At 44.4% G+C, this 57671-nt stretch carries 58 protein-coding genes and 1 pseudogene (2 of these 59 only partly in view); 37 read left to right on the top strand and 22 right to left on the bottom strand.

Translation table 11 applies throughout. The features are described from left to right. Both mltG and pabC read right to left on the bottom strand, forming a co-directional pair. Positions 1–319, bottom strand: partial view of an endolytic transglycosylase MltG gene (gene mltG, locus F941_RS05510; protein ID WP_005008743.1) — the start only. 668 nt of this gene lie to the left of the window's left edge; only the first 319 of its 987 coding nucleotides appear in the window; it begins with the start codon at positions 317–319; its stop codon lies off the left edge, out of view. A gap of 67 nt (positions 320–386) precedes the next feature. Beyond that, positions 387–1199 (bottom strand): aminodeoxychorismate lyase, encoded by an 813-nt coding sequence (gene pabC / locus F941_RS05505; protein WP_005008742.1) that lies wholly within the window; start codon positions 1197–1199, stop codon positions 387–389. A gap of 169 nt (positions 1200–1368) precedes the next feature. Between pabC and F941_RS05500 the strand changes: the two genes are divergently transcribed. From F941_RS05500 to F941_RS05465, 8 genes are all read left to right on the top strand, one after another. Continuing rightward, entirely contained in the window at positions 1369–2370 is a 1002-nt protein-coding gene (locus F941_RS05500) for a sulfate ABC transporter substrate-binding protein (RefSeq protein ID WP_005008741.1), read from the top strand. A gap of 186 nt (positions 2371–2556) precedes the next feature. Next, positions 2557–3570 (top strand): sulfate ABC transporter substrate-binding protein, encoded by a 1014-nt coding sequence (locus F941_RS05495; RefSeq protein WP_005008740.1) that lies wholly within the window; start codon positions 2557–2559, stop codon positions 3568–3570. 31 nt (positions 3571–3601) lie between these two features. Next, positions 3602–4207 (top strand): RBBP9/YdeN family alpha/beta hydrolase, encoded by a 606-nt coding sequence (locus F941_RS05490; RefSeq protein WP_005008738.1) that lies wholly within the window; start codon positions 3602–3604, stop codon positions 4205–4207. A gap of 87 nt (positions 4208–4294) precedes the next feature. After that, on the top strand, positions 4295–5128 hold the full coding sequence (gene cysT / locus F941_RS05485) for a sulfate ABC transporter permease subunit CysT (RefSeq protein ID WP_005008737.1): 834 nt from the start codon (positions 4295–4297) through the stop codon (positions 5126–5128). Further along, positions 5125–6012, top strand: coding sequence for a sulfate ABC transporter permease subunit CysW (cysW, locus tag F941_RS05480; protein ID WP_005008735.1), 888 nt, complete (start codon positions 5125–5127; stop codon positions 6010–6012). Before cysT ends, cysW begins: the two co-directional genes overlap by 4 nt. An 11-nt stretch (positions 6013–6023) precedes the next feature. Further along, positions 6024–7085, top strand: coding sequence for a sulfate/molybdate ABC transporter ATP-binding protein (locus tag F941_RS05475; protein WP_005008732.1), 1062 nt, complete (start codon positions 6024–6026; stop codon positions 7083–7085). A gap of 50 nt (positions 7086–7135) precedes the next feature. Then, complete coding sequence (locus tag F941_RS05470; RefSeq protein ID WP_005008730.1) at positions 7136–8059, top strand: CysB family HTH-type transcriptional regulator; 924 nt, start codon at positions 7136–7138, stop codon at positions 8057–8059. Positions 8060–8170: 111 nt separating this feature from the next. Then, the gene (locus F941_RS05465; RefSeq protein WP_005008728.1) at positions 8171–9367 is read left to right on the top strand and encodes an OmpP1/FadL family transporter; all 1197 of its coding nucleotides are present in this window, start codon (positions 8171–8173) and stop codon (positions 9365–9367) included. Positions 9368–9430: 63 nt separating this feature from the next. On the opposite strand, the gene carO is transcribed toward F941_RS05465, so the two are convergent. Next, positions 9431–10183: an ornithine uptake porin CarO type 1 gene (gene carO / locus F941_RS05460; protein ID WP_005008726.1), complete on the bottom strand. Its 753-nt coding sequence runs from the start codon at positions 10181–10183 to the stop codon at positions 9431–9433. A gap of 312 nt (positions 10184–10495) precedes the next feature. Between carO and dapD the strand changes: the two genes are divergently transcribed. The 6 genes from dapD to F941_RS05430 all read left to right on the top strand — a co-directional run bounded on the left by dapD (position 10496) and on the right by F941_RS05430 (position 14471). Next, positions 10496–11317 carry a 2,3,4,5-tetrahydropyridine-2,6-dicarboxylate N-succinyltransferase gene (dapD, locus tag F941_RS05455; RefSeq protein WP_005008724.1) on the top strand — a complete coding sequence of 274 codons (822 nt, stop codon included), beginning with the start codon at positions 10496–10498 and terminating at the stop codon, positions 11315–11317. A gap of 96 nt (positions 11318–11413) precedes the next feature. Further along, entirely contained in the window at positions 11414–12124 is a 711-nt protein-coding gene (gene queE / locus F941_RS05450; protein WP_018572467.1) for a 7-carboxy-7-deazaguanine synthase QueE, read from the top strand. Between the two features lie 26 nt (positions 12125–12150). Then, positions 12151–12822: a 7-cyano-7-deazaguanine synthase QueC gene (gene queC / locus F941_RS05445; protein ID WP_005008717.1), complete on the top strand. Its 672-nt coding sequence runs from the start codon at positions 12151–12153 to the stop codon at positions 12820–12822. Positions 12823–12835: 13 nt separating this feature from the next. After that, a complete protein-coding gene (locus F941_RS05440; protein WP_005008715.1) occupies positions 12836–13243 on the top strand; it encodes a hypothetical protein in 408 nt (135 codons plus the stop codon). A gap of 66 nt (positions 13244–13309) precedes the next feature. After that, positions 13310–14005 (top strand): Dph6-related ATP pyrophosphatase, encoded by a 696-nt coding sequence (locus tag F941_RS05435; RefSeq protein WP_005008712.1) that lies wholly within the window; start codon positions 13310–13312, stop codon positions 14003–14005. 10 nt (positions 14006–14015) lie between these two features. Then, positions 14016–14471, top strand: a complete 456-nt coding sequence (locus F941_RS05430; protein ID WP_005008710.1) for a peroxiredoxin — start codon at positions 14016–14018, stop codon at positions 14469–14471. A gap of 35 nt (positions 14472–14506) precedes the next feature. Here F941_RS05430 and F941_RS05425 read toward each other — a convergent pair whose 3' ends face one another. Next, positions 14507–15109, bottom strand: a complete 603-nt coding sequence (locus F941_RS05425; protein ID WP_005008700.1) for a LysE/ArgO family amino acid transporter — start codon at positions 15107–15109, stop codon at positions 14507–14509. Positions 15110–15223: 114 nt separating this feature from the next. Here F941_RS05425 and F941_RS05420 point away from each other — a divergent pair, with 114 nt between their 5' ends. Then, positions 15224–16120 (top strand): LysR family transcriptional regulator ArgP, encoded by an 897-nt coding sequence (locus tag F941_RS05420; protein ID WP_005008698.1) that lies wholly within the window; start codon positions 15224–15226, stop codon positions 16118–16120. 47 nt (positions 16121–16167) lie between these two features. Here the strand turns inward: F941_RS05420 and F941_RS05415 are convergent, their stop codons facing one another. Both F941_RS05415 and F941_RS05410 read right to left on the bottom strand, forming a co-directional pair. After that, complete coding sequence (locus F941_RS05415; protein WP_018572465.1) at positions 16168–16704, bottom strand: YceI family protein; 537 nt, start codon at positions 16702–16704, stop codon at positions 16168–16170. Between the two features lie 109 nt (positions 16705–16813). Next, positions 16814–17383 (bottom strand): nicotinate-nicotinamide nucleotide adenylyltransferase, encoded by a 570-nt coding sequence (locus tag F941_RS05410; RefSeq protein ID WP_026253317.1) that lies wholly within the window; start codon positions 17381–17383, stop codon positions 16814–16816. Positions 17384–17488: 105 nt separating this feature from the next. On the opposite strand from F941_RS05410, the gene F941_RS05405 reads away from it, so the two are divergent. Beyond that, positions 17489–18289, top strand: coding sequence for an enoyl-CoA hydratase-related protein (locus tag F941_RS05405; protein WP_005008693.1), 801 nt, complete (start codon positions 17489–17491; stop codon positions 18287–18289). Between the two features lie 106 nt (positions 18290–18395). Beyond that, on the top strand, positions 18396–19151 hold the full coding sequence (locus F941_RS05400) for a nitroreductase family protein (protein ID WP_005008692.1): 756 nt from the start codon (positions 18396–18398) through the stop codon (positions 19149–19151). Between the two features lie 232 nt (positions 19152–19383). Here F941_RS05400 and F941_RS05395 read toward each other — a convergent pair whose 3' ends face one another. From F941_RS05395 to F941_RS05375, 6 genes are all read right to left on the bottom strand, one after another. Beyond that, positions 19384–19698, bottom strand: a complete 315-nt coding sequence (locus F941_RS05395; protein WP_005008690.1) for a YqfO family protein — start codon at positions 19696–19698, stop codon at positions 19384–19386. Then, a complete protein-coding gene (locus F941_RS05390) occupies positions 19691–20395 on the bottom strand; it encodes a hypothetical protein (RefSeq protein ID WP_005008689.1) in 705 nt (234 codons plus the stop codon). Before F941_RS05390 ends, F941_RS05395 begins: the two co-directional genes overlap by 8 nt. A gap of 225 nt (positions 20396–20620) precedes the next feature. Then, positions 20621–20749 carry a KGW motif small protein gene (locus tag F941_RS16815; RefSeq protein ID WP_004693854.1) on the bottom strand — a complete coding sequence of 43 codons (129 nt, stop codon included), beginning with the start codon at positions 20747–20749 and terminating at the stop codon, positions 20621–20623. Positions 20750–21074: 325 nt separating this feature from the next. Beyond that, on the bottom strand, positions 21075–24911 hold the full coding sequence (gene purL / locus F941_RS05385) for a phosphoribosylformylglycinamidine synthase (protein ID WP_005008687.1): 3837 nt from the start codon (positions 24909–24911) through the stop codon (positions 21075–21077). 259 nt (positions 24912–25170) lie between these two features. Further along, positions 25171–25374: a hypothetical protein gene (locus F941_RS05380; protein ID WP_005008686.1), complete on the bottom strand. Its 204-nt coding sequence runs from the start codon at positions 25372–25374 to the stop codon at positions 25171–25173. A 103-nt stretch (positions 25375–25477) separates the two neighbouring features. Next, positions 25478–27106 carry an arylsulfatase gene (locus F941_RS05375; RefSeq protein ID WP_018572464.1) on the bottom strand — a complete coding sequence of 543 codons (1629 nt, stop codon included), beginning with the start codon at positions 27104–27106 and terminating at the stop codon, positions 25478–25480. A gap of 209 nt (positions 27107–27315) precedes the next feature. On the opposite strand from F941_RS05375, the gene F941_RS05370 reads away from it, so the two are divergent. The 3 genes from F941_RS05370 to ruvB all read left to right on the top strand — a co-directional run bounded on the left by F941_RS05370 (position 27316) and on the right by ruvB (position 30656). After that, positions 27316–28656 (top strand): deoxyguanosinetriphosphate triphosphohydrolase, encoded by a 1341-nt coding sequence (locus F941_RS05370; RefSeq protein ID WP_005008684.1) that lies wholly within the window; start codon positions 27316–27318, stop codon positions 28654–28656. 141 nt (positions 28657–28797) lie between these two features. Beyond that, the gene (gene ruvA / locus F941_RS05365; RefSeq protein WP_005008683.1) at positions 28798–29400 is read left to right on the top strand and encodes a Holliday junction branch migration protein RuvA; all 603 of its coding nucleotides are present in this window, start codon (positions 28798–28800) and stop codon (positions 29398–29400) included. Positions 29401–29648: 248 nt separating this feature from the next. Further along, positions 29649–30656, top strand: a complete 1008-nt coding sequence (ruvB, locus tag F941_RS05360) for a Holliday junction branch migration DNA helicase RuvB (RefSeq protein ID WP_005008682.1) — start codon at positions 29649–29651, stop codon at positions 30654–30656. 133 nt (positions 30657–30789) lie between these two features. Here the strand turns inward: ruvB and F941_RS05355 are convergent, their stop codons facing one another. Both F941_RS05355 and F941_RS05350 read right to left on the bottom strand, forming a co-directional pair. Further along, a complete protein-coding gene (locus F941_RS05355) occupies positions 30790–31650 on the bottom strand; it encodes a hypothetical protein (RefSeq protein WP_005008681.1) in 861 nt (286 codons plus the stop codon). Between the two features lie 180 nt (positions 31651–31830). Beyond that, entirely contained in the window at positions 31831–32403 is a 573-nt protein-coding gene (locus F941_RS05350; protein WP_005008680.1) for a hypothetical protein, read from the bottom strand. Positions 32404–32703: 300 nt separating this feature from the next. On the opposite strand from F941_RS05350, the gene F941_RS05345 reads away from it, so the two are divergent. The 8 genes from F941_RS05345 (at position 32704) to pal (ending at position 40022) form a co-directional block, all read left to right on the top strand. Further along, complete coding sequence (locus F941_RS05345) at positions 32704–34053, top strand: amidohydrolase (protein WP_018572463.1); 1350 nt, start codon at positions 32704–32706, stop codon at positions 34051–34053. 311 nt (positions 34054–34364) lie between these two features. After that, the gene (gene ybgC / locus F941_RS05340) at positions 34365–34775 is read left to right on the top strand and encodes a tol-pal system-associated acyl-CoA thioesterase (protein WP_005008678.1); all 411 of its coding nucleotides are present in this window, start codon (positions 34365–34367) and stop codon (positions 34773–34775) included. 25 nt (positions 34776–34800) lie between these two features. Continuing rightward, positions 34801–35499, top strand: a complete 699-nt coding sequence (tolQ, locus tag F941_RS05335) for a protein TolQ (protein WP_005008677.1) — start codon at positions 34801–34803, stop codon at positions 35497–35499. Further along, positions 35499–35948, top strand: coding sequence for a protein TolR (gene tolR / locus F941_RS05330; RefSeq protein ID WP_005008676.1), 450 nt, complete (start codon positions 35499–35501; stop codon positions 35946–35948). The genes tolQ and tolR overlap by 1 nt, the downstream gene beginning before the upstream one ends. Positions 35949–35951: 3 nt before the next feature. After that, a complete protein-coding gene (gene tolA, locus F941_RS05325) occupies positions 35952–37370 on the top strand; it encodes a cell envelope integrity protein TolA (RefSeq protein ID WP_005008673.1) in 1419 nt (472 codons plus the stop codon). Between the two features lie 55 nt (positions 37371–37425). Then, positions 37426–37944: a TonB C-terminal domain-containing protein gene (locus F941_RS05320; RefSeq protein ID WP_005008671.1), complete on the top strand. Its 519-nt coding sequence runs from the start codon at positions 37426–37428 to the stop codon at positions 37942–37944. A 189-nt stretch (positions 37945–38133) separates the two neighbouring features. Beyond that, positions 38134–39417, top strand: coding sequence for a Tol-Pal system beta propeller repeat protein TolB (gene tolB, locus F941_RS05315; protein WP_167571627.1), 1284 nt, complete (start codon positions 38134–38136; stop codon positions 39415–39417). A 35-nt stretch (positions 39418–39452) separates the two neighbouring features. Then, a complete protein-coding gene (gene pal / locus F941_RS05310) occupies positions 39453–40022 on the top strand; it encodes a peptidoglycan-associated lipoprotein Pal (RefSeq protein WP_005008668.1) in 570 nt (189 codons plus the stop codon). Positions 40023–40129: 107 nt separating this feature from the next. Here the strand turns inward: pal and F941_RS05305 are convergent, their stop codons facing one another. Then, positions 40130–40330, bottom strand: coding sequence for an NF038105 family protein (locus tag F941_RS05305; RefSeq protein ID WP_005008666.1), 201 nt, complete (start codon positions 40328–40330; stop codon positions 40130–40132). 184 nt (positions 40331–40514) lie between these two features. On the opposite strand from F941_RS05305, the gene F941_RS05300 reads away from it, so the two are divergent. From F941_RS05300 to F941_RS05280, 5 genes are all read left to right on the top strand, one after another. Continuing rightward, positions 40515–41489 carry a class 1 fructose-bisphosphatase gene (locus tag F941_RS05300; protein WP_005008665.1) on the top strand — a complete coding sequence of 325 codons (975 nt, stop codon included), beginning with the start codon at positions 40515–40517 and terminating at the stop codon, positions 41487–41489. Between the two features lie 47 nt (positions 41490–41536). Further along, positions 41537–42313 carry a TrmH family RNA methyltransferase gene (locus tag F941_RS05295; protein ID WP_005008663.1) on the top strand — a complete coding sequence of 259 codons (777 nt, stop codon included), beginning with the start codon at positions 41537–41539 and terminating at the stop codon, positions 42311–42313. Positions 42314–42469: 156 nt separating this feature from the next. Next, complete coding sequence (locus tag F941_RS05290; protein WP_005008662.1) at positions 42470–43084, top strand: RNA polymerase sigma factor; 615 nt, start codon at positions 42470–42472, stop codon at positions 43082–43084. After that, positions 43081–43404, top strand: coding sequence for a hypothetical protein (locus F941_RS05285; RefSeq protein WP_005008661.1), 324 nt, complete (start codon positions 43081–43083; stop codon positions 43402–43404). The genes F941_RS05290 and F941_RS05285 overlap by 4 nt, the downstream gene beginning before the upstream one ends. Continuing rightward, on the top strand, positions 43394–43798 hold the full coding sequence (locus F941_RS05280; protein ID WP_005008660.1) for a DUF3106 domain-containing protein: 405 nt from the start codon (positions 43394–43396) through the stop codon (positions 43796–43798). Before F941_RS05285 ends, F941_RS05280 begins: the two co-directional genes overlap by 11 nt. Before the next feature lie 147 nt (positions 43799–43945). On the opposite strand, the gene F941_RS05275 is transcribed toward F941_RS05280, so the two are convergent. The 4 genes from F941_RS05275 to cxpE form a co-directional block, all read right to left on the bottom strand. Continuing rightward, on the bottom strand, positions 43946–46351 hold the full coding sequence (locus F941_RS05275) for a CSLREA domain-containing protein (protein WP_005008659.1): 2406 nt from the start codon (positions 46349–46351) through the stop codon (positions 43946–43948). 12 nt (positions 46352–46363) lie between these two features. Beyond that, positions 46364–48193, bottom strand: coding sequence for a rhombotarget A (gene rbtA, locus F941_RS05270; protein ID WP_005008658.1), 1830 nt, complete (start codon positions 48191–48193; stop codon positions 46364–46366). 119 nt (positions 48194–48312) lie between these two features. Then, positions 48313–49017 carry a DnaA regulatory inactivator Hda gene (gene hda, locus F941_RS05265; protein WP_005008657.1) on the bottom strand — a complete coding sequence of 235 codons (705 nt, stop codon included), beginning with the start codon at positions 49015–49017 and terminating at the stop codon, positions 48313–48315. A gap of 15 nt (positions 49018–49032) precedes the next feature. Next, complete coding sequence (gene cxpE, locus F941_RS05260; protein WP_005008656.1) at positions 49033–50253, bottom strand: chloramphenicol efflux transporter CxpE; 1221 nt, start codon at positions 50251–50253, stop codon at positions 49033–49035. 136 nt (positions 50254–50389) lie between these two features. On the opposite strand from cxpE, the gene purM reads away from it, so the two are divergent. From purM to F941_RS05245, 3 genes are all read left to right on the top strand, one after another. Then, positions 50390–51460: a phosphoribosylformylglycinamidine cyclo-ligase gene (purM, locus tag F941_RS05255; protein ID WP_005008650.1), complete on the top strand. Its 1071-nt coding sequence runs from the start codon at positions 50390–50392 to the stop codon at positions 51458–51460. Positions 51461–51469: 9 nt separating this feature from the next. Then, complete coding sequence (purN, locus tag F941_RS05250) at positions 51470–52099, top strand: phosphoribosylglycinamide formyltransferase (RefSeq protein ID WP_005008649.1); 630 nt, start codon at positions 51470–51472, stop codon at positions 52097–52099. A gap of 233 nt (positions 52100–52332) precedes the next feature. Next, entirely contained in the window at positions 52333–52770 is a 438-nt protein-coding gene (locus F941_RS05245; protein WP_005008646.1) for an META domain-containing protein, read from the top strand. A 75-nt stretch (positions 52771–52845) separates the two neighbouring features. Here the strand turns inward: F941_RS05245 and F941_RS05240 are convergent, their stop codons facing one another. Both F941_RS05240 and sppA read right to left on the bottom strand, forming a co-directional pair. Continuing rightward, positions 52846–53655 carry an alpha/beta fold hydrolase gene (locus tag F941_RS05240; RefSeq protein WP_005008644.1) on the bottom strand — a complete coding sequence of 270 codons (810 nt, stop codon included), beginning with the start codon at positions 53653–53655 and terminating at the stop codon, positions 52846–52848. Continuing rightward, the gene (gene sppA, locus F941_RS05235; protein WP_005008641.1) at positions 53652–54695 is read right to left on the bottom strand and encodes a signal peptide peptidase SppA; all 1044 of its coding nucleotides are present in this window, start codon (positions 54693–54695) and stop codon (positions 53652–53654) included. The genes F941_RS05240 and sppA overlap by 4 nt, the downstream gene beginning before the upstream one ends. A gap of 127 nt (positions 54696–54822) precedes the next feature. Here sppA and F941_RS05230 point away from each other — a divergent pair, with 127 nt between their 5' ends. Continuing rightward, the gene (locus F941_RS05230; protein ID WP_005008639.1) at positions 54823–55824 is read left to right on the top strand and encodes a lysophospholipid acyltransferase family protein; all 1002 of its coding nucleotides are present in this window, start codon (positions 54823–54825) and stop codon (positions 55822–55824) included. Here F941_RS05230 and F941_RS05225 read toward each other — a convergent pair. Continuing rightward, positions 55821–57671: pseudogene (locus tag F941_RS05225) on the bottom strand (DNA internalization-related competence protein ComEC/Rec2); it runs 602 nt beyond the window's last position. The gene F941_RS05230 and the pseudogene F941_RS05225 sit on opposite strands and share 4 nt — an antisense overlap.

Below are 57671 nucleotides of genomic sequence, written 5' to 3'. Positions count from 1 at the left end.
CAATGACTAGAATCCGGTTCATCTGCGCATTTTCAACATTGGAAATCATCACCAGGACTTCACGTATGCTCATGCCTTCACGCACTTCATACACGCCCGCTTTTAAGGTATCGTGAATCATAAATTTCTGATACAGCTTCAGCACAATAGGAAAACTGACTTTATCTTCTTTGGCTAAACGCTCAATAAAGCCCGAATAGGTATCGCCTGCACCAATCGCCAGCATCTGCTTTTTGCCTTCAATGGGATACTCTTTAAATAAGCTGGACCATAAAACAAAGCAGAGAATGATGGCAAAGGACAGCACCGTCAGCCACATAGCTTTTGGCGGCCTCCGCGGCTGCAGTTTTTTCTTTTTGGATTTGGGCTTAACTGAGGACATAATTTTAGCGGATTTGATTAAGTTTTAGGGTATGGAACAGTTCTATGCAGGCCTGAATATTCAGCGCCGCACCATTTAAGCTGAATGCTATTTTCATAGGATTCAATGCATTGCAAAAAAATACATTTTGGAAATCTGGCAGTTCATCCAGATCAATCTTGCGCTGTACACAGGGAATACCATGCTCCTGCATGCGCGATAAAATTTCAGCGCGCATAACGCCATGCACACCATTATAGCGAAGTTCAGGCGTAATCCATGTATCGTTTATTCGAATAAAGCAATTACTGCTCACACCTTCAACAATTAGGCCTTGCACATCCATTACCAGCGCTTCCGCCCACCCCTTCTGATCGGCCTCATGCTTCAGCATCACCTGCTCTAGACGGTTTAAGGATTTCAAGCCGGTCAAATTCGGCATCGTCAGGCCAATGGCCTGATCCAATATGCCGCTCGAAATGGTCTGATATTGAAAATCTGCAACATCTTGAGGGTAATAGAAAACCCAAACATCGGCAGGATGGTCCGGCAAGCTGTAGCCGCGCTGACCCTCTCCGCGGCTTAAAATAATTTTTAAAGTGCCTGATGCAGCTGGATCAAACTGGCGCATGATATTCAGCGTTTGCTCAATCAACGTCAAATCTGCCTGCAAATACAGCCGTTCATTGGCATTTTGCAAACGCGCCATATGCAGTTCATGCAGCTCGATTAAGCCATTGCGCAGGCGCGCTGTGGTGAAACACCCGTCGCCGTAATGAAATGCGCGGTCCGATAGTGAGACTTCATTGATTTCCTGCGCATTTTTAAAATATGGCATAACAAGCATCCCGAAAATGATGGTTTAGTTTAAGAATACCGCACAAAAATGAATAGCTTTTTTATTCATATCAAATTCGTTTCTTATTATTTTTTATACAAAACACTTCCCGCTATTCTTCGCTTAGTGAGCAGACATCATGCATAAATTAAAGTAAAGGATATCAAAAATGCGTTCATTAAAAATCGGGGTACTGGCCGCGCTAATTTCAGCGACATCATTCAGCGCACTGGCAAAAGACTTCTTAAACGTTTCATACGATCCAACACGCGAATTGTATGACAACTTCAATAAAGAATTCAGCGCATACTGGAAAAAAAGTACAGGACAAGACATCAATTTTAAACAGTCACACGGCGGCTCCGGCAAGCAAGCCCGCTCTGTCATTGACGGCCTTGATGCCGATGTGGTGACTTTAGCCTTGGCGGCAGATATTGATGAAATTGCGGAAAGAGGCCTGCTGCCTAAAGACTGGCAAAAGAAATTCCCGCAAAACTCTACACCGTACACATCGACCATTGTGTTCTTGGTGCGCAAAGGCAATCTAAAAGGCATTAAAGACTGGGGGGACTTAGTCAAACCAGGAGTAGAAATTATCACTCCGAACCCGAAAACGTCGGGCGGCGCACGCTGGAACTACTTAGCTGCATGGGCTTGGGCCAAGCATCAAGCCGGCGGCAACGATGCCAAAGCGCAAGATTTTGTCCGTCAAATTTACAAACAAACCAAAGTGCTGGACTCCGGCGCGCGCGGCGCAACAACCACTTTTGCTGAACGCGGCATAGGCGACGTCTTGCTGGCTTGGGAAAATGAAGCCTTCTTGGCCGTGCGCGAACAGCCGGGCAAGTTTGAAATCATCACCCCGTCATTGTCTATTTTGGCCGAGCCGCCAGTCGCAGTTGTCGAAAAAAATGCCAAAAAGAACGGCAATGAGAACATCGCCAAAGCCTATTTGAATTATTTATATTCTCCAGCAGGCCAAACTGTAGCGGCCAACAACTTCTACCGTCCGCGCAATGCCGCCGTCGCCGCCAAGTACAAATCCGTATTCAAGCCGCTGAAATTGATCACCATTGATAAAGAGTTCGGCGGCTGGACAAAAGTACAAAGCAAGCACTTTGACAATAATGGCGTATTCGACCAAATCGTCAAAGCCAACAGTGTGAAATAAGCCTGTCTATAGCATAAAACTGAATTGATATATCGGCTATTACGCTATAGCCGATATATGCAGTGCATATCGGAATCAACTTATCTTATTTATTCATATAAAATTCATTTTTTATTATTTTTTATGCATAAAGAATGGCGCTATTCTGCACGCATGTTATAAAACATTAAGAATTTTGAGGTCCTTATGAGCATTTCAGCAAAATTGAAACTTGGGGTGTTAGCCGCAGTTGTCTCCACAATCTCTTTAGGGGCTGCAGCGAAAGACTTCCTGAACGTATCTTATGATCCAACTCGCGAATTATATGAAGACGTCAACAAGAATTTCAGCAAATACTGGGAAAGCCGTACAGGACAAAAAATTAATTTCAAACAGTCTCATGGCGGCTCCGGCAAGCAAGCGCGTTCAGTGATTGACGGTTTGGATGCCGATGTGGTCACGCTGGCTTTAGCTGCGGATATTGATGTGATTGCAGAAAAAGCGAAACTGCTCCCTGCAGACTGGCAAAAGAAACTGCCGAATAACTCTACGCCCTATACCTCGACGATTGTTTTTTTAGTGCGCAAAGGCAATCCGAAAGGCATTAAAGACTGGGGCGACTTAGTGAAGCCGGGTGTCGGCATCATTACGCCAAATCCTAAAACTTCGGGTGGCGCGCGCTGGAATTACTTAGCCGCATGGGCTTGGGCCAAACATCAAGCCGGCGGCAACGATGTCAAAGCGCAAGAGTTTGTGCGCAAAATCTATAAAAACACCAAAGTGCTGGACTCTGGCGCGCGCGGCTCAACAACCACTTTTGCTGAACGCGGCATAGGTGACGTCTTGCTGGCTTGGGAAAATGAAGCGTATCTCGCTATTCGTGAGCAGCCGGGCAAGTTTGAAATTGTGACCCCGTCGTTGTCTATTTTGGCTGAACCGCCTGTGGCGATTGTGGAAAAAAATGCGGAGAAAAAAGGCAGTCTTTATTTAGCCAAAGGCTACTTAAACTTCCTGTATTCACCGCGCGGCCAGCAAATTGCAGCGCAAAACTTCTACCGCCCGCGTGATGCCAAAACCTTGGCGCAATATGGAAAAATTTTCAAGCCCTTAAAGCTGGTGACCATTGATCAAGAATTTGGCGGCTGGAACAAAGTGCAAAAAACGCACTTTGAAAATGGCGGCATCTTTGACCAAATCGTAAAGGCGAACAGCGCGAAGTAATTTCCGCTCTTTCTGAATTAGGAGTATTGACATGACGCATACCGTAATCGTTCCAGGTGTAGGCGGCAGTGAGCAGCATCACTGGCAGTCTTGGCTGCAGCGCCAACTCATGTCATGCTCCCGCGTTCAGCAAGAAGACTGGAACCACCCCGTACTGAACAACTGGATTGCGCAGTTTGTCAAAACTGTGGCGCCGATTCAGGACGATATCCAAATTGTGGCGCACAGCTTTGGCTGCCTTACCGCAGTTGCTGCGCTGGCAGAGCATCCAGAACTCAATAGCAAAATCAAAAAATTGATTTTGGTTGCACCTGCCAATCCAGCCCGTTTTGGCGCTGCAGGCTTTGCCCGCGACAGTCATAATGACTATGCGGCCTATTTCCATCAGCTTAAAATTCAAGTGCCCGCCACAATGATCATCAGTGAAAATGATCCTTGGCTGGCGTTTGATGATGCGCAGCTTCTGGCGAAGTCATGGAAGCTTAAACCCGTCAATGCGGGCTTGGCTGGACATATTAATGTGGCGTCGGGTTATGGCCCGTTTCCTGAAATTTTCAATTATTTAATTTCAGAAAAAGCAATGCCGCATATCAGCATTCCTGATGAGCGCAAGTATTTATTTAAATTTGCAATTTAATTGTTGCAATCTATGCTTGAACCGAAATTTAGTTTTTGTCTTTTACTGACTGATATTCAGTCAGTTTTCTCTCTTTGAGGAGTAATCATGTCGCAGCGATCCCGAGTGCTGCCAGGATTTGGTCTGTCTTTAGGCTTTACCCTTGCGTATTTGTCATTAATCGTGCTGATTCCTTTATCTGCAGTTTTTATTAAATCGCTGGGTATAGGATGGGACGGTTTATGGGAAATTTTAAGTTCTGAGCGAATTTTAAAATCCCTTCAATTGAGCTTTAGCGCGGCAATTATTGCAGCTTTAGTCAATGTCGTTTTTGGCCTTCTGCTGGCATGGTGCCTTGTACGCTATAACTTTCCAGGCAAGCGCATTGTCGATGCCTTAGTAGATTTGCCTTTTGCTTTGCCGACAGCCGTTGCCGGTATTGCCTTAACATCTTTATATGCGCCTACGGGATGGATTGGTCAATATTTAGAACCGATTGGCATTAAAGTGGCCTATACCCCTATTGGCATTACCCTTGCCTTGATTTTTATCGGCATTCCGTTTGTTGTGCGTACCGTGCAGCCTGTACTCAGTGATTTAGAAACTGAGCTTGAGGAAGCCGCATCAGCGTTGGGCGCAAACCGTTTTCAAATTGTGACTAAAATTATTTTACCTATTTTATTCCCAGCATTACTGACAGGCTTTGCACTGGCATTTGCCCGGGGTGTAGGTGAATATGGTTCAGTCATCTTTATTGCTGGCAACCAGCCCTTTGAAACTGAAATTGCGCCTTTGATGATTATTTCCCGTCTGGAAGAATATGATTACGCAGGCGCAACCACCATTGCTGTCGTCATGCTGGTGATTTCATTTGCCATTCTGTTTCTCATTAACCTAATTCAAGCTTGGGCCAGCCGACGCACAGGGAGAACTGCACGATGAATACCAACAGCAATGCTTTAGCTGAAAAATTGCAATCGCGCGATGCAACCCGTGAACCGACCTGGATTCGCCGCCTGCTCATTACCATTGCCTTGATCTTCTTCATTAGCTGCTTAATGCTGCCCTTAGTCTTGGTCTTTGTAGAAGCATTTAAACAAGGTGTAGGGGTTTATTTCCAAGCTTTGGTGCATCCAGACACATTATCTGCGGTAAAACTCACGCTATTGACAGCAGTTATTGCTGTTCCACTGAACGTTGTATTTGGTGTGGCTGCAGCATGGACCGTTGCCAAGTTTAATTTCCGTGGCAAGTCTATTCTGACCACCATTATTGATATGCCATTTTCAGTATCGCCAGTTATTGCCGGTTTAATGCTGGTGCTGATTTTTGGCACGCAAGGCTGGTTCGGCGGCTGGCTGATGGATCATGATATTAAGATCCTGTATGCGGTGCCTGCCATTGTTTTAGCGACCATCTTCATTACTGTGCCTTTTGTTGCGCGTGAACTGATTCCTTTAATGGAAGCGCAAGGCACTGAAGAAGAAGAAGCTGCAATTGTGCTGGGCGCCAATGGCTGGCAAACCTTTTGGAAAGTCACCCTGCCAAATATCAAATGGGGCTTAATTTACGGCGTAATCCTGTGCAATGCGCGCGCAATGGGTGAATTTGGTGCGGTATCAGTGGTTTCCGGCCACATCCGCGGTGAAACCAATACCCTGCCGCTGCACGTCGAAATCCTTTATAACGAATATACCTTCAGTGCTGCTTTTGCTGTTTCATCCCTTTTGGCATTGCTGGCGATTGTTACCCTCATTTTGAAAACATGGGTCGAAATTCGCCAAGAGAAACAAGACAAACGCAATGAAGATTCAACAGCTTCTTAAGGAATGACCTCATGAGTATTCAAGTAAAAAATATTGAAAAACACTTTGGTGCATTCCATGCGCTGAAAAATATCTCCCTCGATTTCCCAGACGGTCAATTGGTGGCTCTGCTGGGGCCATCAGGCTGCGGTAAAACGACACTGCTACGCATTATTGCCGGCTTAGAATCTGCTGATGGCGGTCAAGTCATTTTAGAAGGCGAAGATGCAACCAATGTTCACGTGCGTGAACGTGAAGTGGGCTTTGTCTTCCAGCATTATGCTCTGTTCCGCCACATGACTGTGTTTGACAACATTGCATTTGGCCTGCGTGTACGTCCGCGCGCGACCCGCCCGAATGAAGCTGAAATTAAAAAGCGTGTGACGCGTTTGCTAGACTTGGTACAGCTTGGCTTCTTGGCAGACCGCTACCCTGCACAGCTTTCTGGCGGTCAGCGCCAGCGTATTGCCCTTGCACGCGCTTTGGCTGTAGAGCCTCGCGTATTGCTGCTGGATGAACCGTTTGGCGCGCTCGATGCCAAAGTGCGTAAAGAGCTGCGCCGCTGGCTGCGTACTTTGCATGATGAGCTGCACATTACCTCTATTTTTGTGACACACGATCAGGAAGAAGCGCTTGAAGTCGCGGATCAAATTATTGTGATGAACAAAGGTAATGTTGAACAAATCGGTTCACCGCGTGAAGTCTATGAAAAGCCAGCAACACCGTTTGTCTTTGACTTTTTAGGTCAAGCCAACCGTTTTGAAGGTCAAAACAGCAATGGCATCATCCACATCGGTGAAGACCGCATTCAATTGCCGCAAGCGCCAAATGCGCCGCAAGGCCCAGTCATTGCTTTTGCCCGTCCTGACGAATTGCGCATTCATGCGCAGCCGCAAGAAAATGCTATTCAAGCAACTTTTCTTCGTGAGATTTGGATTGCAGGCAAAGTTTTGGCTGAACTGAATGACCGTCAAGGCAATCTCATTGAAATTTCACTGACACCCGATGAAGCAAAACTGCACCAATATCGCCCTAATCAAACGGTATGGCTCAGTGCATCTGCTTTGCATTTATTTGAAAACCAAGTCGCTTAAGGCGTTATGATGGGGCATGGCGCCCCATCAATTTTGAGGTATGCAGAAACATGAATTTCCAACAATTAAGAATTATTAGAGAAACCGTTAGACAGAACTTTAATTTAACTGAAGCTTCCGCTGCGCTGTACACCTCTCAATCCGGTGTCAGCAAGCATATTAAAGATTTGGAAGATGAATTAGGGGTTCAGCTGTTTATCCGCAAAGGCAAGCGCCTATTGGGCTTAACTGAACCGGGGCAATCTTTGCTCGGCATTGTAGAACGCATGCTGGTGGATGCAGAAAATATTAAACGCCTCGCCGATGATTTTAATAAAGTGGATGAAGGCACATTGACCATTGCCACAACGCATACCCAAGCGCGCTATGTCTTGCCGCCGATCGTCAATAAATTTAAAAAAGAATTTCCGAAAGTGCATCTGATTTTGCAGCAGGCCAGCCCAGTTGAAATTACTGAAATGCTGCTTCAGGGTGAGGCGGATATTGGCATTGCCACCGAATCATTAACGGCTGAAGATAACTTGGCCAGTGTTCCTTTTTATACTTGGCAGCACAGCATTATCACCCCGCAAAACCACCCGCTGACCGCCAACAGCAACATTACCATTGAAGATTTATCTCATTATCCGATCATTACTTATCATGGCGGTTTCACGGGCCGTTCAAAAATTGATGAAGCCTTTGAAGAAGCCGGCTTTGATGTCGATATCGTGATGTCCGCTCTGGATGCCGATGTCATTAAAACCTATGTCGAGCTGAACATGGGCGTGGGCATTGTCAACAATGTCGCTTATGACGCGGAGCGCGACTACCGTTTAAAGCAAATCCCTACGGATATTTTTGGCGTAAACACAACTTGGATTGCAGTGCGCAAAGGTCATCTGCTTCGCGGCTACGGCTATGAGTTTATTTCACTGTGTTCCCCAGACGCTGATATTAAAGCACTGAAAAAAGTGGCTTATCCAGACGATTGACAGGAAATATTTTAAAAAGAAGAGGCTTAGGTCTCTTTTTTTATCGTAATTATTTGTAAACGCCTGCATAATAGCCACATAAAACAAGAAATAAACAGGCCAGTCATTTCAATGAAACCCGCAGCATATTTTGCATTTACGCCTCTATGTCTGGCCCTGCATACGCATGCAGCGGCTTTAGAACGTTCAGGGCAAAGCATTTTGCCCTTTCTTGAGCCTGGCAATTACACAGAATTCAGCTATGGCGCAGTTGAAGGCAATCTTAGCGGCGAAAATTCCAATAAAGAACAATTATCTCAGGCGCTGAAGGTGACTGACTTTTCAACCGGCAACTTAATTGAAGATTTTTTCTTTGTGCAAGGCGCTGTCAAATGGCAGCTGAATCCGCAAATATCCGCAGGACTGCTTTTTGACCAGCCCTATGGCATTAAACTCAACTATGACTATTCCCCTGAATCTATTCTTGGGCATGAACAGTTAGAAGCAATCAACATTCAGCTTAAATCACGGAATATCACCGCACTGATGGGCTATCAGCCCACTGAACGCTGGAACATTTATAGCGGTCTGGCTTATCAAAGTTTTGCCGGACATTTAAACCTTTTTGGACAAAGTTTTTATGTCTTCAATGGGTACAGCGTGGAACTGAAAAGCGATGATTCTGTTGGCTGGCTGACGGGCATCAGCTATCAAATTCCAGAAATCGCATTTCGCGCTAATCTTATATACCGTTCTGAAATCAATCATAAAAACCAGGCCGAGGAATCATTGCCGCTCTCCGGCAGTATTGTTTCCGATACAACCAAAATCACCACACCGCAATCCGTTAATCTTGATTTTATGAGCGCAGTCAGCATGCATAACTTAATTTACGGTTCGGTCAGATGGGTCGACTGGTCAGACTTTAAAATTAAGCCAAATGGCTTTAATCAGATCATTCAGCCTTATCTTGCATATCTGCCGGCATTGGCTGACTTTAACTTAATTGATTATCAATCGGATCAATGGTCTGCCAAAATTGGAATCGCGCAAAAACTCAATGAACGCACCTTCGCCAGTTTAGAAACAGTCTGGGACAGCGGAAGTGACAACCCGGCTTCAACCATTAATCCGGCCAATGGCTACCATGGGCTAGGCACCGGTTTTCGATATCAGTTCACGCCTAACAATTTTTTTTCTGGCGGCATCTATTATTTAAGATTTAGACCCTCTAAAGCGGATAACAACACGATCACGCTCAACTCAATTTCGACCTTAGACCACAAAGAAGCATGGGCATACGGCATAAAAATCGGACATTATTTCTAACCCATGCTTAAATAAAAAAACGGGCCGAAGCCCGTTTTTTTATTTAAAGTGAAAATCTAAAAATTACCAGTGGTAACTTACGCCCAGTTTACCCACAGGCATCCATTGGTATTTATCATCATTGGCAATTTCACGCGCTTCGTTATCAACAGCATCTTGAGCGCTTGTTGGGTTTCCTGTAACAGGATCCAAGTTATATTGAGTTAATTTCACAGATGGATTACCAGTGTAGTATGCGCCAACTTCACCAAATACTCCCCAGTTTTTATTAATTTTAGGCGCCCAGCCAAAACCTAAATACGGTGCAATATCATTTTTATATGACATTTGACCGCGTACACCGCCTTGTCCGTCTGCTACGCTAGCGACTTGATAATTTTTACCATCAATTGATAGTGTTTCGCCCGGATTAATACGTTTTTCCAGATCATAATCATTATCTAAATAAGCAACGCCCGCTGCTACATAAACACCCTGCGCCCAACGGTTAGCGCTCGCTCCCCAAGGACGGATTTCAGCGTTTAAATAAACGTTGTTGTTTTCCATATCCAAGTCGTATTTTGTTCCATTAACAGATACATCATCTGTCCAAGAAACATCGCCGCCATTGTAGCCCAGCGCTAAACCTACGTATGGGTTTGCAGTCCAAAGCAAAGCACCGCCATAACCTGTTGTACCAGCTTCCAGACGCGCCCCTGTCGGAATTAATTGGTTTTGATCAAATGCATAGCCATCATGAACAACTGATGAGTCTGCTGCTGCTGCGCCAGCTGCCGCCATAAGTGACGCTGCTAAAATTGTACGTAGAACTTTCATTGTGTTTCTCCTCAAATACAAACTTTTAGAAATTATTGATCATTTGCATGGTTCGCTTCGTCTTAGGGGAATATAAAGCAGTTATCGCTCATGGTTTATTCAAAAATTGCTTATTTTTTGTTATTTTTTGATACAATTCTAGCTGACTTGTTGATTATTAAAAATAATCCGTTCTATTTTTCAGCTGCATAAATAAATAACGCTGTTTTTCTCCTATTTTAATAATAAATTCCGATCTATCGTTTAATTTCCATCTATTTTTAACTCAATTTAGTGTAAAATCTTGGAAAATTTTTTTCTGGAAGGAAGATCATGTCTCAGCTTTCAACTATCATTGAACAAGCTTTTGAAGATCGTGCAAATTTCACTTCAGCAGACTGCCCTGCTGAAGTGCGTCAAGCAGTTGAGGAAGCAATTGCTGGCTTAGATAACGGCACATTGCGCGTTGCTGAAAAAATTGATGGCGACTGGGTTGTTCATCAATGGTTGAAAAAAGCAGTATTGTTATCTTTTAAAATTAACGACAACAAGCCTATCGAGTCATGTGACCTTCGCTTCTACGACAAAGTAGACACTAAATTCAACGGCTGGACTGAAGAACAGTTTAAAGCTGCCGGTGTACGCGTTGTGCCGCCAGCTGTTGCGCGCAAAGGTTCTTTCCAGGCGAAAGGCGTAATTTTAATGCCTTCTTATGTAAACATTGGCGCTTATGTTGATGAAGGCACAATGGTGGATACATGGGCGACTGTAGGTTCATGCGCTCAAATCGGTAAAAATGTACACTTGTCTGGCGGTGTAGGCATTGGCGGCGTACTTGAGCCGCTTCAAGCAAACCCGACAATCATTGAAGACAACTGCTTCATTGGCGCGCGTTCTGAAATTGTTGAAGGCGTAATCGTAGAAGAAGGTTCTGTGATTTCAATGGGCGTATTCATTGGCCAATCCACTAAGATTTTTGACCGCGCAACTGGCGAAATTCACTACGGCCGAGTTCCTGCCGGTTCTGTCGTTGTAGCGGGCAGCTTGCCTTCTAAATGCGGCACTTACAGCCTATACGCTGCAATTATCGTGAAAAAAGTGGACGCGCAAACACGTTCAAAAACAAGCTTAAACGACTTATTGCGCGACGACTGATTTCCGTCCAATTGATTTCGGAGTGAACACTCCTCATCTCTACGGCCAGCAATGACCGTAGAGATTTTATTTTTCTGCCTCTGGTTATTTTTTGTTATGAGCACTCTTCGATCTTCCGCTATTCCTGTTTCTGATCCGTCTGCGGGGCTGCGCATCACGGAGATTTTCTATTCATTGCAAGGTGAGGCCAATACCGCAGGCTTGCCGACTGTTTTTATCCGCTTAACGGGTTGCCCTTTACGCTGTACGTATTGCGACACGACCTACTCTTTTGAAGGCGGTGAACGCCAGTCATTAGACGACATCATTCAAACTGCGCTCGATTTTAAAACGCCTTTTATTTGCGTGACTGGCGGTGAGCCGCTGGCGCAGCCGAATGCCCTGCCGCTGATGCAGCGCTTGGCGGATTTAGGCTGTGAAGTCTCTTTAGAAACCAGCGGCGCCTTAGATGTGTCTAAAGTAGACCCGCGCGTCTCTAAAGTTTTAGATTTAAAAACACCGGCCTCTGGCGAATCTGCACGAAATTTGCTTTCAAATATTGATTATTTAACTGAGCACGATCAAATTAAGTTTGTGATTTGCAACCGTGAAGACTACGAATGGTCTAAACAGCAAGTCGAACAGCTTAAATTGAATGAAAAAGCCGGCACCATTTGGTTCTCTCCTGCATTTGCAGTCGAAAAAGGTGCTGTACGCTTGCCTCAGCTTGCGCGTGATCTTGCGCAATGGATTTTAGAAGACCATCTCCCTGTTCGTTTCCAGCTGCAGCTGCATAAATTGCTGTGGAACGATGAAACTGGTCGTTAAGTTTTATAGATTTTTTGGAGAAAAACATGCGTCCTCGCGCGATTGTACTGTTATCTGGCGGCTTAGACTCAACCACTTGCCTCGCTTGGGCTCAATCACAGTATGAATGCATTGCTCTGAGCTTTATGTATGGCCAGCGCTCTACCACGGAGCTGGATGCAGCCCGTGCATTAACTGCAAAAGCGGGTGTAGAGCACCGTGTGATCAATATTGATTTAGGCAACCTTGGCGGTTCTGCATTAACAGATCATACAATTGATGTGCCTGATCATGAACAGGAAGGCATTCCTGTAACTTATGTTCCAGCGCGTAACACAATTTTCCTGTCTTATGCTCTGGCTGCAGCCGAAGTGTTTGGCGCAGAAGCCATTGTCATTGGCATCAATGCTGTTGATTATTCGGGCTATCCTGACTGCCGCCCTGAATTTATTGAAGCTTTTGCCAACATGGCGCGCCTTGCCACAAAAGTAGGCGTAGAAGGAAAACCCCTTAAGTTTGAAACACCTTTGTTACATTTATCCAAAGCAAATATCATTCGCTTAGGTATAGAACATGGCGTAGACTACAGTCAAACGGTGTCTTGCTATCAAGCAGATGACCAAGGTCGTGCTTGCGGTACATGCGACAGCTGCCGTCTGCGTAAACAAGGTTTTGCAGATGCAGGCGTTGAAGATCCGACACGTTACATACCGAAATAACAAGGTAGGGTTTATGAAAATTTTAAAATCAAACATTATTCTTTCTGCTGCAGTTTCTGCCGCAGCGCTGTTTGCTTCAGCAGCTCATGCTGACAATGAAAAGCTTCAGCAGGCCTATAAGAGCACTAACGTAAAATCTGCGTTAATTAATGTTTGTAAAGAAGAAACAGGCAAAGGTAAAAAATTGTCTGCCGCTGAAGTCAGCAAATACTGCTCTTGCGCAGTAGAAGCTGACGGCCGTTTAACCAATGCTCAAAAATGGGAAATCCAAAGTACCATTAACCAAAAGAAAAGCCCTGCAACTTTAGCTTTTGTACAAAAGCAAAATAAAGATTTGCAAGCATGTTTTGGCCCTCAGTTAACTGGCAAATTAAAAACCTTAACTGAAGAAGCAATGAAATCTGCACAAGCCGGCAAATAATTTACTGCTGCTGTAAAAAAGCCTGCTTTGAGCAGGCTTTTTTATGGATTCAATTTAAGGAATGCTATGTCAAAATCGTGGCGAACACCCCTGAAAGGCCAAAAGTTCATTGCTTCATACAGCGGCGGCAAAGACAGCACATTAGCGCTGTATGCCGCACTGCAAACTGGTGAAGCGCTCGGGCTGATCATTATGCTTGAAGAGCAAGGCTTGCGCTCCCGCTCACATGCAATGCCCTTAGATATTATCTATGCGCAGGCGCAATCTATTGGACTGCCAATTTTCACTGCAAACGCCAACTGGCAAGATTATGAAGCTGAATTTTTAAAACTGCTGGGTAAAGCGCAAGATATGGGCGCCCAAACCTTAGTGACTGGCGATTTAGACCTGCCTGAACATGGGTGCTGGCATGAAAAAGTCGCCATGCAGGCTGGGCTGGAACTGCACATGCCGCTTTGGCAGCGGCCGCATTTAGAGGTTGTTCAGGAATTTATCCAGCATGGATTCCGCACCATCGTGACAACAGTCAATTTAACCCTTGGAATGACCGCAGATGATCTCGGGCAAACGCTAAACTTAGACTATATCCAAGCTTTGCAGCGCAGAGGCATTGATCCTTGCGGCGAAGGCGGTGAATTTCATACCACCGTACTGGATGGCCCTCTATTTAAAAACCCGATCGCTGTACGCCAAGGGAAAATTCTGTATCATGATAATTATGCATTCTTAACGCTTGAATTAGAACATCAGTCAATATTTTGAAGGAATCTGTATGTCGGACATTACTTTACCAAATCAGGCATTTCTTGCTACAGCAGGCGAAATCAACCTTGCTGAACTCCCAGCTGAATGGCTGATTGTGTATTTTTATCCCAAAGACTCAACCCCGGGCTGCACCACACAGGCTGTAGGCTTTTCATATTTAAAAGATCAATTTGATGCGTTGAATGCCACGATTATTGGCATTTCACGCGACTCTGTCAAAGCACATCAAAACTTTACAGAAAAGCAGAACCTGACCATTAATTTGATCAGTGATAAAGAAGAAGTGCTGTGCAATCATTTTGATGTGATTAAAGAAAAAAATATGTATGGCAAAAAAGTCATGGGCATTGAACGCTCAACGTTCATTTTCCACAACGGCAAACTGGTGAAGGAATACCGCAAAGTCAAAGCTGCTGGCCATGCAGAGCAAGTTTTAGAAGATATTAAAGCGCTGCAAGCCTAATATCTTCACACATTAAAGCCCGGTCTTCGGGCTTTTTATGCATTGAACAGCAATGAAACCGCAATTCCCCACATCACCAAGGCAATCATGCCATCCAGAAACTGCCATGCTTTCGGGTTTTCAAATACAGGAATCAAAACCCTCGCCCCATAGCCCAATGCGAAGAAAAACAGCCACGATGCAGAGATTGCACCCAGCGCAAAATAGGCTTGATCAGCAAACTGCGTCGAAATTGAACCCAATAGAATCACTGTATCCAAATACACATGCGGATTCAGCCACGTCAACGCCAGGCACATCAGCAAAGTTTGAGTCAAACTGCTGGCACTGTTTGCACTCAGCTGCATGACAGATGCAGATTTAAGCGCTTGTACAGCATGCTGAAAACCATACCAAAACAAAAAAAGCGCCCCGCCCCATTGAGCGAATTGAATAATTTGCGGATAGTGCAGCAATACCGCTGAAAAGCCTGCCACGCCCAAAAGAATAAGCAGAGAGTCTGAAAGTGCACATGCAAAGCACACCCAAAATACGTGCTGCCGCTTCAGCCCTTGCTTCAAAATAAAAGCGTTCTGCGCGCCAATGGCAATAATTAAGCTGAAGCCCACAGCCAGCCCTTGCAAATATGTATTCAGCATTGCGTTACCGCATCAAAAAAATTGATGCATTATCTATTCTTATGAACAAAATTAAGTATTATTTAATAAATATCAACTTAGCTAAATTTTATTAAGTTCACTGCGAGATCCATCATGCTCAATCATAAACAGTGCGACGCATTTCTTGCGGTTGCAGAAGCAGGAAGTTTTGACCTCGCCGCAGAAAGCCTCTGCATTACGGCCTCTGCGGTTACGCTGCGGATACAAAGTCTCGAAAAAACGCTGGGCCAAGTTCTGATTCTGCGTGAACGCCCCTGCAGAACAACGCAGGCCGGCCAGTCACTGCTTCACTATTTACAGCACAGCCGTTTGCTTGAACAAAATTTCATTCAAACACTCACTGGACAAACTGCTTCATTTCATCAGGTCAATATCGCTGCCAATGCAGATTCTCTGGCGACCTGGCTCTTGCCCTTGCTCAAGCCTGCTTTGATCGAACACAAAATTACCGTGCATTTTCACGTAGATGATCAATCTAAAACCCATCATTTGCTGGAAGCAGGCCTAGTCAATGCCTGTGTCACACAAGAATCTCAGGCAATGAAAGGCTGCATTGCTGAGTACCTAGGCAGCATGAGCTACCGCTTTGTTGCTGCGCCTGAATTTGCGCAGCAATGGTTTACTAAAGGAGTGAGCCGCGATGCGCTTCGCCATGCGCCGGCGCTGATTTTCAATGAGAAAGATCAGATGCATACCGCCACCATTCAGCAGCGGTTTGGACTCAATCCATCGCAATATCCGCATTATTTTATTCCATCTTCAAGCGCATTTTTCGATGCGGTCACAATGGGCCTAGGCTACGGATGGCTGCCGGATTATCAAGCTGAGCCGTATTTAAAAGAGCACAAATTAGTCGAGGTTGCACCTGAACTGCGTATAGAGCTTCCGCTTTTTTGGCATCACTGGAAGCAGCAGTCTGAAGTGCTGGAACAATTAAGCGGCTTGCTTCTGGCTGAGGCGGGCCTGATCATGAATAATCCGCTGTATTAAATTGCGGACAGCTGAGATGAATTGCCAGCGGCATTGAACAGCCAATGCTACTTTAACTGCCATTGGCCAGTCAGCTTAATATCGACCTTTTCCCCGACGCCGCCATAGGATCTTTTCATGCCGAAATCACTGCGGTTGATGTAGCCAACCGCATAAACATCCAGCAATTTAGAATTAGAAGCATTGGGTTTAAGCACTGCATCGAAAGTCACAGGCTTGGTGATGCCGCGTAAAGTCAATTCCCCTTGCACGTTAAAGCGGTCTGGATCCTGCGGTACAAATTCCGTGCTCTTAAACGTTACAGTTTTATATTGAGCGGAATTGAAAAAATCTTCTCCCATGATCATGGGTTTTAACGCAGGATGGTTGAACCTTAAACTATTGGCGGGCAAAATCACAATAACAGAGGCATTTTGCGGTGCATGAATATCAAAATACAGCCGATTTTGTGACTGATTGGAAACACCTTTTACTGCCGAAAGCCCCATTGCTTTAATAGCAAAGCTGATACTGCTCGAATCCGTCAATATCCAATTTTGTGCATGCAGCTGCGTTAGCAGGCTGGCCGCAGTTATCCCTGCCATTAGCCGCCGCATCAGTTTTATGACTTCCATTTCATGCTCCGTCTAACAGTATTCAGCCTGTTAGCCCTGTAATGCTTCACTCATCTACTCCAATCTAAAATACCGAACATCAGCTTAAATTGCTTTTATCGTCAGTCAAAAATTTGTGTTGCAATTGTAGATAAATCTCTGTTTCTTTAAATTTGTGTAAAAACTCGCTGGTGCCTAAAGGAAAGGCCGATTCCATAATTTCACCCCTGTAATAGGCTTCACGCACGGGCGTTGCGGACATTGACCCTTGCAGGCTGTCCAGCTCAACCATTTCCCATTCTGGAAAGAACTTTAAATAATATGAAGTATGATCTTTAAAATGCCCAATTAAGCCAATGCGGTCTTCTGGCTGGGTAATTTCAGCAACCAAAGATTTGACCAGTTTCTGCCACTTTTCATCGTTATAAACATCAATCACAGGCACAAATTTAATTCGCTGCTGATCCGCTTCAGAAAAGTTGGATAAGATCATTTGCATCCGCTCTTCTGCTGTGAACGGATTTTTGATATTGCGCTCATTCTGCGCAGAGCCCAGCGCTAAAATAACGTAATGGCTCTGCTGCAGCGCAATATGTATCGTTTGCATATGCGCTAAATGAAAAGGCTGAAAACGGCCAATGAATACCAAGTAATCAAATTTATAGTTCATAGCAAGATCATCGTTTTTTATGAACTCATGAGTTGCGCCGGCAAGCTGAAAATGCGACATAATGAGCCCATAAAACTTGAATTAATTGAAAGCAAGGATAGTACGATGACACTGAGCTGTATTCAACAACCTCATGAACATTTGAATGCGAATTTAGAAAATGGTGTGCTGACATTAGCCATTAACCGCCCTGAAGCAAAGAATGCTTTGTATACAGAGCTGTATTTAAAAATTGCACAGGCTTTAGATGAAGCGGATTTGGACAAGAGCGTTCGTGCTGTCATATTGCGTGGTGAAAATGCAGACTTTACTGCAGGCAATGACATGCAGGATTTCATGAAATCTGCAGCGCAAAAAGGCCAAGCTCCGGCATCTCAAGGCGCTCCGTTTATTTTGCTCAAATCTGCCGCAAAATTCTCTAAGCCGCTGATTGCCGCTGTACGCGGTGTGGCGATTGGTATTGGGGTAACAATCCTGCTGCATTGCGACTTGGTTTATAGCGACAGTACAGCCCTGTTCCAAATTCCATTTGTCAGCCTTGGCTTATCTCCAGAAGGCGCTTCAAGCAAATTGTTAGTTGAACAGGCAGGCTACCACAAAGCCGCTGAATTACTGCTGACTGCTCAGAAGTTTGACAGTGCAACGGCGGTTTCTGCAAACCTTGTCAACAGTATTGAAGATGATGTATATGCAGCGGCTGCCAAAAAAGCAGCGCAACTGTCTGCTTTGCCTTTAGCCTCTTTGGTGCAGTCTAAAGCGTTGATGAAGCACAATGTGAATGACATTGTGGCTTGGATTGATCATGAAGCTGAAATTTTCATGGATCGTGTCGGCTCTCCAGAAATGATGGAAGCCGTGGCTGCGTTTATGCAAAAACGCAAACCAGACTTTTCTCAGTTCAACTGACCTTTAATTGTTGAATGACTAAAAAAACCACTGTGTAATAATTAACACAGTGGTTTTTTTATTTTCAATCCCAACATATTTTAAAAACTCATTCGGAAAACTTCTTATGACAGACACTAATGATAAAAAGCGATACTTTGAGCCTGCGCCACAAGACATCGATGTCGAAAATTTTAAGAAAGTTATTCAAAGCCGCCGTTCAGTGCGCAAATTTACCAAGAAAGAAATTCCAGCTGAAGTGCTGGATGACTGTTTAGACTTGGCACTGCTTGCGCCAAACTCATCTAACTTGCAGCCTTGGACTTTTTATGTGGTGCAAAACCCGGCTAAGAAAAAACAGCTGGTCAAAGCCTGCTTAGGACAGCTTGCTGCAAAAACTGCGTCAGAACTGATCGTGTGTGTCGCGCGTACAGACCGCAATGATGAAATGGCAAAACGCAACATTACCGAGTTCCCTTTTCCTGAAGCACCTGCGGCTGTACAGAAATATTATAAGTTCATTCCTTATAACTATAAGACTGGTTACTTAAACGCACTTGGTAACTTTAAGAAAGTGGCTTTCAAAATTGCACGAAGCTTAGATAAGCAACTGCCTGTAACTGCATTTAATCAAGCCGATGCCAAACTTTGGGCCAGTAAAACCACAGCTTTAGCTTGTGAGAACCTAGTGCTAGCTTTACGGGCTTATGGTTTTGACAGCTGTATGATGGAAGGTTTTGATGAGCCTTTGGTGCGTAAACTGTTAAATCTGAATGATCAGCAATACCCTGTGATGGTGATTGGTGCCGGTGAGCGTGCGGAAGACGGTGTATTTTTTCCGCAGTACCGTTTTGACCGTGAGTTATTTATTCAGAAGGTTTAATATTGACTTTCTCAGTGGAATCTTTTCATTGAAGTTTTAATTTCAGGATTAACCTTCGGTTCGACCTACTTTTCTTTCGGGAAAAGTAGGCAAAACCATTATCATTCGCAAAACTCGTTCTATTCCGCATTTTATCAATTTAGTCGCAGAAACTTTATCTGATAAATTAAGTCCTGCCTCAAACAGTTGCGGATGATGTTAACGTGTATCAAATATATTTTTAGATTCATCATTAAAGAACATCGACCATTTGAATAAACTCAAAAGCGGGCTCCTCATAGGGATGGCTTAATGTTAAAGCCTTTGCCACAGCAGAAGCTTTTTCCTCTGGAACGATGGTTTCCACCCGCCACTCTGGAATTTTCTCCAAAGCATCCAACTCACCTATAAACGGATTTGCTCCTTTTACAGGTTTAAACTGGCCTATACCCAAGACCTGCCAAGCACAGTGTTCATAGTTTCCTATGCCACCAGCCCCTGCTTCAAAAATCGCAAGTTTGGTCGTTTCAAGATGAGATTCTGGAACATAGTAGATGAGTTTAAGCATTGATATTGTCTAATTTATCGAGTTTAACTTTTATAGCATATAACTTTGAATATGCTTCAACCCCATCATTTAATTCAGATCGACCTTGTTCAATTGTAAATTTGGGATTTTTTCGAGAAAGGTAATTTTGTATTACTGCATCGCTAATTTTTTCTCTTAATTCTCTCGGTAAATCATAACTTTCGAGTGGATCTGTATGCTTCTTATTTGGTTCATGGATTGTGTACAAATTATTGTATTGAAGACTCAAAATTAATTTTAATGATTTCTCCACATCTAATCTTAAACCAGCTAAACAATTAAATTTTTCAATTTGTTCAACCAAATCACAAAATGAATCAGTACATTCATCTACTATAGAACCATTGCCAAAACCACCTGATCCATAAATACTTTTTTGGACTAATACTCTGAACAAGTCCGTTCTAGCCTCTTTTAACTCTTCTATTGTTTTTTCGGCTTCAGACCTTAATTCTTTTAATTTAACTCCATTTCCTGCAATCGAAAACTCCTGCACCTCTGCAGCGAAAGCGATAATCAGTCCAATTACAGCAAATCCAAAGCTAAAAGCAACAAATTCAGCACCCGATATTTTCTCTAGAGAAATTAAAAGCCATAAGCCGCAAGCTATTCCGAGCAAACCTACAACAACTCCAAAAACTGTATTACCTTTTAATCTGTTCTTTTTTGTTTTCAACGTTTAACTCATAAATTTTACATTTAATACATGATAACAAAAGAAAAAAAATAATTACTAATATTAGATCACATGAGTAGCGACATGGATGTCGCACGTTAGACTGTGGGACAGGACGTCCCATCAGTCTAACAAAAGGGTTTTGTTACTTTTGCCCAATCAAAAGTAAAAATAAAATTCTTATAAAGAAAAAACCGCCTCTCGGCGGTTTTTTAATTCTCAAAATCACATCTGCAACGCATAACCCAAAATTAAAAAGATCAATTGCAAGCTCAAAATCACAGCAAACAACTTCCATCCTTTTTTACGCAACGCAGACTTATCGACTGCTTCATATGTCACTGTTTTAATCATGTCATCACCTCATACATGAGTGTTGATACTGAAATTGTTTAGTGATCCATCTTTCTTCTATACTGCATGATATTTGTGCATTTATTACACAATAGCACGTTCACATCAGTATAAAAGCAAAATCTAAACCAACTTCAGCGGGAGAAATAAAATTAAAAAAACAAAAAACTGCATAAACAAAAAACCACCCGAAGGTGGTTTAAAAACGCTGGAAATTATATGAGTAAAATCAAATATTCACAACATTTATTATATCTTTTGATAAATTTCAGTCTTAAAAAAGCCACCCGCAGGTGGCTCTTTATTCAGATGAATTTATACAAAATTAACCAATGAACTTACGCGCATTGCGGAACATGCGTAACCATGCACCATCTTCAGTCCATTCTTCCGGTTTCCAAGAATGCTGGATGGCGCGGAAAGTACGTTCCGGATGCGGCATCATAATCGTTGCTCGGCCATCTTTAGAAGTCACAGCAGTAATCGCTTCTGGTGAACCATTCGGGTTCATTGGATAGTGCTGCGTTGGATTCCCTTGGCTATCAACATAACGCAAGCTTACCTGGTTGCCTGCATTTAACGCGGCAATCTTATCCGCAGTCGCAACCACTCGGCCTTCACCATGCGCAACCGCGATTGGTAAAATCGAACCTTCCATACCCTCTAACAAGATTGAGTTGGATTTTTCAACACGAACGTTAACTGCACGTGCTTCAAACATCTCAGAAGTATTGCGGTGGAAACGCGGCCAAGCTTCAGCACCCGGAATCAGCGGAGCCAATTGCGACAACATTTGACAGCCATTACAAATACCAAGAGAGAACGTTTCGTCACGGTTGAAGAATTTTTCAAATTGGTCACGAAGTTTCGGGTTGAACAAAACTGATTTCGCCCAGCCGCCGCCAGCGCCCATGACGTCACCGTAAGAGAAGCCGCCGCATGCCACAAGGCCTTCAAAGTCATCTAGGCTGATACGGCCTGCAAGCAAGTCGCTCATGTGCACGTCTACAGTGTTGAAACCCACTTTGTCGAATGCCGCAGCCATTTCAACATGACCGTTTACGCCTTGTTCACGCAGAATCACCATGTTTGGACGGCGTTCGTTGATGTATGGTGCTTCGATTGGCTCGTTCAAATCAAATGTTGGTTTTGCAATTAAACCTGCATGAGATTTGTCTGCAATTAACGCATATTCTTGATCTGCAGTTTCAACGTTGTCGCGTAAACGTTGGATTTGATGTGATACTTCAGTCCATGCTTGTTGTAAATCAGCACGGTCTAAGCTCAAACCATTAACAGTTAACGTATCTGTATCATTTACAGTACCGACAACTGCAATTGCATCTTTTAAAGTAGATGCCGCAACTTCTTCTGCAAGTGTTGCCCAATCAGACGCACTGATTTGAAGCACTGCACCAATTTCTTCTGCAAATAAACTTGCAGTTGATTGATCTTCTAAAGCCACACCGAGACGTGCTGCAAACATCATTTCCGCAACAGTTGCAAGTAAACCACCATCACCGATGTCGTGGTAAGCCTTAATTAAACCGCGGTTGTTCCAGTCTTGAACCAATGCAAAGAATGCTTTGAAGTCATCAAAACTATCCACATCAGGTGTCACTGAACCAATGGCTTTATAGACCTGAGCAAGGATCGAACCGCCTAGACGGAACTGACCTTTAGAAAGATCAATACGGACAAGTACTGATTCTTCATTTTTCAATTCAGGCGTTAAGGTTTTACGTACATCAGTCACTGGAGCAAAGGCTGTGATTACACCTGACATCGGTGAAGTCACCGATTTGTCTTCGCCTTCATCATTCCAAGTCGTACGCATAGACAATGAGTCTTTACCCACTGGAATTGCAATACCCAGTGCAGGACACATTTCCATACCGATGGCTTTTACACCTTCGAATAAAGCTTGGTCTTCACCTTTCTGTCCTGCTGCCGCCATCCAATTTGCAGACAATTTAATGTCACTGATCTGGTCGATTTTTGCAGACATAATATTCGAGATCGACTCTGCAACCGATAAACGTGCAGATGCCGCAGGATTTAACAAGGCAACAGGCGGACGTTCGCCCATCGCCATTGCCTCACCTGTATAACCTTGTAAGCTTGTTGTAGTGACTGCTGCATCTGCAACAGGAACCTGCCAACGACCTACAAACTGATCACGCGCAACCATACCTGTAATTGAACGGTCACCAATGGTGATCAGGAATGATTTGGATGCAACCGTTGGATTTTTAAGCACACGGTAAATTGCATCTTTCAAATCTGTGACTTTAGATGCATCAAAGTCGTCGCCTTGACGTTCAATGGTTTCATACGAACGGCTCATGCGCGGTGTGCCGCCCAGCATGACTTGCATTGGCATATCCACGGCTTTGTTATCAAACAATGGATCGTTCACTGTCAATTGACGCGCTTCTGTTGCTTCACCTAAAACGGCAAACGGACAACGTTCACGTGCACATAGTGATTCAAATAGTTCTAATGAGCTTGGACGAATCGCCAATACATAACGCTCTTGCGCTTCGTTTGACCAGATCTCCATTGGAGACATGCCCGGCTCAAGTGATGGAATCTTACGCAAATCAAGAATCGCACCCAGTTCGTGGTCATTCACCAACTCAGGCATTGCATTGGAAATACCGCCTGCACCCACATCATGCACGGACACGATTGGGTTGAAGTCTTCCATGCGCCAGCATGCATCAATCACTTCTTGGCAGCGGCGTTCCATTTCAGGGTTTTCACGCTGTACAGAAGCGAAATCCAGGTTTTCACCGAGTTTACCGCTGTCCACAGAAGATGCCGCACCGCCGCCAAGGCCGATCAGCATTGCAGGGCCACCAAGGACGATCAATAAATCGCCTGGTTGAATCGCATCTTTTTCCACGTGGTCTGGACGGATGTTGCCGTAACCACCGGCAATCATGATTGGCTTATGGAAGCCTTTCACATCGCCATTCACATTTTGTTCAAAAGTACGGAAGTAACCGTTTAACGCAGGACGGCCAAACTCATTGTTGAACGCAGCGCCGCCCAAAGGCCCTTCAATCATGATTTGAAGTGGAGATGCCATACGCGATGGTTTGCCGTAGTTTTCTTCCCAAGGCTGTTCAAAGCCTGGAATGTTCAAGTTAGACACGGTAAAGCCTGTTAAACCTGCTTTTGGCTTACCGCCACGGCCTGTTGCGCCTTCATCACGGATTTCACCGCCCGAACCGGTCGCAGCGCCCGCAAAAGGCGCAATCGCTGTTGGGTGGTTATGCGTTTCCACTTTCATCAGGATGTGAGCGGCTTGGCTCTTGTATTTATAAACGTGGTGACCCGTCGCCTCATCTTTCTTCGGATAGAAACGCTGAGTATCAAAACCAACGATCACCGAAGCATTGTCTTTATATGCTGACAATACATCTGTCGGTGATTCTTTATAAGTGTTTTTAATCATTTGGAACAATGACAATGGCTGTTTTTCACCATCAATTGTCCATTCCGAACCAAATATTTTATGACGGCAGTGCTCAGAGTTAGCTTGAGCAAACATCATCAGTTCAATATCGTGCGGATTACGGCCGAGCTTGTTAAAAGCAGCGACTAAATAATCAATTTCTTCATCAGAGAGCGCAAAACCAAACTCAGAGTTGGCTTTTACTAAAGCATCTTTACCCTGACCTAATATGTCAATTGTGTTTAAAGGCTTTGGTTCAGTTTCAGAGAACAATGCCGCAGCGTCTTCAATTTGGTTGAATACACTTTCAGTCATGCGGTCATGCAAAACTTGTTTCACTGCATCCGATACTTCAGAAATACCTTTTAAAGTAAACAAAACACCGCGTTCTAAGCGGTGTATCGGGGTATTGCAGTTGGCAAAAATATCCGTTGCCTTTGATGACCACGGCGAGATTGTGCCTACACGCGGTGTCACAAGGACTTGAACTTCATCACTTGCCGCTTGGCGAACTTGGAAGGTTGCGCCATCATTCAAAAGCTGCAAAGCAGATTGCTGTTGTTGCTCGTCGAGCGCTTGGTCGAAAAGGTAAACCCATTGGCTTTCTATTGATTGAACAGAACTGATTGACGCAAGGCGTGTTAATAGTTGTGTTTGCTTAAAAGAAGAGTGTGCAGGTGCACCGGCAACGATAAACATGCTGTTTTTGGCTCCACGGGCAGGTCTTTTGAACCATGCCGCAATGTGACTTGAAGAGAGCGCATATTCTACTGTGTATTGGCAGAATCAGCTAGATAGAAAATCACCAATATTGGGCTTTATCACCACAAAAATTAGTTCAAACCCTTATTTATCAATCTAAAAAAATTATCAACTTGAAAACTCAGCAAAAAAATTAATTTTTAATCTGTATCAAAAAGTGAAGCCGCCTTTGAGCGGCCTGACCGTTTAAAAGTGATTAAGGGTGCGGCGGCATTCCATTTTGTTTAATCGCCCGCTCAAGATTTAGGCCAATCTGATCAAGGCTATGACAATCTTGGTGATAACACAGCGCAAACGCTGATACATCACCGTTCATTTGCTGATTCAGCAAAATCAGATGGAACGCCAATACCAAAATGTTACGGCGCCTTTGCAAAAAGCCGCGCAGTGCCGCTGCCATTTAAAGTTGATCCTTTTTCTTTTAACCTTGATATTCTTTGCTTCAGCGGCGTCAAAGAGAAGCTAAAAAAGTTTGTAACGATTATCTTTATAAACGGATTCAATTATGCGATTTTCACCTGTGCCTGCTGGCCAAATTCAATGACACCATTGTCTTTGACATACACTTTCCAATCCGCCAATAATTCTTGTAATTTTTCAGGATAACGCTCGGCTAGATCCTCTGTTTCCCCCGCATCTTCAGCCAAATTGTATAGTTGCCACTGGTTTGGGCCATTCGGCGCTGGAATGAATAAGGCCTTCCAATCGCCTTTGCGCAACGCTTTTTGCCCAAACAGCTCCCAACCGGTGATGTGATCTTTCTCATGAATATGATCTTGCTGCTTATTCAAATACGGCAAAATGCTTTGTCCACGCAAGGGTACCAATTGGCGGCCTTTGTAACGCCCCCCCGGATGCTGAATCTGCAGGGTTTCCAATACAGTGGGCAAGACATCCATCACCGTTAAAAACTCATGGCTAATATCCTGCTGCCGCGCAAAGGCTTGATGCTTAATAAAAGCTGGCGTACGGATTCCGCCCTCACTGGTATGCGCTTTATAAAGCCGCGATGGCGCAGTGGCTGCTTGCGCCCAATGTTCGCCATACCAAACATATGAATTGCCATGACCGATATTCTCTAAAGCATTGTCATAATATTTATCAATCACGGCAGAAATGTCAGGGCCAAATACCGGCAATGCCTCCAGCTGCGCGCCTTCAGCGCCATTATCAGATAAAAAGATGATAATGGTATTGTCATATTGCTGGGTCTGTTTTAAATATTTAATGACGCGGCCGACATTCTGATCCAGGCGATCGACCATGGCTGCGTAGACTTCCATTGTCCGTGCAGAAAACTGTTTTTCAGCTTCCGTTAAATTTTCCCAAAATTTAGTTTGCGCCAATACAGGATGAATAGTGGCATTTGAGCTGACCAGGCCTAATTTTTTCACTTGCGCTAAACGCTTTTGACGCAATACCTCTGGCCCTGCATCATAAACACCCTGATATTTTTGAATATCTTCCGGATGCGCCTGCAAGGGCCAATGCGGTGCAGAAAAAGGCAAATAGGCAAAAAATGGGCGTGTTTGGCGGCTGACGTCATCTTGTAAATAATCTAATAAACGGTCTGTAAAATAGTCAGAAGAATAAAAATCTTCTGGCAATGACGTAACATATTCATCATTTTCTGCATATAGGCCACGGGTCACTTTTAATAGGCCTGGAATTTCCTTTTCAGGAATATCGGCTTCAAACGCATAATGATTGGCTGCGCCTGGCAGTAAAGTAAATGATTTTTCAAAGCCGCGGCGTGCAGGAAAGCGTTCGGGCGTTAAACCCAAATGCCATTTCCCGGACATAATGGTGTAATAGCCTGCATCCTTTAACAGCTCAGGCAATGCTGCCACTTGATCATTTAAATAACCTTCATAACCTGTCTGGCCTTTTTGCTCAGGATGAATGGCTTCAGCCATTGCGCCTAAACCCGCTAGATGATGATCTGTGCCAGACAGCAGCATAGACCGCGTGGGTGAACACGTAGACGCTGTATGGAAATTGGTGAGCCTTAGCCCTTCCAAGGCAATGGCGTCTAAATTTGGAGTATGAATTTCGCCGCCAAATGCACCAAGGTCAGAAAAGCCAAGGTCATCGGCAACAATAAGTAAAATATTCGGCTGTTTTGCTGACATGCTATTTTCATCATTTATATAAGAACATGTGCTTAATCTGCCTGAAATCGGCACGTTCAGCCTGTCAAAAACTTGACATTCTCTAGCTCAATTTTTGCAAAGTTAATTACAGTTTCACCCTATTAAAGTGACAGTATATGACGCCTTACCCTAGTTCTTTTTCTGCAAATTTGGCATGATGTTTTGAGTAAATAACTGAATAACGATAAATGATGCAAATGCGTTGGCTAGAACTGCTCTCAACAATCCGTATTGGAAGTAAAAAACAAAATACCGAATTGGCGCGCAGCCCATTTCACAAAGATTATGACCGAATTATTTTTTCGCAAAGCTTTCGCCAGCTGAACCGAAAAACCCAAGTCCATCCGCTGACTCAGCACGACGGCATTCATACCCGTTTAACCCATTCACTTGAAGTGTCGTGCATTGGACGCTCTCTCGGCATGCTCGCAGCGGAAAAAATCAAAGATGAACTGCCGATTTGGATTTCCCCTGCCGATGTCGGAGCCATTATTCAGGCGGCCTGTTTAGCGCATGATATTGGCAACCCGCCGTTTGGCCATGCAGGTGAATACGCCATTCGTGAATGGTTTGACGATGCCTCCCATGGCAACTTTTTAGAAAAGCTTTCCGCAGAAGAACAAGCCGATGTCCGCCAGTTTGAGGGCAATGCCCAAGGCTTACGCCTGCTGACGAAAATTGACTACCATCCGAATGATGGCGGCATGCGTCTAACCTATGCAACGCTGGGGGCTTATTTAAAATATCCATGGCTGTCTAAAACCATCGAGTCGCAAGGCAACACGCCCGCCAGTCAACGTGCCAAATTTGGCTGCTATCAGGCGGAAAAAGAAATCCTGCAGCAAATCGCAGAACAGCTCGGACTGATTCAACTGGGTAATTATCACTATTGCCGCCATCCGCTGACTTATTTACTTGAAGCTGCAGATGACATTTGCTATGCCCTGATTGATCTGGAAGATGGCATTATTTTAAACATGCTGTCTTATGAGGAAGTTGAACCGATTTTTTTAAGCTTGCTGGGTGAATATAGTGCGCCAACTGAACTGACGATGCCAGATACCACCTGGCAGCAAAAAATTGCAGCGTTGCGCGGACGGGTGATGAAACGTCTGGTTGAAGAAGTCACATCGGCTTTTGCCAAGCATCATTTTGAAATTTTAAGCGGGCAACTGGCTGGTAGCTTACTGCAATACTGCGCTGCTGATATTGAGCTAGGCATTAACCGTGCGAAAGATTTAGCGCGCGATAAAATATTTGAGCATCCGCAAAAAGCCGGTTTGGAAATTATTGCCCATCAAAGTTTGCAGAACATTTTAGATGCCTTTATTCCGCTGACCACGCCGCATAAAACGTTAAGTTTTAAAGAGCAGCGCTTAATGGCTATTTTATGCCGTTCGGGTGCGCATTTTGGCAGTAACCATTATGAAAATATCATGCAGGTCTTAGATATTATTTCTAAGTTTTCAGACCACCAAGCCTATAACTTGTCTCAAGAGCTGCAAGGCAATAAGGCCGGCTTAATTTAACCCAAAACGTTAAAATGAAGCTGTGCAATATGGATTAAGCAGTAAATAGTCTAAATTGCGCTTTTTTAGTTCTCGGCATTTTGTATTTCACCGCAATGCCGATTACTATTCTTTTCATCAACCTAGAAGTGAACAAATTCCATGATCGGATGTTTAATTGGCGAAGTGCTTGCACTGGAAATTTCCACAGTGCTTTTGAATGTGAATGGCGTGGGTTATGAAGTAGATACGCCGCTGTCTACATTCTGCCAGTTGCAAAAAGGTCAGAAAGTTACCTTATGGACGCATTTAGTGGTCCGTGAAGATGCGCAGCTGCTGTTCGGCTTTGCCAATGCGCAGGAAAAAACTATTTTCCGCACCCTGCTCAAAGTCAACGGCGTCGGACCCAAAATGGCGCTGGCGATTCTGTCGACGTTAAGCGTAGACATGCTGATTCATACTGTAGAACAGGGTGATGTCAAAACTCTGGTTAAAGTTCCAGGCGTAGGTGCAAAAACAGCAGAACGCTTGATGATTGAACTGCGTGACCGCTTCAAAACAATGTCATCCAGCTCAGCGCCAAGCAACTCAACCGCTGAGCAAATCCAGTTTACGGGCAACTCTGCCGTTGCAGAAGCCGAAGCGGCCTTACAGTCTTTAGGTTATAAGCCTGCAGAAGCACAGAAATTGGTGAATGCAGCCAAAGGGGATTTTACCGAAGCCAGCGACATTATCCGTGCAGCTTTAAAATCGATGAATAAATAACTTCATAATTTGAAGTTATAAATAAAAGTAGATGTAGTGAAAGGCAGCATGGATGCTGCCGCAGAAATATGGCATATGGACATGCCATTATTTCTGCAAAGGGTTTTGTTACTTTTGCCCTGTCAAAAGTAAAGCATCGCCTATGCGGAAGCAGTGAATATCTCTCATTATTCGCGGCCGTGCAATTAAATGTGGTATTTATGACCATAATGCGACAATCGAATTCACGAAAATAGAACTGACTTAATATGCAAGACCGTCTCATCGGTGGTTCCGAAAAACCCGAAGACCACTTCGACCGCGCCATCCGCCCGACCTCACTCGATGACTACATCGGGCAGCCTGTGGTCCGTGAACAAATGGAAATCTTTATCGGCGCCGCGCGCGGCCGTGAAGAAGCGATGGATCACACCCTGATTTTTGGCCCGCCAGGTTTAGGCAAAACCACACTGGCCAACATCATTGCCCGTGAGATGGGCGGCAACCTCAAATCAACTTCCGGCCCTGTTTTAGAACGCGCTGGTGATTTAGCGGCAATGCTGACCAATCTTGAAGAAGGCGATGTGCTGTTTATTGACGAAATTCACCGCCTTTCCCCCGTGATTGAAGAAATTCTTTATCCTGCTATGGAAGACTACCAGCTGGATATTATGATTGGTGAAGGCCCTGCTGCCCGTTCGATCAAACTGGATTTGCCGCCATTTACCTTAGTGGCAGCCACGACCCGTGCCGGCCTTCTGACCTCTCCGCTGCGCGACCGTTTTGGCATTGTGCAGCGCTTAGAATTTTACAGCGTTGCAGACCTGACTCATATTGTGACGCGTTCAGCCAATTTGATGGATGTGCCTATTTCCAAAGACGGCGCTCAAGAAGTTGCACGCCGCGCGCGCGGAACGCCGCGTATTGCCAACCGCCTGCTGCGCCGCGTACGTGACTATGCACAAGTCAAAGGCACGGGCGAAGTAACGCAAGACATGGCGCAACGTGCTTTAGATATGCTCAATGTCGATAAAGATGGTTTAGACACACTCGACCGTCGCTATTTAAACATGCTGCTGGAGCGCTTTGACGGCGGGCCTGCCGGTGTCGAGGCTTTGGCAGCAGCCATGGCGGAAGACTCAGGTACGCTTGAAGATGTGATTGAACCGTATTTGATTCAGCAAGGTTACGCCATGCGCACAGCACGCGGCCGTATTGCCACCAATATGGCCTATTTGCAGTTTGGCATGACGCCGCCTGAGCCAAAAGAAAAATGATTTAAAAAGGGAGCGAGTCTCCCTTTTTTTAGATACCCGCTTAAACAAGAATGTTTGATGTTACAAATACATATAAAATATTAAAAATTGAATTGATAATCAGATCATCATAGGTATGTTTATAGCTGTCATGTTATACACCTTTAAAATTTTTAGGTTCGACAATAAAACCCAGCATCATTTTTTTTGCTTTTAGTTGAATGATTTTCCAATCCTGCAAATGAACCTTTTGAAATATAGTAGTAACACGAGCTTTCATTTCAGGTTCTAAAATAAATTCTTGTTTACATTTACGTGCTATAGGGTATTCTGAATCTCCACATGTAATTAAGGTAAGTACCTTTCCTGTTTCATTTTTTTCAACATATAAATCATCTATATTGTATAAAGCATTAGACCCCGTATTTTTAGCCATCAATTTCTTATTTTGTTTTACCCACTCAGGATGGGGCACATATTTTTGTAGACCATATTCATACTCATCAGTGGGCAAATATATATGCATAAAATAGAATTCTTCTAATATTTTTTTTGATGATATTTTTGTCTCTAATGTTGAGTTTATTAGTCTCGTTGATAAATCACCGTTATAATGTCTATCTGCATATACACTTACACTTACCCAATGATTATCAGGCAAGTTAATTTCTGCGTTATATTGTTTTTCTGAATACGGTGATGCTTTATAATAAACGACTAAAACTAATCCATCGGTATAACGCATATCAAACCCAAAGGCTTGAATTTTAGATTGGTGGGTTCGCGTTTGACGTTTATATTTCTTACCTGTTACAAAGCCTGTATTATCTTCATATTCTACCCATGGGGCTTCTCTACCAAGATTAACGGGTTTTCCTCCCAAATCTCCAACACTATAACGTGCACCATATTGGTCACGTGGTGTTATAAACTCTTGAGTTTCTGGTTCTTTATTTAAATCACAAGCTGTTAATAAAAGTACGCTGAGGCCTATTCCTAAAATTTTCCTTACCATAAAACAACTCACTCTTATTTTTTTATTTTAGATCGTAAAGACTGTGGTCTCACTTTTCCACTTCAGCAAACAATAAAAAGGTCTGATTCACATAATTCACCACACCAAATATTTTGTTTATGATCTATCTCAATTGTGCAGGATGCTTGAAGGAGTCTTATGCCGTATCTGCTGTTGATCTTATAGCTTCCGCACCTCTTCCACCAACATCAGCTCACAGGCCTCATTTCCTGTATCTTCACGGCTAAGGGAGCTGCGCCATGTCCATCCGTCTTGAGCTTTTACTTCAACCAACTGCCCTTTTAAATAAATCAGGTCATCTTGATCAATTTGAGCCAGTTGTTTGGCAATCGCTTTAGTTGCAGGAATTAAATGCGTATTCGCGCTGTGTGTTGAAATTTCATTGATAGGTATAGGCGGTGAGTTTTCATAACGCCAGTAATACCAGCGATTGCTCTGACTGATAGATAACTGCTTATAAACAGCAGGATTGGTCATACTTCCCCATCCCAAAGCAAAATCAACCGGACTAATTTCAGCCTCTCGTCCAAAACGATAATCTTCGCGTGATAAAACCCGGAACTCCCCCGCATAAGGCTCCAAATTCGTCATGCTATAGCCATCAAACTGATGAACACCTTCAGCCGATTGATAATCAGCTGCATCTGAAATCCCTTGATCAGGTTTCAGCCAATATGACCAAAGCATAAAAGCCATGGCAATCATGATGACAAATTTAAAAAAAAGATTCATTTAGTACTCTAATACTGCACAGAGCTGTAATGGCTCCATTATCAATTGAATTAAATCGCTGTATCTCAAAGCGAAAAAAGTGTGAACCTAAATGCATAAAACTTAATTTCATATAAAACACATAAATCTACAATACCGAGTACAAAATAAAATTTTGGTATTTCAATCACTAAAACAGAATATACCTTGAAAGTATCTATTTAATACTTAAAGGGTTTTATCTAGATTTCATTCAGTATGCGATGCTAGAGAATCACTTTAATCATTTCAAACTCTTCAGGATTGTCCCAAGATATGAACATGTACAAGCAGATTTCTCTTTGCCTGCCGCTGATTTTTTGCAGCCAATTTACCCTTGCAGACTGGATTGATGACGCCGCCAAAAATACCGAAAGCCATGCCATTAAATTACGGCAGCATATTCACCAGCATCCAGAATTGGGCAATATGGAGTTCAAAACGTCTGAACTGGTACAAAAGGAATTAAAATCTTATGGCATTGACGTCCGCAAAGGCTATGCTAAAACTGGCGTAATTGGCGTTTTAAAAGGCGGAAAACCTGGCCCCGTCATGGCGCTTCGCGCTGATATGGACGCCCTGCCCATCGAAGAAAAAACCGGTCTGCCATTTGCCAGTAAAACCAAAGCCATTTATCAAGGCAAAGAAACGCACGTGATGCATGGATGCGGCCATGATGCGCATACTGCAATGCTCTTAGGCGCCGCCAAAGCGCTGGCGGCCAATAAAGATAAAATCGCCGGAACCATTGTTTTTGTGTTTCAGCCGGCAGAAGAAGGCGGAGCCGATATCGACAACTTCACCCAAGGCAGCCAAATCGGCTCCCGCAAAATGATTGCCGATGGCGCATTGAACAATCCAAAACCAGAAGTCATTTTTGGCATGCACGTTATGGCAGGCATGCCCAGCGGCAATATCTTCTACAAAGACGGCGCCATTTTAAACAGCGCCGACCATTTGCGTATTCAGGTAAATGGCAAGCAAGTGCATGGCTCTATGCCATGGCTGGGCCGCGACCCGATTTATGCCTCATCGCAGATGATCAGCAATATGCAAAGCTTAGTCAGCCGCAGAACAGATTTAACCAAAGGCATGGGCGTGGTCAGCATAGGCAGCATTCAAGGCGGCACTACAGGCAATGTCATTCCAGAACTGGTGAATATGGTCGGCACCATCCGTTCCAACAATGAAGATATCCGTCAAGGCATTTTAAAAGATTTACCCACGCTGATCGAACATAATGCACAGGCCAACGATGTGACCGCGAAAGTTGAAATTGCGCCTTATGCGCCTGTCACCAGCAACGATAAAACACTGACCAAACTAATGCAGCCTGCTTTGGCGCAAGTCAATGGCGAAGGGAAATTGCATGTGCTCGACAGCAATGCCAGCGCCAGTGAGGACTTTGCCTATTATGGGCAACTCATGCCTTCCTTGTTTATCTTTATCGGCGCAACTCAATCAGATCAAGATATGTCAAAGGCTGCGCCCAATCATAGCCCGCTGTTTTCGGTCGATGATGCCACCTTGAAAACAGGCATAGAAAGCCATATGCGCTTTGTGATGGAATATCCCAAAGCAGCTGCACAAGTGCAAAATGCATGGCAGCGGCAGCAAAGCCCTGCAAAATAAAATATAAAGAAAAAAAGGTGAATTGTTCCTGTTCACCTTTTTAATGGCTGTGACCGCCATTTCATCTGCAATCTTCCGCAAAACCGCATAAATAAATATCAATTTACAGCAGTATTATGCGAAACATAAAGCACACAAGCGCCTAGGATTTGAAATCTTGTGCCATTGGAGTGAATTTTCAGAGTGCTAAACTGCCCGTCATTGACGCACTTGACGATTTATTGATTTGAAGTCATGTTTAAAACATGCCGATTTCATATTCTCAGTGCAGCTAAAAACTCATCAGATTTAGAAACAGACGGAACACTCTCATGGCGAATAAATTCGAGTTCAATATTCGTGTCTATATTGAAGATACAGATGCAGGCGGCATTGTTTACCACGCCAACCACATCCGCTTCATGGAGCGCGCACGTACTGAATGGCTTCGCGCATCAGGCATTAGCCACTATTGGCATCAAAAAGACTACAACTTTGTTGTGCATAAAATAAATGTGAAATATTCACGCCCTATACTCATGGATGACCTGATTACTGTTACAGCAAGTGTAGTTTCATGTAAATCAACGTCATTTGTATTGCAACAAAATATTTATCGTGGTGAAATCATGCTTGCTTCCGGCGAAGTCGAATTGGCCTGCATCAGCGTAGACGGCATGCGTCCAACACGGCTTCCGGAGGAAATCCGCAAACTGATTCTGAAAGAATTGGAACAAGATTAAAAAAATTAATTGGCTCAATGTAACTATGGCAACTCAACTAGAATCTACCCTTCACGTATCAGATTTAATTTTACAAGCAAGTCCTGTTGTACAGCTGGTAATGCTTCTGCTCTTATTAGCCTCGCTGTACAGCTGGTATCTGATTGCCAAGTTGCATATGAGCTACAAAAAGGCGCAGGCCGATGATGATCATTTTCAAAAAATCTTCTGGTCTGGCGCCGAACTGAATACCCTTTACAACAATGCGCAGCTCAACTCAAAGCGGGTTGGCCTGGAAGATATTTTCTATCAAGGCCTCGGTGAATTTTTAAAGCTGAAAAAACGCAATGCGCCTACAGCGCAAAGCATTGAAGGCACAGAGCGTATTTTGCGCGTCGGCCTGAGCCGTGACCAAGGTGGCTTAGAGCAAGGCTTGGGCTCTTTGGCCAGCATTGGTTCTGTAGCGCCTTACGTCGGCTTATTTGGCACAGTTTGGGGCATCATGAATGCATTCATTGGTTTAGCCCAAGTTGAGCAAGTCACTTTGGCAACCGTTGCCCCGGGTATTGCCGAAGCATTGATTGCCACTGCAATTGGCCTATTTGCCGCTATTCCTGCCGTGTTGGCATTTAACCATTACACAGCCAAAGGTGAAGCCGTCTATTCAGACCGTGCGCTTTTTGCTGAAGAAATGGTGGCCTTGCTGCAGCGCCAGTCATTGGGTTCTGATCAGGAACAGCACTGATGGCTATTCAACGTTCAGGACGCTTCGAGCGCATCAAAAAACCGCTGAAAAGCGATATGAATGTCGTGCCTTACATTGACGTCATGCTGGTGCTTTTAGTCATCTTCATGGTCACTGCGCCCATGATTACGACTGGCGTTAAAGTGGACTTGCCGCAAGCCAACAGCAGCCCGATTCAGTCTGAAGACCGCCCTGCTATTGTGACCTTAGAAGCGGATGGCGCCATTAGGCTGGAAGACAGCGCCCATAAGAATGAAGTGCTGACTTTAGAAGAACTGAAAACGGCGCTGACAAATGCGCAGACACAGGCTCAGGCCAATAATAAACAGCTCAGCGTCCTGATTAATGGCAGTGAATCCCGCCCTTATGGTGAAGTCATCAAACTGATGTCTGCACTGCAGGATGCAGGATTAGCACAGGTTGGATTGCTGACAGAGCCGCTAAAGTAATTTATGAAAGATTTTAAAAAGCCACCTTTTAAACAAAAAGCGACTGCAGCTGGATTCACCATCGGTATCCATGTGATTGCAGTTGTGGGCTTGCTTTATCTGGGCATGAGCAAACCGCCTGAGCCGCCCAAGCAAATTAAAACGGTGCTGGTGAAGCCAGAAGATTTAAGGCCAGTGACCCGAGAAGAAACAGAGTTTACTGAAACCACGCATGAAAATGTCGCCGTCGAGGTCACTCAAACCGCAGAGCCCAGTGTAGAGCCGGCACCCGTCATTCCTGCTGCACCGCCGCCTGCGCCGGCAGCATTGCCAAAACCTGACACGGCAAAAGCAGCGCTTCAAGCTCAAGCTGCTGAAAAAGCTGAACGCCTAGCCGCAGCCGAAGCATTGCGCGCTGAACAAAAACGCCAAGCTGATGAAGCCGCCAAGCTGAAAGCCCTAACAGAAGCTAAAGCTCAGGCGGATGCTAAAGCTGAGGCTGCGCAGCGCAAGATAGATGCAGATGCTAAAGCGAATGCCGAAGCAGCCCAACGCAAAGCCGCAGCTGAAGCAAAAGCAGCTCAGGCCAAAGCCAGTGCAGCTGAGACAAAACGCAAAGCAGATTTAGAAGCGAAACGTCTAGCCGAGAATGCCAAATTAAAAGCGCAGCAAGATGCAAAAGCCAAAGCCGCTTTAGATACAGAAAAACGCAAAGCAGACGCTGAAGCTAAAGCAGCGGCAGCTGCGAAAGCGCATGCCGATGCAAAAGCGAAGGCTGCCGCTCAGGCCAAAGCCAATGTAGACGCCGCTAAACGCAAAGCAGATGCTGACGCAAAAAATAAAGCCGCAGCCGATGCAAAAGCCAAAGCTGACGCTCAGGCCAAAGCCAATGCAGACGCCGCTAAACGCAAAGCGGATGCAGACGCAAAAAATAAAGCCGCAGCTGATGCAAAAGCAAAAGCCGACGCTCAGGCCAGAGCCAATGCAGACGCCGCTAAACGCAAAGCGGATGCAGACGCAAAAAATAAAGCCGCAGCCGATGCGAAAGCCAAAGCAGATGCCAAAGCCAGATCCGATGCAGAAGCACGTGAACGGGCAGCCGAAGAAGCCAAAGCCTCATCTGCTAAAAAAGCAGCTGAAGAAGCGGCGCAGAAAAAAGCTGAAGCGAAAAAGATTGCATCAACGGCCAAGAGAGATTTTGAAAACAAAATCAAACGCGTTTGGGATACTCCAACCGACTCCGCTGGCAAAACGGCCACCGCCCGCATTACGTTAACTGAAAGCGGTGCGGTGCGTTCAGTGATTGTCTCATCCAGCGATCCAGACATGAAGGCCAGTATTGAAGCAGCTGTACGAGCGGCAGCGCCGTATCCAATGCCTTCAGATCCAGATGCGCGCCGCGAAGCGCAGAATCTGACATCCACCTTTAGATCTTCAAATTGATATAAATCCCCCCTGATTCGTCAGGGGGATTTTTTATAGGACGAAGCCCTCAATAATGCATATCTTTAAATTCTTGCTTCTATTTCCTGTAATGGCAGGTTCAGCGCTAACATTTGCCAGCCCTGCTGACAATTCAACAGCCACTCAGATTCAGCCCGAAAAAATAGCGGTGAGTTCCGCGAATGCACCCATGGCTGCAGCAAAGGCATATTCTGAACAATATAAACGTGAACTTGAACAAAAAACAGCTACAGCTAAACGTGCAACAACCGCTGAGGCTTCTCGTAAATCAGAAGTCAAAAGGCTTGCATCTGAGGCCAAAGCCGAAATTAAGCATTTAATCTTTAGCCATTGGGAAGTACCAGCGGATTCAAGTGAGCAAAAAGCCCATGCAAGAATTATTTTAACGCCATCAGGTTCAATTCAGTCTATCGTCATTAGCGACACACCAAATCAGGCTTTTAAAGACAGTATTGAAAAAGCCATTCACAGTGCTGCGCCTTTTGAATTGCCTGAAAATCCGGATGCCCAACGTGAGTCTCGGTTCATTTATATGTCCTTTCAATCTAAATAAGAACATCCGTTAAGCGGAACATTGTATTTTTAAAGAAAGCGTCATCATAAACTGCAACTATTTAGACACGAATTCACAGACGAATAACAGTTTAATCATAATGTTGTTCTTTCAATATTTCAAAAACATGCCATTATGTGACACATTCACAGTAACAAGAAATTCTAGATTTAGAGTATTCAGCGAATGATGGAAATGACGCGAAAACATCTGCTCTGCTTAGCCGTTTTAACAGCACTTAGTCCGGTTTTAATTACACAATCACATGCGCAGCTGCATTTGGAAATCACCAAGGCGCCTGAAGAAGCGCCCAAAATTGCCATTGTGCCGTTCAGCAATGATCAAAACCTGTACCCAATTATTGAAAACGATTTAAACCGTTCTGGAAAATTCACCAGTTCGTCTAAAAATCTGCCTGCAACAGCGGCGATGAACACGCCGAATGCTGAAGCATGGCAAGCCGCCGGCGTGCCTTATGTCGTAACCGGCTCGATGAAGCCTGCAGCTGACGGATCATTCGAAGTGCACTATCAGCTCTATGATGTGCAGAAGAAAACTTATCTGCTCAATGAGTTGCTGACCATACCGGCTTCCCGCACCCGTCAAGCTGCACATATGATCAGTGATGCGATTTATGAAGCGCTGACAGGCATTCAAGGCGATTTCAGCGGACGCATTGCTTATGTGCTGCGCAACCCGGCAACGCCTGAACAGCGCTACACACTGCAAATTGCCGACACTGACGGCGAACAGCCCCGCACTATTTTAACGTCTCGGGATCCGATCTTATCTCCGGCATGGACACCGGATGCCAAAAAGATTGCTTATGTATCTTTTGAAACCAAACGTCCTGCAATTTATGTGCAAGACTTGGCAACAGGCGGCCGTGAAAAACTGGCCAGCTTCCGCGGCTTAAATGGCGCGCCAGGCTTCTCGCCGGACGGTAAAAGCATGCTGTTTACTGCTTCCATGCACGGCAATCCAGAAATCTATCAAATGGATTTGGACAGCCGCCAGCTGCAGCGCCTGACCAATGACAGTGCGATTGATACAGAAGCACGCTATGCGCCAGACGGAAAATCATTTATCTATACCTCTGACCGAGGCGGTTCTCCGCAAATTTACAAATACAGTTTTGCCGATGGCACCAGCAAACGCTTAACCTTCCGCGGCGCATTCAACGCACGCGGGACATTGAGCGCAGACGGTAAAAAGCTCGCGCTGGTTCACCGGCCTAGCGGCAGCAATTACAAAGTTGCCGTACAGAATATTGATTCTGGCGTGACCAACATCTTAACGCCAACCAGTTTGGACGAATCGCCAAGCTTCTCGCCAAATGGACAAATGGTGGTATACGCGACACGCGAAGGCAGCCGCGGCTTGCTTGCGATTATGTCGCTGGATGGCCGTTTCCGCATGAACTTGCCAAGCGAGCAAGGCGAAGTGCGTGAACCGGCCTGGGCACCAAAATAACGTTTAAATCATAATGAAAGATCATGGAGAGAATCATGAACGCTGTAAAATTATTTGTATTGCCTGTTTTAGCAACTGCCATGATGATGACAGGCTGCGCAAACCGAAAACCGGCTGCCAATGTTGATGCCACTCAAAACCCATCAACCGCATCCACTGTCAATACAGACGGCTTAAGCGAAGATGCTGCGCTGAATGCGCAAAATCTTGCTGGCGCATCGTCAAAAGGCGTAACTGCTGCCAATAAAGCTTTTTTAGCTAAGCGTGTTGTGCACTTTGACTATGACAGCACTGAATTAAGCAATGAAGACCTGCAAACCCTTCAAGCGCATGCGCAGTTCCTTGTTGCTAACGCAAACTCCCGCGTTGCTTTAACCGGCCATACCGATGAGCGCGGTACGCGTGAATACAATATGGCTTTGGGCGAGCGCCGTGCAAAAGCGGTAGAAAGCTTTTTGGTGACCAGCGGTGTCAGCGCAAATCAGCTTGAAGCAGTCAGCTACGGCAAAGAAATGCCAATCAATGCGGGCCATGATGAAAATGCCTGGAAAGAAAACCGCCGTGTAGAAATCAACTATGAAGCCGTGCCTCCACTGTTAAAATAATTTAACGGTGCTGATTTAACTTTATAGAGCGTCCTTCAAAACGGATGCCTATACGAAAAATCGGTATAAAAAAGCACTCAAATTGAGTGCTTTTTTATTTGCGAGAATTAAGCCTGCTCAGGCTTTTGCTCCGCAGCTTCTTCATGGGCGCTTTGCATAGATTCAATCAAGTCATGCTTATTGAACTTTTTGTATTCAGGCTTAGACTCATAACCGCTCCAAGCTTCTTTCACGTTGTCTTTGGAAATGTCATCCAAATTTAAACCTTCACTCGGAGTTGGAGTCGCATCAAATTTTTGAGTGGTCATTGTTGTGCTCCTTGTCATTCCCTCTGTTTCCTGCTTTCAACATAGCATGTTCTGAGAGACTTGCAAGGGCAAAATCGCGTCAAATAACACAGTTTAATTTTTCTTTTCCCTCATTCTCATCTAAAATGAAGGGTTATTCTATTCCGATCATTTTTGACCGCTTTTCTTTTGGAGCATTCCGGTTATGTCACGTTTAAGCTTATCCCAATTTCTACAACAACAAAGCGGAAATTTAACACCTGCCCTTGCACAAGTTATTGAAACAATTGGAGATACATGCAAAGACATCGACCTTTTGCTTCAAAAAGGCGCTTTAGCGGGCGTATTGGGCAGCGCGCAGCATGAAAATGTGCAAGGTGAAGAGCAAAAGAAACTTGATGTGATTTCAAATGATTATTTAATTGATGCATTAAAAGTTCATCCGCATGTTGGCGGTTTAGCATCAGAAGAGCTTGATGACTTTACCCCAGCGCAAGAAAATGGCGATTATCTTGTCCTGTTTGACCCGTTAGACGGCTCAAGCAACATTGACATCAATATGTGCGTGGGCACAATTTTCTCTATTCTTCCAGCTAAAAATGCCGTAACTCAAGCAGAAGATTTCATGCAGGCAGGCGTTCACCAAGCTGCCGCAGGCTATGTGCTGTATGGCCCTTCAACCATGATGGCGCTGACTGTTGGCGCTGGCGTAGTATTCTTTACATTTGACCCAGACAGCCAAGAGTTCTTGCTGACCAAAGATGCGATTACTGTCGCTGCGGATACTAAGGAATATGCCATCAATGCGTCCAATCAGCGCCACTGGGAAGAGCCCGTGAAGCGCTATGTAGATGAACTCCTTGCAGGCAAAACCGGCCCTCGCGAAAAAGACTTTAACATGCGCTGGGTAGCATGCATGGTTGGCGATATTCACCGTATTCTATGCCGCAGCGGCATCTTCATGTATCCGTACGATTTTAAAGATCCGAAAAAAGCGGGACGTCTGCGTTTAATGTACGAAGCAAACCCGATGAGCATGCTGATGGAACAAGCTGGCGGCTCATCTACTACGGGCCGTGTCCGCATTCTAGACATCCAGCCGACTGAACTGCATCAGCGCGTGCCAGTCATCATCGGCTCTAAAAACGAAGTCGATCTGGTTACCGGCTACCATAACTAATTTAACAGCGGTGATCAGCCTGCCTGATCACCGTGGACTTATCTCCCATGTCTACAATTTTTCTTGAGTCTAAAGACAACCCGAAAATCAAGCATTTGCGCGGGCTGATTGAACAGAACTCATACCGCAAAAAACAAGGTCAAACCGTTCTGGAAGGAACGCATTTATGCCTTGCATGGCTGCAGGAAAACAGAAGAATCAATTCTATTTTCACCACAGAACATGCCCTGGCGCATCCAGACTTTGAAGAAATTTTAAAAACCTATACAGGCCATATCTTTATCATTGGCGAGTCGCTGTACAAAGACTTAAGCACCTTAGGCACTACACTGGCCTGCTTAGCTGTGATTGACTTGCCAAGCTCCAGCCAAGCGCTGAAATTTGATGCCGACACTTTAATTCTAGAAAATGTCCAAGATCCAGGCAACGTCGGGACATTGCTGCGCTCTGCAGCGGCGGCTGGCATTAAGCAAGTGGTTTGCACCAAAGGTTCAGCATCACTTTGGTCACCGCGTGTGCTCCGTGCAGGCATGGGTGCGCATTTTTCATTGCATACTTTTGAAAATATCGCGCTCGAAGACATCTTGCCCCGTTTTGAAATTCCTGTATATGTCACCAGTTCACACCGCTCGGCCAGCTTATATTCGAAAGATTTAAGCAAAGCATGTGCATGGATACTGGGCAATGAGGGCCAAGGCGTCAGTGAATACGCTCTGGAAAATGCTGAAGCTGTAGTTATTCCGCAGCCAGGCGGTCAAGAGTCGTTGAATGTTGCCATTGCTGGTTCAATCTGCTTCTTTGAAATGGTCCGCCAGCGCCTGTAATACGTTATTCTATTTGAATGGGCTCCACCCAGTTTAAAAATAGATTAAACTAGAAAAATAACAATTTATTTGTCAACCAAGCTATCGCTTTTAACGTTATATGTACATGAACTTAAAAGCGATGGTGGGTATCCAATGACAGGATTTTCCATCTCTATGGATTTAGCGCCTAAACAGTCAGATACAGCAGATTCGAGTGTTCTTAAGAGCACGGTAGAATCTCGCCTGAAAAACTTCATGAATGAAGTCACTGGCCGCGCTCTGGTTATGATGGAAAGTGCAACCCAAAACCAGCATGGCATTGCCATGGATTTGGTTCAGGAAGCCTTCATCTCGCTGCATAAGTCATATGCAGAGAAATCCACTGAAGAATGGTATCCCCTGTTCTACACCATCCTGAATAACAAACTGCAAGATTGGCGACGTAAAGAAGCCCGCCGCGCTCAGCCCTTTTCTTTTTTCCGAAAAGTCAGCTTAGACGATGATGAAATCGAGCTGAATGATGTTGTAGATGAATCAACGCCTAATCCGCTTGAATTTATTGACCGTGCTGTAACGGCCGAAGAGATTCAGGAAGCCATCGCACAGCTACCAGTCCGGCAGCAGCAGGCATTTATGCTGCGTGCATGGGAAGGCTTTGATACACATACAACAGCACAGATTATGAATTGCACTGACGGCAGTGTAAAAACCCATTATCACCGTGCTATACAAGGCTTACGCGCTTCATTAGCACACTTGAATCCACATCTGGGAGGGTCATCCGAATGAAACAAGATGATTTCTTAAAGCAAGTAACTTCCAAACTTGATGGACTCGCACAGCAACATGCGCACAAACCTGCTGTAATGAATAATGTTCTTGATGAAATTCAAGAACGTGAAACATCGCACTATGGCTTGTGGAAAATGTCAGGCTTTGCTTTAGCAGCTGCGATTGCAGGCTTTATTGTGCTGCCGAATTCAGTGACAACACTGAATGAAAAACCGCAGAATCAAGTTGTTTCAGCACCTAAACTTTCACCTCAAATGGTTGAAGACTTAGAAATGTTAATGGTTTTAGGCGAGGACAAGGCTCCCCATGGCAGCTAGAAAGTTAGCAATCGCTTTTTGCGCATTCGGGTTCCTGCAAACCAGCTTTGCAGGCTTTGAACGTTTTTGGATTTTTTCCAAAGATGCAGATACTCAAGTGAATGAAACTTGGGATTCATTGTCTGATACTGAACAAGCTGCACTGATCAAGCGTTATCAGTCTCTTAAAGAAATCCCCGCTGAACAGAGTGTCAGCTTACAGCAGCGGATGGATTGGTTTAATCAGCTTCCAGAAACTGAAAAGCAGAAAATGCGCGAAACATGGCAAAAAATGAGCAGCCAGGAACGCCGGGAATTAGCGTCTCGCTTGCAAAAAGCATCACCCGATGAACGTTCCGCCATCCGCGAAGAGTATATTAATAAATATCTGACACCGGAAGTAACACATCACTGATTTTGAGCATTATGTTTAGACAAAATAGGGCGAAAAATGTTCTGCTATGTACTCAACCTAACCTTCTAACCACCGCTTAAACGCCCAATAATCAAAATTCAGCAACAGAAAGGCCTCTATCAATAGAGGCCTTTTTGTTTTTTAAAATTAGCGTCTTGTAAATTTACGCATTCTGAATACCACAAGGCCAGCCAGAACAATTAAACCAAAGACATTTGATGAACCGCCGCCGCTGGAACTTTCATTTGTATTTTTCGCTTGGTTTTGCAAATAGATGATGGCCTCATTCGACTCGGCGCCTTCCACATCATAAACCTTATAGGTAATTGGATAACTGAATTGACTGAACGCATTCTTAACCGAAAACTTAATATTGCCGCCATAGCAGACATTGCGCACATCACCGCCAGGGCAAGGGCCGCTGTATTCAGCTGTAAAATTCAAACCAGCAGGAATACTTTTAAAATAAATCGGGGTATTTTTACCGTCTGCATTCTGATGCCAAATAGATTTACCTGCAGGCAAAACTGAATTTGGACCATCTCCGTCATCTGAGTCATTTTCTAAGGGGTTTACTGTCACTTCTAAATTGGTATCAGAACTAATTGCATAAGTATCATCTTTAGCAATCGGCGCGATATTAACAAAACGGGCTTGCATTATGCCTTTGGTGACAACACCGCTGTTTCTGTCCTTAATGGCGTAAGAGCAGTATTCCGCTTCAGATGAATTCGTTATCTTGCCATCGGTACGGTACATAATGGCGCGCTTAAGATCCGACTTCCACTCACATATTAAATTTGAATCTTTCACAATTTTAGTCAAATCAATAGTTGCATTTTCACCTGTTTGAACACCTACGCCAAGCGATTCAACCGTAATCTCATAGTTTTCTTCATTGAGCGGCTTGATTAATTGAGCGCTGCTGTTCGGAACAGCTTCTTCCTCACGCAACGTCATACTCAGCGGGTCAACAAATACTGTTCTATAACCTAAATATTGCTGAGTGTATTTCAATAGATCAGATGCAGTATTGTAGTCATCTTGATACATTACCAAATAGTCTTTATTGGTGCTGGAATTATCCAGCAACGCTTTGAGGCGGTCTTTTTCTGCTTTTAAGCCATCGACTAATGTCACTGCAGAAATATTGCTTAAGTTAACAATATCGGCAGCCGTTAAACGTATGCGTTCAACAGAACCGATATCACAAGAGTTACGCTTGGCCGGGTCAAGTGTCAGTGTCCCGTCTTCTACTCTCGCTAAGCCGCGCTGGTCTGTACTTGAACAGCCTGTTCTTTCAAGGTCAATCAGATCGTTTGCTGAATTATTTTGTTTTGGATAATACAGCGGTAAGAACAGATTATATTGTGATGCTTCCTGATAACTTGAAAGCACGCTGGATAAACTCATACTCACAACATCAATATTGTTTTCAACTTTTAAATCTGTAGTCGCTGACTCTGGCGGTAAAATACACGCATTTGCGCCGGTCAGCGCCAAGGCATTATTTTGAGCCCATACCGATGCCTTTTCTATAAGTACATTGTTACTGCTTCTGTAGTTGCACGCATTGCCGCTATTAAATGCTAAAACATTATAGTTCAATGATTTAGATCCATTTTCATCATACAGCCAAGCCGTTGGCGCCTGATTTTCTACAATGGTATTACTAACAAAGCTTATAATAGAGCTATCACTTAATGGATGTTTCACAAAAGATGCTGTATGGATGATGGCAGTATTTGCACGGTTTTTGGCAATTGTATTTGTATTTAAGGCAACACTTGAATTTCCACACACATCAACCGTACTGGAACTATCTTTCACTAAGCCATTTTTCACAATACTGCTGCCAGACACAGTAATAACAGCTTTAGTATTCAGCAAATTCGCTTCACAGTCCATGGCAAAAACACTGCCCTGTTTAGCATCATTCCCTTGCAATAGCGTCTGATTAACCGTAACCGTCTTTTCGCCTTTATCAGGAACCAGATATATTGCGCCGCCGCTTTTATCTGACACAGACGAGGTAATTGCACTTGCGTCTAGCGTTAAGGCGCCGCCAATAAAAAGCGCGCCGCCGTCATTTGCTGAATAGCCATTGGTTAATTCAACATTACTCAAAACTAATGTAGCTTCGCTTTCAACGGTATTAAAGAGACGCGTCTTGTTTTGGCCATCAATTTTTGTTTTGAGCGCTCCTATTAATGGATAATCATTGGTCAATGGGCTTTTCTTTTCCCAATCGGCAGCCGTTTTACCCAAAATAAACACTTGCGAAGCCGGCTTAAGCTCTTGATTCAGCTTATATGTTCCTGCTTCCAGCTGAATATAGTCTTTTTGTCCAACTAAGGTATTGCCTGCCGTACAACCGCCTATGCCTTTATTTTCGGCTGCTGTTTGGATGGCTTCCCTTAAAGAACACTTAGCTGGATTTACACCATTTTCATCATCAAAAGTATTGACATAAATAATGTCGCTCTGCGAAGCCATTAACGGCATTGCCGCTATCACCATAAGCGCTAACAGAGCTTTTTTATAATTTTTCATGGATACCTATCCCTATGATTTTTTATAGCGTCGCAATCCTGCTAAACCTAAAAGTGCAAATACACTCAAGAATCCAAATGAACCGCCAGATGTTTCAACTGTCTTACTTTCCATTGTATTTTCAGTTTCTTGAACCACGTTAATATTAATTTCCATATACGGTTTATTGCTTGAGTTAAAGCTTGTAGAAGAGGTGACTACCCGGATCGTAAACATATCCGCGCCGCGCCATGCACCATTGGGCGTATAAACCAAGTTGCCCTGCAGGTCGATGGTCAATGAGCCCTTAGATGGCGTTTCACGCTGCACAACTTGAATACACCCGTCTTTCCATGCTACTCCAGTTGGATTTTTACCTAATAAGCGTTCGCATTCTTCCTTAGGCATTAAATCACTGTCTCCAAGATAATCAGCAATCGAAATTTTAGCGACGTCCCCAACTAAAATATCCTGACCTGCTAAACTTGTAGCCGTAGGCACGACAATTTCTATGGCGCCACGGTCGCAAGTAGCCGGATCGGCATCACGGTTTACGCTCCGCTGATCAGATGCTTCACACGTAACAAAGGCATCCTTTCCATTTGATTTAAGCCCTTTATTGACGATCAATGAGTCTGCAATACTGTTATAAGACAATAAAATACGCGGGCGGAAATAGCCTGTAAAAGCTTTTTCGACTGTGCGGTAAGGGCAAAGCAATGCCGTTGTATCATCTTTTAAAGATGCGCATTCACCTTCCACATTTGATCCAGCAAATAGCTGTGTTCCCTTCCAAATACCATTTGGATAAGATACATTTCCAGTACCGCAAACCGGAGAAACTAAATTGTTCCACAGAACACTTTGATCGCCCGATTCAAAGCGGCAGTCACTCCCGCCTGTAATTACAGGATAAGGGTTGCCAATCAAAATACTATTGCTGATATATGCTTTGGCTTTTGGCGCATTCAAAATCAAGCCTGAACCATTGGCGACCATGGTTAAATTGTTCAAGCCCATTCCATCAGTGACATTTGCAACAGCACCTTTGTTGCTGAAAAAAGTACTGTTCGAAATTTTGTACATGCTTAAAGGAAATGACACCAATTTTTCATCGCTCAGCCCCTGAGCCGCATAGATATTGGCTGAAGCCGCAGCGGCGGTTTCGTTATCGCGGAAAACTGATCGTGTAATAAACAAAGCGGGCGCTTGCGTGTAAATAATTCCGCCTTCTGCGGCCTTATTTTTTTCAAAAAGGCTATTTAATATTTCTACTGTACTGGCATAAGCAGGGTAATCACTATTGACGCCTAGATTATAAATTGCACCGCCCTGATCCGCCCAGCCGCCTGATAATTTAACGGTATTTAACTGCAGGCGTTCGTTATTATAGATTAAGCCGCCTTTATCAGCGCATTTTTGAACGCCGCATCCCGCCAAAGTCAGTTCTTTAAAGGTAATTAATGCGCTGGATTGATTGTTCGCATCATCAATGACAAAGAGGTTTGATGCGCCAGTCATTTTCAGCGTCGCATTATTCATCCCTTCCGCCACTTCATCTGTGACATTGGTTGAGTAATCCGTACGGATGAGCAATGCAGTTTTGATATAAAGCGGGGACTTAACTTTATATTCTTTCTTTGCTTCCAGTAAAATATTTGTCGACGCGCCTGTGCCGCCGCACCCCATATAGCCTGCTTCTGGCCGGTCGTCTGCAGGAATATTTAAATACTCAATGGCTTCGCGAAGTGAACACTCGGTGTCATCCTTTACAACATCTTCTGTCGTCGTAATATTAATATCAGCACTGTAAGCATGCCCTGCAACACACAGCATACCTATGCCTATGCTCCGTTTGAGCATAACCTTCTCCTTGTATCTTTTTATTTCTTTTTTATTCTTTAGCCGCAAATTCCCTGCAGCATCGAATTATTTTGTGTACTTTGTCATAGCTTGAGTAATTACTCAAGATTTTTTACAGTTTATCGATATTCATCAATCAGCGCATAAATCTGCCGTAAAGCGGCATTGCTGAGCTTGGTTTTCTCCCCTTTCAGCAGCTGAATCAGCTGCTCTAAAGTCTGCAGTAAAATCGAGGCTTGATGCGGGCCGTGCAATAATAAATAGTCAACAATTTGCTGATCGATATGGATGCCTCTGCGCGAAAGCACAGATAAAACCAAAGCCTGCCTGTCCGCATATAAGCTGCCATTCGGCACTTTAACGCTGACCGCCTGAGTCAAGCGGGACTGCAAATCCGGAAGTTCCAATTTCAGTTCAATTGGCGCAAAACGGGATGAAAAGACCAGTTGCCCGCCGCCTTCATTATTGTAATTGATTAAATGAAAAACTGCTTTTTGCCAATGCGGCACGCCACTGATTGCTTCAATATCATCTAAAGCGACTAAATCGTATTGATCGAGCGAGGTAATGGCTTCTGTTGGCGCATCCAAAAGCTCTAATAAAGAAACTTTAATTGCTGATTTGCCAATTTCTAAATACGAGTCACAAATTGCGGAAAGCAAATGGCTTTTACCGGTTCCCGCACCGCCATAGATATAAAAACGGTTCATTAAGCCCGCATGCAGCTGACGCACGCCATCAATGACATGTCCCCAGCCTGGCCCAGAAAAATCACTGATCCGGGCATCCAGCTGAGGTTCAATATCTAACTGCAATTGACGCATATATCTATACGGGCCTTATAAATCTTTATTTTCTGATGCATCGATCTTACTCGATTTTTCAGGATCTTGCAGAGTTTTTGCTGCAGTTTCTTTGAACTCAATATCAACATTAGCCTGCTCGGTTTCAATCGAAATTGAACCTGCATTTCCGGCATGCGCCACAACCGCATCTGAGCCATACAGCTGGCTGCGCTCATAGTATTCACGCACATGGCGAAGCAGCACGACAATGATGGCGGCAACCGGCAATGCGATCAGCATGCCTAAAAATCCGGCCAGCTGCGCGCCTGCCAAAACGGCAAAAACCACAGCCACAGGTGAAAGTCCAATTTTATCGCCCAGCAGGAAGGGCTGCAAAATATAGCCTTCCACAGCCTGGCCAATCATAAAGACAACCAGCACTAAAAACAGCTGCATCCAATCCAGCCCAAACTGGAACAGTGTCGCGATGACGGCAGCAATAATGCCGACGGCAAAGCCAAGATAAGGAATAATGCTGGCAAGGCCTGCAATCATGCCAATAATCAGCCCGACTTCGATGCCGATGATCTGCAAGCCGACGGCATAAACCACGCCCAGTAAAAACATCACCAGAAACTGGCCTTTGACAAAAGCGCCCAGAACACTGTGGCATTCACTCACAATTTTCAAGGTGCTTTTTTCATAAGGGCGAGGGATTAATCTGCGGAAACTTTCAAGCATGCGCTCCCAATCCAGCAGAAAATAGAAAGCGATGATGGGAATAAGAACAACCGTACCGCCAATCTGGATAAAGTTCAGGCCTGATTGCGCAACCTTCAGCAGCACCGCCTGTATGCTGTCGGCGCTGTAATTGGTTTGAATGTAATCCATAATGGCTTTAGACATTTGTTCAGTGTCTATTTCCATCGGCATTAGATTAAAGGTGTGGGACAGCCAAGGCAAAAAGGTGTAATTCACCCAGTGAATACCTGCCGGAATGCTGGTCTTGGCATACATCAGCTGCTGCCAGACAAGCGGCACCAAGTACCACATCGCCCATGTCAGCACCAGCCCGATGCCGACAAATACAATGCTGATAGACAGCCAGCGCGGCAAACCGATGCCATGCAGCTTATTCACAAGCGGACTGAATAAATAGGCAACTAAAAAGGCAACAATAAAAGGAAGCACAACCGGCTTCAAAAGGTACAGTACCCAAAGGATCAGCACTATGCCTGCAATAATAAAAATGCGACGTAAGGTTTTATCAACCATAAAAATTCGCCCTTTTTTCAGTTTAATCGTTATAGAGATAAAAAATATTTCAGTAAAGATAGCATTTTAGCGCATAAATAACATATGTGTTTCGTATATTCAGGTATAATCGCCCCGCGAATGCGGAGACTTCATTATGAGCAACTCAACTTCTACCCCAAACACTGGTTTAAGCTATAAAGATGCAGGTGTCGATATTGAAGCGGGCGACGCGTTAGTCGATCGCATCAAATCTGTCGCGAAACGTACTGCACGCCCTGAAGTAATGGGCGGATTAGGCGGCTTCGGCGCTCTTTGTAAAATTCCTAAAGGTTATGAAGAACCTGTTCTCGTATCTGGCACAGACGGTGTTGGTACAAAATTACGTTTAGCATTGAACTTAAACCGTCATGACACGATTGGTCAAGATTTGGTTGCAATGTGTGTAAACGATCTTCTTGTCTGCGGTGCAGAGCCATTATTCTTCCTTGACTATTATGCGACTGGCCACTTAAACGTAGATGTTGCTGCAAATGTTGTCACTGGCATTGGCAAAGGCTGTGAGCTTTCAGGCTGTGCATTGGTTGGCGGTGAAACTGCTGAAATGCCAGGCATGTATGAAGGTGACGACTATGACCTTGCAGGTTTCTGCGTAGGTGTTGTGGAGCAAAGCAAAATTATTGACGGCACTAAGGTTAAAGCGGATGACGTTTTAATTGGTGTTGCATCAAGCGGCGCGCACTCTAATGGCTACTCTCTTCTTCGTAAAATTTTAGACGTTAAAAACGTTGACCTGACTCAAATTGTTGATGGCCGCCCACTTGCTGATACAGCAATGGAACCGACACGCATTTATGTCAAGCCAATTCTTGAGCTGCTTAAGCAAGTCGATGTTCACGCCATGGCGCACATCACTGGCGGCGGCTTGCCAGGCAACCTTCCGCGCGTTCTGCCGAATGGCGCTCAAGCTGTTGTCAATGAGTCTTCTTGGGAATGGCCAGAACTGTTCAAACTGCTTCAAAAAGAAGGCGGTGTTGAACAATTCGAAATGTACCGCACATTTAACTGCGGCGTAGGCATGGTGCTTGTTGTTGATGCAGCTGATGCGGATAAAACGATTGAAGTTTTGACTGCTCAAGGCGAAAAAGCTTGGAAAATGGGTAAAATCCAAGACAATGCAGCATCAGTAGAAGGCGCTGACGAAAAAATCCGTGTGATTTTTGCATAAGCACTTTTCATGACTAAAATTGCTGTTCTTGTTTCAGGCAGCGGAAGCAACCTGCAAGCCCTGATTGATGCCAATCTTTCAGGGAAAATTGTCGGAGTAATTTCCAATAAGCCTGAAGCTTATGCTTTAAAGCGCGCTCAAAATGCAGACATTCCAACTGCAGTGATTGAACACAAGCAATATCCAAACCGCGAAGCCTTTGATGATGTCATGCATCAGCAATTGCTGGAATGGGATGCTGATTTGGTGATTTTAGCTGGCTTCATGCGCATTTTAAGTGCGCAGTTTGTCAAAGCATGGGAAGGTAAAATGATTAACATCCACCCTTCCCTATTGCCAAATTATAAAGGCATGCATACGCATCAACGCGTCCTGAATACCGGCGACACACTGCATGGCTGTACGGTGCATTATGTTACTGCAGAGCTGGATGCAGGCCAAGCGCTTGCGCAAGGCGTGCTGAAAGTGAATGGACATGATAATGCACATACCTTGGCAAATCGTGTTCATGTGCTTGAGCATGTGATTTATCCGCAAGTCGCTGAATGGATATGCAACGGCACGATCCAGCATACTGAACACGGTGTACTGTACCGTGGTCAGGCTATGAAAGAACCTGTACAATTCTGCAAGCTCTAAGCAATTATAAAATTTAATAATGAACGCATCTTCGGATGCGTTTTTTGTTTTTGCACCTGAATCGACTCAGCATATGCTTAAAAAATAAATGAAAAAAATACGTTGTTTAAAATATTAAAAATTTATGATGAATATGTTTTTTTTCGTTAATTGAATCGTTTCCACATCATTAAAAATATAAGCTGATAAAACTTTAGAAATTATGACATCCCTTTAAATGCGGAGAAAATCACATGTTAAAAACCATCAAAATCACCACTTGTGCATGTATAACATTAGCGATGGTTGGTTGTGCTACGACACAAAATCCAGCCACTGACCGTAATTTAGATAAGCTACAAAACAAAAACTGGGTTGCAAGTGAAATTCAAGGCGTGAAGCTTGAAGCTGATCCTGCTAATTCAAATGTACCGAGTATTTCTTTCGACAATACCCGTGTCAGCGGATCGGATGGCTGTAATCGATTCATGGGTGGATATGCTGTACAAAACACTAAAATCCAATTTTCCAACCTTGCATCAACACAAAAAGCCTGTTTGACCGCAACAAACATTCCTCAAAGCTTTAATCAAGCATTGAACCAAGTCACTCATTATGATGCTTCTAAAGATGAGCTGAAATTTTTAGACACCAATAACAATGTTATTTTGAAATTTGAAAATACGAAGTAATTGTTAAATTTAACGACCTACTTTATAAAAAAGCACTCAATGGAGTGCTTTTTTAACATAACGATTTTTAAAAACTTAAGATCGAACATTATTAAGTTTAATTAAGTCTTTGATCAACTTCACAGTTTCTGCTGGCTGTTCCAATGGGAACATATGACTACCCTGAGCAACAGTGTACGGAATGCCAAATTTCTTTTTCACCATTTGCGGAAAGCCATGCCCAATAAATGGACCATTTTCCGCCGCCACATAATGCGCAGGCACCGCAGGTTTAGGCTGCGGCAGCCACCACAAAGAGGGGTTGGTTCTAAAGATCTTGACTTCATCCATTTTAGAAATGGTCAGCTCAACCCCGCCGCGCACCCGATCATCCATTAATGCATGATCAATATAGGCTTGAAAACAGTCCGCATCAAAATACTGATAAAAACCTTTTGCACGCAGCAATTCTGCCGCCTGTTCACGGCTTTCCCAATGGTCACGGCGCCGCAATGACAAAGATGCTGGAGACATCTGATCCACTGCTTTCAGTTTAAGCGTCTTCGCAATATGCAATGCCAAAGACTCTTTCCCCATGATCAATGGCGGGTCCAGCATAATCACCTGCTCAAACAATTCAGGACGCGCTAAAGCCGCCTGAAAACTCAGCACTGCGCCTAGCGAATGCCCAAGGCCGATGACTTTTCTGCCATTGGCTTGCCGCACAATGCTGTCTATTGCATGCTGCGTCAAGCTCTCCCAGTGATTATCAATCGGATAGCGCTTGTCTGGCCCGAGCAAAGGCACATAAATAACGTCGTATTCATCGCTCAGCAGATCAAACAGCTTTTGATAAACTTTTGATGGTACGCCATTGGCGTGCGCAAAGTGAATTAATGGTTTCATTGCAATTTTGTTTGATTTTCAGACTGAACTTGCTGTGAAAGTGATGAAGCAAAACCTTGACCGATTGAAGACCCCATACGGCCAAGAACCGAATCAAATGGGCTGTATTCAATTGTGTAGTTCACTGCTTTATCAGTTTTCAGTTCACGCTTTAAGGTATTTAAACTGCCGACACGGTCTGCAATACCCAGTTTAACCGCTTGCTCGCCAGTCCAGAACAAACCGGAGAAAATCGCCGGATCATTGGATTTCAGCTTTTTGCCGCGGCCTTGTTTTACAGCATTGATAAAATGATCATGCACATTATCCAGTACGCCCTGAACATGCGCTTTTTGCGCAGGATCTACTGGCTGCGTCATGGATAAAATCGCTTTGTTTTCCCCCGACGTCATGGTGCGGTCTTCAACGCCTAATTTTTGCATTAAGCCATTCACACCGTAATTCGGCATGATCACGCCAATTGAACCCACTAAGCTTGATGGATTGACAATGATTTCATCTGCTGCAGATGCAATGTAATATGCACCCGAAGCGCCTGTATCACCAATCACTGCATAGATTTTTTTATCCGTATGCTGTTTTTTCAGATACTGAATTTCTTGCCAAATTTCATCTGACTGAACAGGCGAACCGCCTGGTGAATTAATATTCAGCACCACTGCTTTGCTTTGCTTATTTTCAAATGCTTTTTTCAAAGAACGGATGGTATTTGTGCTGTTGACGCTTTGCTTATCTGCAGCAATTGTCCCTACTATATCGACCACAGCAATGTGCGAACCAATTGATCCCACATCATCTGTCGATGCTGTACTGCAGCTTTTCCCTAAAGCAACCAAGATAAATAAAATGTAGGCAAAAGTTAAAAACTTAAAGAAAATTCCCCAGCGGCGGGCGCGGCGCTGCTCTACAACCGAAGCTAAAACCACTTTTTCAAGCAGTTTCCACTCATTGCCGGTTGGCTGCTGTTTGCCTAATGGCAGTTGACTATTCTGTTGCGTATTTTGTGTTTCGTTTTCAGGTTTTGGTGGCCAATCGGACATAAAAAATCCAATAAAACAGTTAAGAAGTACCTCATTATATACACTGAAAGTACCTAAACTGTCTAAACATAGTATTTTATCCTATAATAAATTCACTATTTTCTTTTTGCATTATTGATTACACGCAATGACCGAACAGAATCCGCAGAATACAACGTATCGACTATTGAAATTTATCAGCCGTCAACCTATTCAATTTTCTCGTTTTATTGCAAAAGCGCTTGCAGGTTTAGTCAATGCTTTAAACATTTCAAAAACATCAGAAACCATTCGATTGAATCTGCAGCTGGCATTGCCAGAACTCAGTGAGCAGCAGCGCGAACAAATTACGGCTCAGGCCATCCGCAATGAATTACTTTCCTATTTTGAATTTTTCAGCATTTGGGGATCCAGCAATCAAAAAAATCTTTCACGTATTCACCATGTTTACGGTGAACAGTATTTTCATGACGCTTTGGCTGAAAATAAAGGCCTGGTCTTGATTGTGCCTCACTTTGGCACTTGGGAAATCATGAATGCATGGTTTGCCCAGTACACTCAGATGACCATCATGTATAAGCCTGTGAAAAACCCAACCGCTGATGCCTTTGTCCGCGATGCGCGCAGCCGCGAGCAGGCCCATTTAGTGCCAACGGATGAATCAGGTGTTCGGCAGATTTTTAAGGCGCTCAAGCAAGGCGGCACTACGGTTATTTTGCCAGACCATACGCCAAATGCAGGCGGTGAAATGATTCCTTATTTTGGCTTGCCCTTAGCCACCAGCAACTTAAGCGCCAAACTGATTCAGAAAACCAAAGCCAAAGCGCTTTTTCTATATGCCCTGCGCAATGCAAACGATGGCTTTGACATGTATATCGAACCCATCGATGAAGCAGTCTATCAAGGCACAGCGAACGATGGCTCAAGGGTTATTTTTACAGCTTTAGAGGACTTAATCCGAAAGTATCCAGAACATTATCACTGGAGCTATAAACGCTTTAAAGCCAGTCCTGCCACGGATTCCATTTACCATCTGCCCATGCATGAGGCTGTAGCCCTGGCGCAAAAAATCCGAAATGAAACAGCGGCAGAAAAAAACATGGCGGCTGCAGATTTAACAGGAAACGCTTCTGCTCCTGCTGCCAACTAATCCCTGCGCAGCCACTTCCATTGATCCCTTGCAAAATGAAGATGAATTTTTCCATCCTGCTGCAGAAATTGAATGTTTCCCAGCTGACTCGTCGTCAGCAGCGGAATATTCAGCTGCGACAGCCGCGCTTGCGTTAATGCGCTTGGATGCCCATAACGGTTAAATTTTCCTGCCGATGCAATCGCTAATTTCGGCTGCAGCGCTTTTAAAAATCCGTAAGCTGAACTGTTGCGGCTGCCATGATGGCCTAAGATCAACACATCTGCTTTTAAATCTGGATACTGCTGCATCAGCTGAAATTCCGTTTCCCAGCCGGCATCCCCCATCAATAAAAAGCTCCGGTACGGCGCAGCATTCTTCAGCTGCACATACAGCACACAAGAGTTTTCATTTTTGCTCCGCCCTGCCATGCCCAGCTGAGGCTTTGCTGGCGAAAGCACCTCTATGCTGAGCTGATCATTCCACTGCCAGCGCTGTCCTTGATAGCAGTAATCAAATGAGGTTTGAGCCGGCATCTCTGGGCGCTCACTGGACGTCAGCTGATGGATCGGCAAATCATGCTGAATTGAAAAATAGCCGCCGCTATGATCCTGATCCAGATGGGTCAATACCAGCTGATCCAATTCACTGACTGCATTCACTGAAAGAAATGGCAAAATAATTTGCTTGCCGATACTGAATTTTTCCTCGTCGGGATTGCCTCCCATATCGACCATCATCGTATGATGCTGATCTCGGATAAAAATCGCCTGCCCTTGCCCAACATCTAAAATATTCAGCTCGAAAGGATGCGGCATCAGACTTTTCAATGCCAACGCCAACAGGCCTAAAACTGCCCAGCTCTTTGGCAAGACCCCTCTGGGCAGAAACAGAATCAGCAGGCTCAGCGCCAAAAGCCAGACCATATTTCCGGTCATAGCCACTGGCATCAGTGCTGACTGAATAAAGTGTCCAGCCCATCTAAAAAAGCCAGCAGCACGGCCAGGCATTGATCGTTCAGCAAAAACAGCAGCGAAGCCATGCGCTCGGAAATATAATAGCTCAGCGCCGCCGCGATATCTAAAGGCACAACGATCAATCCAAGCCAAGGAATCGCCGCGATGTTGCTGAGCGGAGTAATCCATGAAACCTGCTTAAAAAATAGAACCATCAGCGGGAATAATGCTAGAAAGATTTTCCATTGCGATTCGGCCAATAACCGCAATGATAAAATTGCCCTCGCCCTCCAGCCAGTTTGCCGCTGAAGCTGGGACTGCTGTTGCTGCAGCGTCTGATAAATGCGCAATAAGATAAAACATGCGCCATAGGACAGCCAAAACGCTGCAGATAAAATGCTGAATGGATCCATCAGCAATAGCAAAGAACCACTCAGCAGCATTAATTTCAGCGGCTGTATTTTTTGCTTCAGCAGCAAAAGCATGCTGCCTAAACAGCACATCATGAGTGTCCGCACTGCTGGAATTTCAAACCCGGCAAACAGACAATACATAAAGACGCAGCTTAAAAATGGTAAAATCAGCAGATACTGTCTGGGCATCATTAAATACAGCTGCGGCCTATAGCGCGCAATTAGGCGCTGCAGCAGCCAGCTGACCATCATGGCAAAAATTACCACATGCGGGCCTGAAATCGCCAGCAAGTGACTCATGCCAAAACGCTGAAACTGCATTTTTGTTTCTTTGCTGAGCAGGCTTTCATCGCCGGTAAGTAAAGCCAGCATCAAGCCTTTATGCCCCAAAGGCTGATGCTGAATAAACACCCTGAAATTTAAGCGCTGTTTCTCTATCCAAAACGGAAATTGATGAACCCAGTGCTGATGCTGTCTGATATGGCCTGCATAACCCAAG

The organism is Acinetobacter bouvetii DSM 14964 = CIP 107468, assembly GCF_000368865.1.
GTDB classification, from domain to species: Bacteria; Pseudomonadota; Gammaproteobacteria; order Pseudomonadales; family Moraxellaceae; genus Acinetobacter; species Acinetobacter bouvetii.
This window is presented reverse-complemented; position numbering and strand designations above follow the sequence as displayed.

Coding starts and splice junctions, on each gene's coding strand:
- pabC (WP_005008742.1), bottom strand. CDS start 1,199: ATGCCATATTTTAAAAATGCGCAGGAAATCAATGAAGTCTCACTATCG.
- F941_RS05500 (WP_005008741.1), top strand. CDS start 1,369: ATGCGTTCATTAAAAATCGGGGTACTGGCCGCGCTAATTTCAGCGACA.
- F941_RS05495 (WP_005008740.1), top strand. CDS start 2,557: ATGAGCATTTCAGCAAAATTGAAACTTGGGGTGTTAGCCGCAGTTGTC.
- F941_RS05490 (WP_005008738.1), top strand. CDS start 3,602: ATGACGCATACCGTAATCGTTCCAGGTGTAGGCGGCAGTGAGCAGCAT.
- cysT (WP_005008737.1), top strand. CDS start 4,295: ATGTCGCAGCGATCCCGAGTGCTGCCAGGATTTGGTCTGTCTTTAGGC.
- cysW (WP_005008735.1), top strand. CDS start 5,125: ATGAATACCAACAGCAATGCTTTAGCTGAAAAATTGCAATCGCGCGAT.
- F941_RS05475 (WP_005008732.1), top strand. CDS start 6,024: ATGAGTATTCAAGTAAAAAATATTGAAAAACACTTTGGTGCATTCCAT.
- F941_RS05470 (WP_005008730.1), top strand. CDS start 7,136: ATGAATTTCCAACAATTAAGAATTATTAGAGAAACCGTTAGACAGAAC.
- F941_RS05465 (WP_005008728.1), top strand. CDS start 8,171: ATGAAACCCGCAGCATATTTTGCATTTACGCCTCTATGTCTGGCCCTG.
- carO (WP_005008726.1), bottom strand. CDS start 10,183: ATGAAAGTTCTACGTACAATTTTAGCAGCGTCACTTATGGCGGCAGCT.
- dapD (WP_005008724.1), top strand. CDS start 10,496: ATGTCTCAGCTTTCAACTATCATTGAACAAGCTTTTGAAGATCGTGCA.
- queE (WP_018572467.1), top strand. CDS start 11,414: ATGAGCACTCTTCGATCTTCCGCTATTCCTGTTTCTGATCCGTCTGCG.
- queC (WP_005008717.1), top strand. CDS start 12,151: ATGCGTCCTCGCGCGATTGTACTGTTATCTGGCGGCTTAGACTCAACC.
- F941_RS05440 (WP_005008715.1), top strand. CDS start 12,836: ATGAAAATTTTAAAATCAAACATTATTCTTTCTGCTGCAGTTTCTGCC.
- F941_RS05435 (WP_005008712.1), top strand. CDS start 13,310: ATGTCAAAATCGTGGCGAACACCCCTGAAAGGCCAAAAGTTCATTGCT.
- F941_RS05430 (WP_005008710.1), top strand. CDS start 14,016: ATGTCGGACATTACTTTACCAAATCAGGCATTTCTTGCTACAGCAGGC.
- F941_RS05425 (WP_005008700.1), bottom strand. CDS start 15,109: ATGCTGAATACATATTTGCAAGGGCTGGCTGTGGGCTTCAGCTTAATT.
- F941_RS05420 (WP_005008698.1), top strand. CDS start 15,224: ATGCTCAATCATAAACAGTGCGACGCATTTCTTGCGGTTGCAGAAGCA.
- F941_RS05415 (WP_018572465.1), bottom strand. CDS start 16,704: ATGGCAGGGATAACTGCGGCCAGCCTGCTAACGCAGCTGCATGCACAA.
- F941_RS05410 (WP_026253317.1), bottom strand. CDS start 17,383: ATGAACTATAAATTTGATTACTTGGTATTCATTGGCCGTTTTCAGCCT.
- F941_RS05405 (WP_005008693.1), top strand. CDS start 17,489: ATGACACTGAGCTGTATTCAACAACCTCATGAACATTTGAATGCGAAT.
- F941_RS05400 (WP_005008692.1), top strand. CDS start 18,396: ATGACAGACACTAATGATAAAAAGCGATACTTTGAGCCTGCGCCACAA.
- F941_RS05395 (WP_005008690.1), bottom strand. CDS start 19,698: ATGCTTAAACTCATCTACTATGTTCCAGAATCTCATCTTGAAACGACC.
- F941_RS16815 (WP_004693854.1), bottom strand. CDS start 20,749: ATGATTAAAACAGTGACATATGAAGCAGTCGATAAGTCTGCGTTGCGT.
- purL (WP_005008687.1), bottom strand. CDS start 24,911: ATGTTTATCGTTGCCGGTGCACCTGCACACTCTTCTTTTAAGCAAACA.
- F941_RS05380 (WP_005008686.1), bottom strand. CDS start 25,374: ATGGCAGCGGCACTGCGCGGCTTTTTGCAAAGGCGCCGTAACATTTTG.
- F941_RS05375 (WP_018572464.1), bottom strand. CDS start 27,106: ATGTCAGCAAAACAGCCGAATATTTTACTTATTGTTGCCGATGACCTT.
- F941_RS05370 (WP_005008684.1), top strand. CDS start 27,316: ATGATGCAAATGCGTTGGCTAGAACTGCTCTCAACAATCCGTATTGGA.
- ruvA (WP_005008683.1), top strand. CDS start 28,798: ATGATCGGATGTTTAATTGGCGAAGTGCTTGCACTGGAAATTTCCACA.
- ruvB (WP_005008682.1), top strand. CDS start 29,649: ATGCAAGACCGTCTCATCGGTGGTTCCGAAAAACCCGAAGACCACTTC.
- F941_RS05355 (WP_005008681.1), bottom strand. CDS start 31,650: ATGGTAAGGAAAATTTTAGGAATAGGCCTCAGCGTACTTTTATTAACA.
- F941_RS05350 (WP_005008680.1), bottom strand. CDS start 32,403: ATGAATCTTTTTTTTAAATTTGTCATCATGATTGCCATGGCTTTTATG.
- F941_RS05345 (WP_018572463.1), top strand. CDS start 32,704: ATGTACAAGCAGATTTCTCTTTGCCTGCCGCTGATTTTTTGCAGCCAA.
- ybgC (WP_005008678.1), top strand. CDS start 34,365: ATGGCGAATAAATTCGAGTTCAATATTCGTGTCTATATTGAAGATACA.
- tolQ (WP_005008677.1), top strand. CDS start 34,801: ATGGCAACTCAACTAGAATCTACCCTTCACGTATCAGATTTAATTTTA.
- tolR (WP_005008676.1), top strand. CDS start 35,499: ATGGCTATTCAACGTTCAGGACGCTTCGAGCGCATCAAAAAACCGCTG.
- tolA (WP_005008673.1), top strand. CDS start 35,952: ATGAAAGATTTTAAAAAGCCACCTTTTAAACAAAAAGCGACTGCAGCT.
- F941_RS05320 (WP_005008671.1), top strand. CDS start 37,426: ATGCATATCTTTAAATTCTTGCTTCTATTTCCTGTAATGGCAGGTTCA.
- tolB (WP_167571627.1), top strand. CDS start 38,134: ATGGAAATGACGCGAAAACATCTGCTCTGCTTAGCCGTTTTAACAGCA.
- pal (WP_005008668.1), top strand. CDS start 39,453: ATGAACGCTGTAAAATTATTTGTATTGCCTGTTTTAGCAACTGCCATG.
- F941_RS05305 (WP_005008666.1), bottom strand. CDS start 40,330: ATGACCACTCAAAAATTTGATGCGACTCCAACTCCGAGTGAAGGTTTA.
- F941_RS05300 (WP_005008665.1), top strand. CDS start 40,515: ATGTCACGTTTAAGCTTATCCCAATTTCTACAACAACAAAGCGGAAAT.
- F941_RS05295 (WP_005008663.1), top strand. CDS start 41,537: ATGTCTACAATTTTTCTTGAGTCTAAAGACAACCCGAAAATCAAGCAT.
- F941_RS05290 (WP_005008662.1), top strand. CDS start 42,470: ATGGATTTAGCGCCTAAACAGTCAGATACAGCAGATTCGAGTGTTCTT.
- F941_RS05285 (WP_005008661.1), top strand. CDS start 43,081: ATGAAACAAGATGATTTCTTAAAGCAAGTAACTTCCAAACTTGATGGA.
- F941_RS05280 (WP_005008660.1), top strand. CDS start 43,394: ATGGCAGCTAGAAAGTTAGCAATCGCTTTTTGCGCATTCGGGTTCCTG.
- F941_RS05275 (WP_005008659.1), bottom strand. CDS start 46,351: ATGAAAAATTATAAAAAAGCTCTGTTAGCGCTTATGGTGATAGCGGCA.
- rbtA (WP_005008658.1), bottom strand. CDS start 48,193: ATGCTCAAACGGAGCATAGGCATAGGTATGCTGTGTGTTGCAGGGCAT.
- hda (WP_005008657.1), bottom strand. CDS start 49,017: ATGCGTCAATTGCAGTTAGATATTGAACCTCAGCTGGATGCCCGGATC.
- cxpE (WP_005008656.1), bottom strand. CDS start 50,253: ATGGTTGATAAAACCTTACGTCGCATTTTTATTATTGCAGGCATAGTG.
- purM (WP_005008650.1), top strand. CDS start 50,390: ATGAGCAACTCAACTTCTACCCCAAACACTGGTTTAAGCTATAAAGAT.
- purN (WP_005008649.1), top strand. CDS start 51,470: ATGACTAAAATTGCTGTTCTTGTTTCAGGCAGCGGAAGCAACCTGCAA.
- F941_RS05245 (WP_005008646.1), top strand. CDS start 52,333: ATGTTAAAAACCATCAAAATCACCACTTGTGCATGTATAACATTAGCG.
- F941_RS05240 (WP_005008644.1), bottom strand. CDS start 53,655: ATGAAACCATTAATTCACTTTGCGCACGCCAATGGCGTACCATCAAAA.
- sppA (WP_005008641.1), bottom strand. CDS start 54,695: ATGTCCGATTGGCCACCAAAACCTGAAAACGAAACACAAAATACGCAA.
- F941_RS05230 (WP_005008639.1), top strand. CDS start 54,823: ATGACCGAACAGAATCCGCAGAATACAACGTATCGACTATTGAAATTT.